Origin of the sequence: Hyphomonas sp. UBA3195, assembly GCF_002366485.1 — a bacterium.
Taxonomy (GTDB): Bacteria; Pseudomonadota; Alphaproteobacteria; order Caulobacterales; family Hyphomonadaceae; genus Hyphomonas.
Genome location: NZ_DEXB01000005.1, coordinates 1 through 52,420 on the forward strand (window position 1 = coordinate 1; position 52,420 = coordinate 52,420).

Annotated in this window: 62 protein-coding genes; 26 read left to right on the forward strand and 36 right to left on the reverse strand. The window is 58.6% G+C overall.

The features are described 5' to 3' along the window. On the reverse strand, positions 1 to 638 hold a 638-nt coding region (locus B2344_RS02050), incomplete at its 3' end, for a branched-chain amino acid aminotransferase (RefSeq protein WP_290484573.1). Between the two features lie 55 nt (positions 639 to 693). Between B2344_RS02050 and B2344_RS02055 the strand changes: the two genes are divergently transcribed. The 4 genes from B2344_RS02055 to B2344_RS02070 are packed head-to-tail and all read left to right on the forward strand — an operon-like array spanning position 694 to position 4,719. After that, positions 694 to 1,161 carry a MarR family winged helix-turn-helix transcriptional regulator gene (locus tag B2344_RS02055; RefSeq protein ID WP_034817115.1) on the forward strand — a complete coding sequence of 156 codons (468 nt, stop codon included), beginning with the start codon at positions 694 to 696 and terminating at the stop codon, positions 1,159 to 1,161. Next, the gene (locus B2344_RS02060) at positions 1,158 to 1,841 is read left to right on the forward strand and encodes a response regulator (protein WP_206992129.1); all 684 of its coding nucleotides are present in this window, start codon (positions 1,158 to 1,160) and stop codon (positions 1,839 to 1,841) included. Before B2344_RS02055 ends, B2344_RS02060 begins: the two co-directional genes overlap by 4 nt. 4 nt (positions 1,842 to 1,845) lie before the next feature. Next, entirely contained in the window at positions 1,846 to 3,141 is a 1,296-nt protein-coding gene (locus B2344_RS02065; RefSeq protein WP_206992128.1) for an ATP-binding protein, read from the forward strand. 30 nt (positions 3,142 to 3,171) lie between these two features. Then, entirely contained in the window at positions 3,172 to 4,719 is a 1,548-nt protein-coding gene (locus tag B2344_RS02070) for a bifunctional GNAT family N-acetyltransferase/carbon-nitrogen hydrolase family protein (protein ID WP_034817111.1), read from the forward strand. Here B2344_RS02070 and B2344_RS02075 read toward each other — a convergent pair. Continuing rightward, positions 4,716 to 5,405 carry an SOS response-associated peptidase gene (locus B2344_RS02075; RefSeq protein WP_206992127.1) on the reverse strand — a complete coding sequence of 230 codons (690 nt, stop codon included), beginning with the start codon at positions 5,403 to 5,405 and terminating at the stop codon, positions 4,716 to 4,718. The two genes, B2344_RS02070 and B2344_RS02075, sit on opposite strands and share 4 nt — an antisense overlap. Positions 5,406 to 5,408: 3 nt before the next feature. Continuing rightward, a complete protein-coding gene (locus tag B2344_RS02080; RefSeq protein ID WP_290484574.1) occupies positions 5,409 to 6,311 on the reverse strand; it encodes a GNAT family N-acetyltransferase in 903 nt (300 codons plus the stop codon). 241 nt (positions 6,312 to 6,552) lie between these two features. Between B2344_RS02080 and B2344_RS02085 the strand changes: the two genes are divergently transcribed. The 3 genes from B2344_RS02085 to zapE all read left to right on the forward strand — a co-directional run bounded on the left by B2344_RS02085 (position 6,553) and on the right by zapE (position 8,829). Next, positions 6,553 to 6,987, forward strand: coding sequence for a response regulator transcription factor (locus tag B2344_RS02085; RefSeq protein ID WP_034817104.1), 435 nt, complete (start codon positions 6,553 to 6,555; stop codon positions 6,985 to 6,987). Positions 6,988 to 7,090: 103 nt separating this feature from the next. Then, entirely contained in the window at positions 7,091 to 7,696 is a 606-nt protein-coding gene (locus B2344_RS02090; protein WP_290482541.1) for a rhomboid family intramembrane serine protease, read from the forward strand. 5 nt (positions 7,697 to 7,701) lie between these two features. Then, positions 7,702 to 8,829, forward strand: coding sequence for a cell division protein ZapE (zapE, locus tag B2344_RS02095; protein ID WP_290484575.1), 1,128 nt, complete (start codon positions 7,702 to 7,704; stop codon positions 8,827 to 8,829). Here the strand turns inward: zapE and B2344_RS02100 are convergent. The 6 genes from B2344_RS02100 to gntA all read right to left on the reverse strand — a co-directional run bounded on the left by B2344_RS02100 (position 8,783) and on the right by gntA (position 14,262). After that, positions 8,783 to 9,925 (reverse strand): acyltransferase family protein, encoded by a 1,143-nt coding sequence (locus B2344_RS02100; protein ID WP_290482544.1) that lies wholly within the window; start codon positions 9,923 to 9,925, stop codon positions 8,783 to 8,785. The genes zapE and B2344_RS02100 overlap by 47 nt on opposite strands. Positions 9,926 to 10,110: 185 nt before the next feature. Continuing rightward, complete coding sequence (locus B2344_RS02105) at positions 10,111 to 10,530, reverse strand: hypothetical protein (protein ID WP_290484576.1); 420 nt, start codon at positions 10,528 to 10,530, stop codon at positions 10,111 to 10,113. A 70-nt stretch (positions 10,531 to 10,600) separates the two neighbouring features. Further along, entirely contained in the window at positions 10,601 to 12,322 is a 1,722-nt protein-coding gene (locus B2344_RS02110; RefSeq protein WP_206992120.1) for an EAL domain-containing protein, read from the reverse strand. Between the two features lie 133 nt (positions 12,323 to 12,455). After that, positions 12,456 to 12,998 (reverse strand): DUF421 domain-containing protein, encoded by a 543-nt coding sequence (locus B2344_RS02115; RefSeq protein WP_206992119.1) that lies wholly within the window; start codon positions 12,996 to 12,998, stop codon positions 12,456 to 12,458. Next, the gene (locus B2344_RS02120; RefSeq protein ID WP_290484577.1) at positions 12,998 to 13,591 is read right to left on the reverse strand and encodes an urea carboxylase-associated family protein; all 594 of its coding nucleotides are present in this window, start codon (positions 13,589 to 13,591) and stop codon (positions 12,998 to 13,000) included. Before B2344_RS02120 ends, B2344_RS02115 begins: the two co-directional genes overlap by 1 nt. Then, complete coding sequence (gene gntA, locus B2344_RS02125; protein WP_034817095.1) at positions 13,588 to 14,262, reverse strand: guanitoxin biosynthesis heme-dependent pre-guanitoxin N-hydroxylase GntA; 675 nt, start codon at positions 14,260 to 14,262, stop codon at positions 13,588 to 13,590. Before gntA ends, B2344_RS02120 begins: the two co-directional genes overlap by 4 nt. Positions 14,263 to 14,580: 318 nt before the next feature. Here gntA and rpoH point away from each other — a divergent pair, with 318 nt between their 5' ends. Further along, the gene (gene rpoH, locus B2344_RS02130; protein ID WP_206992117.1) at positions 14,581 to 15,489 is read left to right on the forward strand and encodes an RNA polymerase sigma factor RpoH; all 909 of its coding nucleotides are present in this window, start codon (positions 14,581 to 14,583) and stop codon (positions 15,487 to 15,489) included. On the opposite strand, the gene B2344_RS02135 is transcribed toward rpoH, so the two are convergent. Continuing rightward, on the reverse strand, positions 15,486 to 16,079 hold the full coding sequence (locus B2344_RS02135; protein WP_290482546.1) for a hypothetical protein: 594 nt from the start codon (positions 16,077 to 16,079) through the stop codon (positions 15,486 to 15,488). The genes rpoH and B2344_RS02135 overlap by 4 nt on opposite strands. 286 nt (positions 16,080 to 16,365) lie before the next feature. Between B2344_RS02135 and B2344_RS02140 the strand changes: the two genes are divergently transcribed. Then, positions 16,366 to 17,181, forward strand: a complete 816-nt coding sequence (locus B2344_RS02140) for a TrmH family RNA methyltransferase (RefSeq protein ID WP_290482547.1) — start codon at positions 16,366 to 16,368, stop codon at positions 17,179 to 17,181. On the opposite strand, the gene B2344_RS02145 is transcribed toward B2344_RS02140, so the two are convergent. From B2344_RS02145 to cysG, 6 genes are read right to left on the reverse strand one after another with little or no spacing between them, the layout of a single operon-like run. Beyond that, on the reverse strand, positions 17,178 to 17,921 hold the full coding sequence (locus B2344_RS02145) for a phosphoadenylyl-sulfate reductase (RefSeq protein ID WP_290480517.1): 744 nt from the start codon (positions 17,919 to 17,921) through the stop codon (positions 17,178 to 17,180). The genes B2344_RS02140 and B2344_RS02145 overlap by 4 nt on opposite strands. A gap of 5 nt (positions 17,922 to 17,926) precedes the next feature. Further along, positions 17,927 to 18,415 carry a DUF934 domain-containing protein gene (locus B2344_RS02150; protein ID WP_290482548.1) on the reverse strand — a complete coding sequence of 163 codons (489 nt, stop codon included), beginning with the start codon at positions 18,413 to 18,415 and terminating at the stop codon, positions 17,927 to 17,929. Further along, a complete protein-coding gene (locus tag B2344_RS02155) occupies positions 18,402 to 20,060 on the reverse strand; it encodes a nitrite/sulfite reductase (RefSeq protein WP_290484578.1) in 1,659 nt (552 codons plus the stop codon). Before B2344_RS02155 ends, B2344_RS02150 begins: the two co-directional genes overlap by 14 nt. Continuing rightward, entirely contained in the window at positions 20,060 to 20,689 is a 630-nt protein-coding gene (locus B2344_RS02160; protein ID WP_290482556.1) for a glutathione S-transferase family protein, read from the reverse strand. Before B2344_RS02160 ends, B2344_RS02155 begins: the two co-directional genes overlap by 1 nt. Then, entirely contained in the window at positions 20,689 to 20,994 is a 306-nt protein-coding gene (locus B2344_RS02165; RefSeq protein WP_290484579.1) for a DUF2849 domain-containing protein, read from the reverse strand. Before B2344_RS02165 ends, B2344_RS02160 begins: the two co-directional genes overlap by 1 nt. After that, positions 20,991 to 22,397: a siroheme synthase CysG gene (gene cysG, locus B2344_RS02170; protein ID WP_206992109.1), complete on the reverse strand. Its 1,407-nt coding sequence runs from the start codon at positions 22,395 to 22,397 to the stop codon at positions 20,991 to 20,993. Before cysG ends, B2344_RS02165 begins: the two co-directional genes overlap by 4 nt. A 108-nt stretch (positions 22,398 to 22,505) precedes the next feature. On the opposite strand from cysG, the gene gcvA reads away from it, so the two are divergent. Beyond that, on the forward strand, positions 22,506 to 23,438 hold the full coding sequence (gene gcvA / locus B2344_RS02175) for a transcriptional regulator GcvA (RefSeq protein ID WP_290482551.1): 933 nt from the start codon (positions 22,506 to 22,508) through the stop codon (positions 23,436 to 23,438). Here the strand turns inward: gcvA and B2344_RS02180 are convergent. The 4 genes from B2344_RS02180 to B2344_RS02195 form a co-directional block, all read right to left on the reverse strand. Next, positions 23,435 to 23,884 carry a YcgN family cysteine cluster protein gene (locus B2344_RS02180; RefSeq protein ID WP_290484580.1) on the reverse strand — a complete coding sequence of 150 codons (450 nt, stop codon included), beginning with the start codon at positions 23,882 to 23,884 and terminating at the stop codon, positions 23,435 to 23,437. The two genes, gcvA and B2344_RS02180, sit on opposite strands and share 4 nt — an antisense overlap. Next, positions 23,881 to 24,162 (reverse strand): GNAT family N-acetyltransferase, encoded by a 282-nt coding sequence (locus B2344_RS02185; RefSeq protein WP_034817077.1) that lies wholly within the window; start codon positions 24,160 to 24,162, stop codon positions 23,881 to 23,883. Before B2344_RS02185 ends, B2344_RS02180 begins: the two co-directional genes overlap by 4 nt. Next, positions 24,159 to 24,446: a GNAT family N-acetyltransferase gene (locus tag B2344_RS02190; RefSeq protein ID WP_290482553.1), complete on the reverse strand. Its 288-nt coding sequence runs from the start codon at positions 24,444 to 24,446 to the stop codon at positions 24,159 to 24,161. The genes B2344_RS02185 and B2344_RS02190 overlap by 4 nt, the downstream gene beginning before the upstream one ends. A 106-nt stretch (positions 24,447 to 24,552) precedes the next feature. Beyond that, a complete protein-coding gene (locus B2344_RS02195; protein WP_084333513.1) occupies positions 24,553 to 24,723 on the reverse strand; it encodes a CsbD family protein in 171 nt (56 codons plus the stop codon). A gap of 153 nt (positions 24,724 to 24,876) precedes the next feature. On the opposite strand from B2344_RS02195, the gene mnmC reads away from it, so the two are divergent. Further along, on the forward strand, positions 24,877 to 26,727 hold the full coding sequence (gene mnmC, locus B2344_RS02200; RefSeq protein WP_290484581.1) for an FAD-dependent 5-carboxymethylaminomethyl-2-thiouridine(34) oxidoreductase MnmC: 1,851 nt from the start codon (positions 24,877 to 24,879) through the stop codon (positions 26,725 to 26,727). On the opposite strand, the gene B2344_RS02205 is transcribed toward mnmC, so the two are convergent. The 5 genes from B2344_RS02205 to B2344_RS02225 all read right to left on the reverse strand — a co-directional run bounded on the left by B2344_RS02205 (position 26,707) and on the right by B2344_RS02225 (position 28,643). Continuing rightward, entirely contained in the window at positions 26,707 to 26,916 is a 210-nt protein-coding gene (locus B2344_RS02205) for a hypothetical protein (RefSeq protein WP_206992105.1), read from the reverse strand. The genes mnmC and B2344_RS02205 overlap by 21 nt on opposite strands. A 45-nt stretch (positions 26,917 to 26,961) precedes the next feature. Next, the gene (pspC, locus tag B2344_RS02210) at positions 26,962 to 27,408 is read right to left on the reverse strand and encodes an envelope stress response membrane protein PspC (RefSeq protein WP_034817059.1); all 447 of its coding nucleotides are present in this window, start codon (positions 27,406 to 27,408) and stop codon (positions 26,962 to 26,964) included. Positions 27,409 to 27,420: 12 nt separating this feature from the next. After that, complete coding sequence (gene pspB, locus B2344_RS02215) at positions 27,421 to 27,675, reverse strand: envelope stress response membrane protein PspB (RefSeq protein ID WP_034817057.1); 255 nt, start codon at positions 27,673 to 27,675, stop codon at positions 27,421 to 27,423. A gap of 113 nt (positions 27,676 to 27,788) precedes the next feature. Continuing rightward, positions 27,789 to 28,481 carry a phage shock protein PspA gene (pspA, locus tag B2344_RS02220; RefSeq protein ID WP_290484582.1) on the reverse strand — a complete coding sequence of 231 codons (693 nt, stop codon included), beginning with the start codon at positions 28,479 to 28,481 and terminating at the stop codon, positions 27,789 to 27,791. Positions 28,482 to 28,511: 30 nt separating this feature from the next. Beyond that, positions 28,512 to 28,643: a hypothetical protein gene (locus B2344_RS02225; protein WP_255342029.1), complete on the reverse strand. Its 132-nt coding sequence runs from the start codon at positions 28,641 to 28,643 to the stop codon at positions 28,512 to 28,514. Between the two features lie 211 nt (positions 28,644 to 28,854). Here B2344_RS02225 and pspF point away from each other — a divergent pair, with 211 nt between their 5' ends. Continuing rightward, positions 28,855 to 29,943, forward strand: coding sequence for a phage shock protein operon transcriptional activator (gene pspF, locus B2344_RS02230; RefSeq protein WP_290484583.1), 1,089 nt, complete (start codon positions 28,855 to 28,857; stop codon positions 29,941 to 29,943). An 8-nt stretch (positions 29,944 to 29,951) separates the two neighbouring features. Here pspF and B2344_RS02235 read toward each other — a convergent pair whose 3' ends face one another. Together B2344_RS02235 and B2344_RS02240 are read right to left on the reverse strand one after the other, a co-directional pair. Then, the gene (locus tag B2344_RS02235) at positions 29,952 to 30,302 is read right to left on the reverse strand and encodes a response regulator (protein WP_290480601.1); all 351 of its coding nucleotides are present in this window, start codon (positions 30,300 to 30,302) and stop codon (positions 29,952 to 29,954) included. Between the two features lie 7 nt (positions 30,303 to 30,309). Further along, a complete protein-coding gene (locus B2344_RS02240; protein ID WP_290484584.1) occupies positions 30,310 to 32,094 on the reverse strand; it encodes a PAS domain-containing sensor histidine kinase in 1,785 nt (594 codons plus the stop codon). A gap of 308 nt (positions 32,095 to 32,402) precedes the next feature. On the opposite strand from B2344_RS02240, the gene hpf reads away from it, so the two are divergent. Together hpf and B2344_RS02250 are read left to right on the forward strand one after the other, a co-directional pair. After that, on the forward strand, positions 32,403 to 32,996 hold the full coding sequence (gene hpf, locus B2344_RS02245; RefSeq protein ID WP_034817049.1) for a ribosome hibernation-promoting factor, HPF/YfiA family: 594 nt from the start codon (positions 32,403 to 32,405) through the stop codon (positions 32,994 to 32,996). A gap of 23 nt (positions 32,997 to 33,019) precedes the next feature. Next, positions 33,020 to 33,490, forward strand: a complete 471-nt coding sequence (locus B2344_RS02250; RefSeq protein ID WP_206992101.1) for a PTS sugar transporter subunit IIA — start codon at positions 33,020 to 33,022, stop codon at positions 33,488 to 33,490. A gap of 82 nt (positions 33,491 to 33,572) precedes the next feature. Here the strand turns inward: B2344_RS02250 and B2344_RS02255 are convergent, their stop codons facing one another. Both B2344_RS02255 and B2344_RS02260 read right to left on the reverse strand, forming a co-directional pair. Further along, positions 33,573 to 35,771, reverse strand: a complete 2,199-nt coding sequence (locus B2344_RS02255) for a M3 family metallopeptidase (RefSeq protein WP_206992100.1) — start codon at positions 35,769 to 35,771, stop codon at positions 33,573 to 33,575. A gap of 67 nt (positions 35,772 to 35,838) precedes the next feature. After that, positions 35,839 to 36,777 (reverse strand): NAD(P)H-dependent flavin oxidoreductase, encoded by a 939-nt coding sequence (locus B2344_RS02260; protein WP_290484585.1) that lies wholly within the window; start codon positions 36,775 to 36,777, stop codon positions 35,839 to 35,841. A gap of 95 nt (positions 36,778 to 36,872) precedes the next feature. On the opposite strand from B2344_RS02260, the gene B2344_RS02265 reads away from it, so the two are divergent. The 7 genes from B2344_RS02265 to rpoN all read left to right on the forward strand — a co-directional run bounded on the left by B2344_RS02265 (position 36,873) and on the right by rpoN (position 42,116). Next, positions 36,873 to 37,325: a GNAT family N-acetyltransferase gene (locus B2344_RS02265; protein ID WP_290481135.1), complete on the forward strand. Its 453-nt coding sequence runs from the start codon at positions 36,873 to 36,875 to the stop codon at positions 37,323 to 37,325. Between the two features lie 6 nt (positions 37,326 to 37,331). After that, positions 37,332 to 37,814 (forward strand): YaiI/YqxD family protein, encoded by a 483-nt coding sequence (locus B2344_RS02270; RefSeq protein ID WP_206992097.1) that lies wholly within the window; start codon positions 37,332 to 37,334, stop codon positions 37,812 to 37,814. A 68-nt stretch (positions 37,815 to 37,882) separates the two neighbouring features. Next, a complete protein-coding gene (locus B2344_RS02275) occupies positions 37,883 to 38,497 on the forward strand; it encodes a ribonuclease D (protein ID WP_206992096.1) in 615 nt (204 codons plus the stop codon). An 88-nt stretch (positions 38,498 to 38,585) separates the two neighbouring features. Further along, on the forward strand, positions 38,586 to 39,260 hold the full coding sequence (gene lptC, locus B2344_RS02280; protein WP_051608018.1) for an LPS export ABC transporter periplasmic protein LptC: 675 nt from the start codon (positions 38,586 to 38,588) through the stop codon (positions 39,258 to 39,260). Continuing rightward, complete coding sequence (locus tag B2344_RS02285) at positions 39,247 to 39,768, forward strand: LptA/OstA family protein (protein WP_290484586.1); 522 nt, start codon at positions 39,247 to 39,249, stop codon at positions 39,766 to 39,768. The genes lptC and B2344_RS02285 overlap by 14 nt, the downstream gene beginning before the upstream one ends. 98 nt (positions 39,769 to 39,866) lie before the next feature. Then, positions 39,867 to 40,601, forward strand: coding sequence for an LPS export ABC transporter ATP-binding protein (gene lptB, locus B2344_RS02290; protein WP_034817035.1), 735 nt, complete (start codon positions 39,867 to 39,869; stop codon positions 40,599 to 40,601). A gap of 21 nt (positions 40,602 to 40,622) precedes the next feature. Next, positions 40,623 to 42,116, forward strand: coding sequence for an RNA polymerase factor sigma-54 (rpoN, locus tag B2344_RS02295; RefSeq protein ID WP_290484587.1), 1,494 nt, complete (start codon positions 40,623 to 40,625; stop codon positions 42,114 to 42,116). Between the two features lie 3 nt (positions 42,117 to 42,119). Here rpoN and B2344_RS02300 read toward each other — a convergent pair whose 3' ends face one another. The 3 genes from B2344_RS02300 to B2344_RS02310 all read right to left on the reverse strand — a co-directional run bounded on the left by B2344_RS02300 (position 42,120) and on the right by B2344_RS02310 (position 44,755). After that, positions 42,120 to 42,911, reverse strand: coding sequence for a S1/P1 nuclease (locus B2344_RS02300; RefSeq protein WP_290482467.1), 792 nt, complete (start codon positions 42,909 to 42,911; stop codon positions 42,120 to 42,122). Between the two features lie 87 nt (positions 42,912 to 42,998). Continuing rightward, positions 42,999 to 43,835, reverse strand: coding sequence for a ribokinase (locus B2344_RS02305; protein WP_290484588.1), 837 nt, complete (start codon positions 43,833 to 43,835; stop codon positions 42,999 to 43,001). Next, positions 43,832 to 44,755 (reverse strand): nucleoside hydrolase, encoded by a 924-nt coding sequence (locus tag B2344_RS02310; RefSeq protein ID WP_034817030.1) that lies wholly within the window; start codon positions 44,753 to 44,755, stop codon positions 43,832 to 43,834. The genes B2344_RS02305 and B2344_RS02310 overlap by 4 nt, the downstream gene beginning before the upstream one ends. Positions 44,756 to 44,841: 86 nt before the next feature. Between B2344_RS02310 and cdd the strand changes: the two genes are divergently transcribed. After that, the gene (gene cdd / locus B2344_RS02315) at positions 44,842 to 45,249 is read left to right on the forward strand and encodes a cytidine deaminase (RefSeq protein WP_290484589.1); all 408 of its coding nucleotides are present in this window, start codon (positions 44,842 to 44,844) and stop codon (positions 45,247 to 45,249) included. Here cdd and B2344_RS02320 read toward each other — a convergent pair. Next, positions 45,246 to 45,794 carry a thioesterase family protein gene (locus B2344_RS02320; protein ID WP_051608016.1) on the reverse strand — a complete coding sequence of 183 codons (549 nt, stop codon included), beginning with the start codon at positions 45,792 to 45,794 and terminating at the stop codon, positions 45,246 to 45,248. The two genes, cdd and B2344_RS02320, sit on opposite strands and share 4 nt — an antisense overlap. A 281-nt stretch (positions 45,795 to 46,075) precedes the next feature. Next, complete coding sequence (locus tag B2344_RS02325; RefSeq protein WP_290484590.1) at positions 46,076 to 47,257, reverse strand: hypothetical protein; 1,182 nt, start codon at positions 47,255 to 47,257, stop codon at positions 46,076 to 46,078. Positions 47,258 to 47,481: 224 nt separating this feature from the next. On the opposite strand from B2344_RS02325, the gene B2344_RS02330 reads away from it, so the two are divergent. Both B2344_RS02330 and B2344_RS02335 read left to right on the forward strand, forming a co-directional pair. Continuing rightward, positions 47,482 to 48,375, forward strand: a complete 894-nt coding sequence (locus B2344_RS02330) for an acyl-CoA desaturase (protein ID WP_290480535.1) — start codon at positions 47,482 to 47,484, stop codon at positions 48,373 to 48,375. Positions 48,376 to 48,571: 196 nt separating this feature from the next. Next, positions 48,572 to 49,333 carry a vWA domain-containing protein gene (locus tag B2344_RS02335; protein ID WP_206992089.1) on the forward strand — a complete coding sequence of 254 codons (762 nt, stop codon included), beginning with the start codon at positions 48,572 to 48,574 and terminating at the stop codon, positions 49,331 to 49,333. Between the two features lie 118 nt (positions 49,334 to 49,451). On the opposite strand, the gene B2344_RS02340 is transcribed toward B2344_RS02335, so the two are convergent. Further along, positions 49,452 to 50,231 (reverse strand): SDR family NAD(P)-dependent oxidoreductase, encoded by a 780-nt coding sequence (locus tag B2344_RS02340; protein WP_034817023.1) that lies wholly within the window; start codon positions 50,229 to 50,231, stop codon positions 49,452 to 49,454. 65 nt (positions 50,232 to 50,296) lie between these two features. Between B2344_RS02340 and B2344_RS02345 the strand changes: the two genes are divergently transcribed. Next, positions 50,297 to 50,698 carry a YkvA family protein gene (locus B2344_RS02345; protein ID WP_206992088.1) on the forward strand — a complete coding sequence of 134 codons (402 nt, stop codon included), beginning with the start codon at positions 50,297 to 50,299 and terminating at the stop codon, positions 50,696 to 50,698. Between the two features lie 4 nt (positions 50,699 to 50,702). Then, complete coding sequence (locus B2344_RS02350) at positions 50,703 to 51,356, forward strand: lysoplasmalogenase (protein ID WP_290484591.1); 654 nt, start codon at positions 50,703 to 50,705, stop codon at positions 51,354 to 51,356. Here the strand turns inward: B2344_RS02350 and B2344_RS02355 are convergent. After that, complete coding sequence (locus B2344_RS02355; RefSeq protein WP_290482784.1) at positions 51,353 to 52,189, reverse strand: TauD/TfdA dioxygenase family protein; 837 nt, start codon at positions 52,187 to 52,189, stop codon at positions 51,353 to 51,355. The genes B2344_RS02350 and B2344_RS02355 overlap by 4 nt on opposite strands. Positions 52,190 to 52,420 lie beyond the last annotated feature (231 nt).

Sequence of the window (52,420 nt, forward strand, 5' to 3'; positions counted from 1 at the left end):
TTGAGGAAGCAATCCGGGGTCGGCGTATGTAGGGCACCATCGCGCACGAAGAAGATGTTGGCTCCGGTCGCCTCAGCCACCTGACCGCGATAATCGAGCATCAGGGCGTCGGCATAGCCATCGCGCTCTGCGGCATGCTTGGACAGGGTGCAGATCATGTAGAGGCCAGCGGCCTTGGCATGGCAGGGCGCGGTGTCCGGGGCTGGACGGCGCCACTTGGCATGTGTCAGGCGGATGCCCTTCATCTTGTCGGCGAAATAGTCGCCCCAATGCCAGACCGCGACCGCGAGATGGATCGTGTTGTTCTGGGCGGAGACGCCCATCATCTCAGACCCGCGCCAGGCCAGTGCGCGCACATAGGCGCTCTCGAGACCCGATTTCGCCAGCGCCTCGGTCTTGGCCTGTTCGACCTGATCAACAGAAAATGGGATTTTGAACCCCATGATCTCCGCTGAATTGTGCAGGCGCTTGGAATGGTCCAGCGAACGGAAGATCTTGCCGCTATATGCCCGCTCACCTTCAAAGACGGAGGACGCATAGTGAAGCGCATGCGTCAGGACGTGGACTTTGCTGTCCCGCCACGGCACGATTTCCCCATCCATCCAGATATAACCGTCACGGTCGTCATAAGCAGACATAATAGTTCAGCGCTCCTCGCTTGCACTTATAGCATTTTCGCGTTCATTTCAGAACATGGCCCCTGACGTCAACCTGAATAGACCTTTCGATCCGCGCCTTTTCCTTATGGATCAGGAGCTTGATAGAGGTGTCGGACTCCTGCTGGCAGGAAGCGCCGAACTGATGAGAGCCGCAGAAGAGGCGCGGCACAAGGCAGGGCTGAGCAAGCCAGAACTGCAAATACTCATGGCTGTCCGCTACTCACCCGGCCAAACAGTGGGCGAGCTGCGCGATGCGTTGAGCATGACAGTACCAACTTTCGCTCGCATCATCGGCGAACTGGACAAGCGCGGCCTGATCGAGCGCGAGCGTGAACAGGCAAGTGACAAGCGTCGGCGCACGCTGAACCTGTCGGATGCGGGCACCACGCTGACCACCCAGATCACGATCGTATTGCGCGAGCGGCTGCGCCTGGCCTATCGCGCCGCTGGCCCGGATGCGGTTGAAGGGGCGCGCAAAGTGATGGATGCGCTCGTCAAATGAACCAGGACACCGCTCATATTCTCGTCGTCGATGACGATGACCGCATTCGCGACCTGCTGAAGCGATATCTCACCCGTGAAGGATATCGCGTGACCTCGGCGTCCGGAGCGGACGGGGCGCGCAAGATGATGTCATCAATGGAGTTTGATCTCGCCATTCTGGACATAATGATGCCGGGCGAAGATGGCCTGTCCCTGCTGAAATCCATGCGGGAGGGGCGCAATCGGGAAACGCCCGTCATGCTGCTGACCGCCAAAGGTGAAGCGTCCAACCGGATTGAAGGGCTGAAGCATGGCGCAGATGACTATCTCGCCAAGCCTTTCGAGCCAGAGGAGCTGTCCTTGCGCTGCGCCGCCATCCTGCGCCGGTCGCACAAGGCCGAGCCGCCCGAAGAAGTCGAAATGTCCGGTTTGGTGTTCAATGCAGAACGCGGGGAGCTGAAGGAGGGCGACACGCGCATCCGTCTGACCGAAGCCGAATTGCAATTGCTGACGGTATTGGCCTCAAATCCGGGCGAACCGGTGAGCCGTGAGGAGCTGGCCTCCCTGACTTCAGCCGGGATGGAGCGCTCTGTCGATGTGCAGGTGACGCGCCTGCGCCGCAAGATCGAGCCCAATCCGAAAGAGCCGATCCATATCCAGACCGTGCGAGGCGTCGGATATCGCCTCATGCCGGACTGAGCCGATGCTGCGCCTGAGAGATATCACACCGCGCGGGCTGTATGCCCGCAGCATGTTGATGGTAATCGCGCCGGTCGTTCTGATCCTGTCGCTCATGTCGTGGTATTATTACGACAGCCATATTGCGGAGGTGAACCGCAAGCTCGCCCAATCCATCGCGCGCGATGCGAGCCTCGTCCAGGCATATTGCGACCGCCGCGAGGAGTCCGTGCTGGACCGCAAGACCATAGATGAGCGCCTGGACCTGACCTTCACTTGCGACAGCGATTCCGCCAGCCTCGATCGCCGAAGCTATGCTGAAGTCTTCTCCTATAGCGGCACGCTGGACAAGGAGTTGGAGACCCGGCTTGGCGTACCGGTGGAGACGGCGTTGAACCCCCAGGACTCAATGCTGCATCTCCGCTTCGCGTCGGGGCCCCGCACAGTTGAAATCATTGTCGAGCGCAAACGTGTGCTCGCCGCCAATACCCACATCTTTATTGTCTGGGTGATCCTGTTCTCCCTGTTCATGGTTGCGCTGGCGATCGGCTTCCTGAACCAGCAGGTGCGCTCGATCCTGAGCTTATCAAAGGCCGCGCGAGCGTTCGGCCGTGGCCGGGATGTGCCGGACTTCCGCCCGTCTGGCGCCAACGAAGTGCGCGAGGCGGCCCGGGCGGTAATCGACATGAAGAACCGGCTGACCGCCTTTGCGGAACAGCGCACCGCCATGCTAGCCGGGGTCAGCCATGATCTGCGCACGCCCCTCACCCGACTGAAGCTGGCGCTGGCCATGATGGACGAGACCGATGACATCAAAGCCGCGCGGGCCGATCTTGATGACATGTCCATGATGCTGGACGAATATCTCACCTTTGCGCGCGGCGAAGAAGGCGATGAGCCGAGCGATTTTGACCTTGCCGAACTCTTGCGCGACGCCGCCGCGGGCTTTGGCCCGCACATTACCGTAACCGGACCCGATCATGTTCAGGTCAATGGCCGTCGCCTGGCACTCAAGCGCGCTGTGACAAATTTGATCTCCAATGCGACAAAATTCGCGACCGACACACAAATCACTCTTGTGAACGGTCCGCATGCGGCCGATATACACGTCGATGACAATGGACCGGGCATTATCCCGGAGCTGCGCGAGGATGCTTTCCGCCCTTTCATGCGGCTGGATGAGGCCCGCACCCAGAATACACCGGGCACAGGGCTCGGATTGACCCTCGCCCGAGATACGGCGCGCGCGCATGGCGGAGATCTTCGCCTCAGCGACAGCCCTCTCGGTGGCCTGCGGGCCAGCCTGCGCCTGCCCCATTGAACCTTATCCCTCCAGAGACATTCCTTCGCCATGAGCAATAGCAAAGCAAAACTGATCATCCGCAATGCAACGCCGGATGATATCCCCGGCCTTCAGGGCCTCTCGGCGCGCGTTTATGGCGAGGGCGAAGAGTATTCCCGCGACCACCTCATGGCGCAGATCAACCGGTTTCCGGATGGGCAGTTCATCGCTGAATATGAAGGCCAGATTGTTGGCCATTGCGCCACCTTCATGATCGCGTCCGAACATGCCTTTGGTCCGCACACATGGATGCAGATTACCGGCGGCGGATATGCCGCCCGTCACGACCCCGAAGGGGACGTGCTCTACGGCATGGATGTCGCGGTCGACCCGGCGTTCCGTCGCTTGCGCATTGGCCAGCGTTTCTACAAGGCACGGCGCGAACTATGCCAGTGGCTGGAGCTGAAAGGTATCGTATTTGCCGGTCGGATGCCCGGCTATGCTCGCCGCGCCAAACAATATCCCAACCCGGAAGACTATGTGAAGGCGGTCCGCGAATCCAAGCTCCGCGATCCGGTTATCACGTTCCAACTGAATCAGGGGTATGAGCCGCTCGGCGTACTGCGCCATTACCTGCCGGAAGATATCGACTCCATGGGACATGCCACGCACATGTTCTGGGAGAACCCACTGGCGCAGGAGAAGATCCAGACCAATACGAGCTTTGGCGACACGTCCCTGCCCGAGCGCGTGCGGATCGCCACGGTCCAGTTCCAGATGCGCCGGATCACTTCCATCGACGAGTTTGAAGGACAGGTCGAATACTGGGTCGATATCGCGTCAGACTACCAGTCAGACTTCGTGGTCTTCCCGGAAATGCTGACACTGCAATTGCTGTCGCTGTCTGAACGCCCGCTCGGCCCTGTCGATGCGATCTCTCAGATATCTGACTATACGCCGCGTTTTGTGGAGTTCATGGAGAAGCTGGCAGTTTCCTACAACATCAACATCATTGGCGGAACGCATCCGAGCCAGATGGCGAATGGCGAAATTCTCAATGTCTGCCACGTCTTCCTGCGCGACGGCTCGGTCCATACCCAGCAGAAGCTGCATCCGACCCCGTCCGAGCGCCATTGGTGGAACATTCAGGGCGGTCGTGGAAACTCCGTGATCCAGACCGACTGTGGCCCGATAGGCGTGATGATCTGTTATGACAGTGAGTTCCCCGAAATTGCGCGCCACCTTGTCGACCAGGGCGCGCTGATGCTGTTCGTGCCCTTCTGTACCGACGAGCGGCGTGGCTATTTGCGGGTGCGGTATTGCTGTCAGGCCCGTGCGGTCGAGAACCAGTGTTATGTCACCATGTCCGGGGTTGTGGGCAACCTCCCGAATGTAGAGAACATGGACATTCACTATGCGGAGAGCTGTATCTTGACGCCGTCCGATTTCCCCTTCTCACGCGATGGCGTAGCAGCCGATACAGCCCCGAACACGGAAACGATTGCGCTGGCTGACCTGTCCATTTCAGACCTGCTCACAGCTCGTCAATCCGGCGCGGTACAGAACCTCAAGGATCGTCGACTGGACCTCTATCAGGTGGCCTGGAAGAAGAACTAGGTTTCCTCTATCAACTGGACGCCCTGATTACGGACATTTCCCACGGCAGGATTTACAGGCCATGCGTGCATGTCCTCGGTTGGGAATGGTTCGTAGAGGTGTTCCACCTTGCGATTGTCAGCATCCAGCCATGTCCGATAGTCCGACGGATGAAGGATGACCGGCATGCGTGTGTGCAGCCCCGCCATCAGGTCGTTGGGCTTGGTGGTCAGGATGGTGAATGTGTCGATCTCGGACCCGTCGATCATGGCGCGGTCCCATAACCCTGCAAAGCAAAACCATCGCCGGTTTCGCAGGCCGATAGCAAAGGGTTGCTTCTTGCCCTTCGGGCCTGTCCATTCATAGAAGCCGCTGGCCGGAACCAGACAGCGATGATGCCGGAAAGGCCCGCGAAACGTGTTGGACGCTTCAAGACCTTCGCTGCGCGCATTGAACGTCGAGAATTTCTTCTCGCTCAACGGCTTTTTCCACCAGCTGGGAACCAGTCCCCACATGGCCGGAGCCATCTGGATGGCGTGACGCGGCACATCCTCGCCTTCCGGCGCCATGCGGATGATGGGCACATACTGGGTGGGCGCAATATTGTACGCAGGCTCTGGCGGCTGGATGCCGTTCGGGTGAATCAGATTCAGCGCATTGTGGTATTCCTCCCACGTTACGCCATGCCGGAAGAATCGTCCGCACATAAGCTAAGGCTCGAAGACTGCGAAACGGTCACGGCCCAGATCATAAGCGACGTGGTGCTTCAGTTTTTCTGTGAGCTCGATGGCGTCGCCTGCCAGTTGGTCTGGATGAATCATCTGGCCGAACGTCATACGCACTTGCGCGCCGCGCTTGTTCAGCAGCTCGTGAAACAGGGTGATGTCACGCAATTCCGGGTTCAGCTCGCTGAGAAAGTAAAAGAGCCTCGAATTCCACGCATCGAGATTGAGCGGCAGGACGGGTGTCTTCTGTTTCCGCGCGAGGCCGACCACGGTAGAGAACCAGTCCTTCTCGACCAGCCGCCCGTCTTCCTTCTTTGCAAGCCGCCCCGAGGGGAAGATGACAACGCATTTTTCCTCGGCAAAGGCCTGCCCTGCCCGCTTCAGGGTTTCGCGCGTCTTGGCCGGGGTGCGCTTCTCGGCCACCCATTCGACCGGGATGATGACATCCTGAAAGTTCGGATTGACGCGAATGGCATCGGCATTGGCAAAGAATACGATATCCTGCCGAACCTGCTTGAGCAGATCCCAGACCGCCACACCATCTGCCAAACCGGTTGGATGGTTGGCCGCAATGATCACCCGGCCAGCACTTGGAAGTCTCTCGAGACCGTCGACCTCAAGAGAGAAGTTCAATTGGCGTGAAAGATGATCGAACGAGTCCCGCCCATTCAGCTGCATGATGGTGTCGGCCATTTCCCGCGCGCGGCGATAGCCGAGCGTCTTGTAGAGAACCGGACGGACAAGCGGCCACGACCAGCTGCCGCGCAGTTTCGGGCAGCGTTCCTCAATCAGCATATCGACGATATGCTGGTCATTATTTTTTTCTGCATCAAGAAATGCCGATCCTCTCAAAGTAGAGGATTTTGCGATCAGGCTCTCGTCGCTCATGGTGCGTGGGCCACTCCGTTCTCCCTTTATATACATAGGGGTTGGGGCGAATCCCTCAAAGCGGGAACTACAGGGGAATGGCCGTTCGCGCAGGCCACCGGAACGCTGCATTGTGTTGAAATATAAACACTTCGGAAAGTTTCGCTTTACCAAGACGTAAGAGCCACGTGCCATTGTGAACGCCACAGGGGGGTTGGCTTAAGGCTTTCCTTCGCGGGCAAATAAATCGGGAATAGTGTAGATGAAAGTTCTTTGGGTTGAAGATCACGAGCCAGTCAGAGACATGCTGGCGATTGCCGCGGACAAGGCTGCGCGCTCCCGCGTGCAGGTTGACCTGGTCATGGCGCCGACCCTGATGATGGCGGAAGCCCGGTTGCGCCTCGAAAGATTTGATCTCGTCGTGCTCGACCTCGGCCTGCCAGACTCCTTTGACCCGGACATGACCATCGCGCGGGTTGCCAATATGGGCAAATACCGGATTGCGGTCGTCTCTTCCATGGATGTGCGCGACCAGGCTGTTGAGTCTGCCCTGCGCTGTGGCGCGAACATTCATCCGCAAGCTATTTTCAAGGCCACTCTGCCATTCAATCGCTTCATCCAGCGCCCCGATGCGTTTGAAGACTTCCTGATGGACCTGATGCCAGCCGCTGAAACCACGGCCGTCCGCGCGGCCTAATCCATGCGGGTGCTTGCGAAGCGCCCCTTCCCCTTGCTAAGCCGCCTAGGATACGTCCGGGCGGCTTTTTGCTGGGCGACACAGGAAAAAGGCGGCACCCCCGATGATGGAATATCCCGTGACGATCAGCCTGATCGCGGCCAATGTCCTCGTCAGTCTGATTGGCCTGTCAAACCGCGCTTTCTTCGAGGACAACAATTTCTGGATCGCGCCGATCCGGGAGGGCCGCCAATGGTGGCGCTTCGTGACTTCAGCCTTCCTGCATGTGAACAGCACACATTTGCTCATCAACATGTTCGTCCTGTGGCAGTTTGGCGGAGTGCTGGAACGCGAACTTGGCGCAACAACATTCCTGATCATCTATTTCGGATCGTTGTTTGCCGGAAACGCATGGGAATACGTCGACAAACGCGACCAGCCCGACTACCGCGCCGTCGGCGCGTCGGGCGCGACGTCCGGTATCGTGCTCGCGTTCAGTGTGCTGGCGCCGTTTGCGGTATTGTACCTGCTTTTCATCTTGCCGATGTGGGCGATTGTTGCGGCAGTTCTGTTTATCTCGGTCAGCTTCTTCCTGTCGCAACGCCCTAATACGATGATCGCACATGGCGCGCATTTGGGCGGCGCCTTGGCCGGTGCGGCGTTGACCTTCCTGCTGGTGCCCGGAGCCTGGAGCGCACTGCTGGCCCAGATCGCCGAGCGGCTGGGTTGACCCGAATGACCACCGTCCTTGAGAAATACGAAGCCCGCATCGAGAGCGGCCAGCTGACGCCGGACCCGGTTCAGGCAACCGCCGCTGCGGCGCTGAACGATCTGGAACACAGACTGGCCAACCGCAAGACTGGCGGCTGGTTCTCGAAAGCCGAGACCGTCACGGGTCTCTATATGTGGGGCGGCGTTGGTCGGGGCAAATCCATGCTGATGGATCTGTTCTTCGAGAGTGCACCGGTTGAAGCCCGCCGGCGGGTCCATTTCCATGAATTCATGGCCGAAGTGCATGACCGGCTGGATGCCTGGCGCAAGCTTTCGCAAGACGACCGCAAGCGGTCCGAATGGCGCGTAAAGGGAGCGGGCGATGATCCAATCGCGCCAGTGGCGAAACAGATCGCCTCCGAGGCGAGCCTGCTCTGCTTCGATGAGTTCCAGGTCACCCAGATTGCTGATGCCATGGTTCTGGCCCGCCTGTTCGAGGCACTGTTCGACATGGCAGTCACGGTGGTGGCGACCTCGAACCGCCACCCCAATGATCTCTACAAGGATGGGATCAATCGCCCCCTCTTCCTACCCTTCATCGAGCATCTGAAGGCGCATTGCGAAATTCTGGAACTCGCCTCGGAGCGGGATTACCGCCTTGACCGCCTGATCGAAGCGCCGGTCTGGTATTCGCCATTGGGCCCCGAATCCGAGGCCGCGCTGGACCGGGCCTGGGACCGGCTGACCCTTGGGGCAGAACCACAGCATTGCGTGCTGACGGTGAAAGGCCGCAAACTGGAAGTCCAACGCGAAGCGGCGGGTGTGGCGCGCTTCACCTTCGAGGAATTGTGCGCCCGGCCGCTCGGGTCGCGGGACTATCTGGCCATCGCCGCAAATTTCAACACGGTGATCCTGTCAGGCATTCCGACGCTGGGACCAGAAAACCGCAACGAGGCGGCGCGCTTCGTGGCACTGATCGACGCGCTCTATGAAGCGAAGATCAAATTGGTAGCCAGCGCAGCCGCCGAGCCGGAAAGCCTTTATCCCGAAGGCGATGGCAGTTTCGAGTTCGAACGCACGGCCAGCCGCCTGCATGAAATGCGGTCTACGGATTATTTGTCCGAGGCCCGTGTTGAACTGGAAGCCGACTAGACGCCGCCTGACGCAAAGCGTCTGCAAGGCTGAGTTGGCCAGACAGGTTTTTCGGCGCGCCGAACTTACGCGAGATGTAGCGAACCAGAGGGCGTTCCAGGTATAGGTGCGCGACAACGGACGCGATTGTGCACCCGATCACGAACAGCAGCGCCATGATCCAAGGCGGCAGGAATTCCGGTAGGTGCAGGAATTTCGCAACCGGCACACCGGCCGTCATCATTGGCATGTGCACAAGATAGAGCATGTAGGACGCGTCGCCGACCAAACGAAGGCTGCGCGGAATGCTCAGGCGGCCAGCGGTTTCCATTGCGGCGAGCGCGGCAATGATCGCGCTGGCAGAGGCACCGAACAGGACCGTGCGCACACCAAACCCGATCTCGACGGGGCGATAGATATCGTTGAGCCCCGTCATCAGGAAGACCAGCAAACCGCCGACCAACAGGCCGCGCGCTGCATTCCGTCCCAGATGCTGGAAGGACACCGCCGCCAGACCGCCGAACAGGAAGATCAGATTGTAGGGCGAGAACAGGAAGTCCGCCGGGAACAGTACGTCCTGGCCAAATACGGTGAGCGCGCAGGCGGTAAACCACATGCTGAGGATGCCGAGACCGACCCAGCGATGCAGGATAGCGAGGCCGAATATGGCGTAAAACAACATTTCATGTTGCAGGGTCCATGAAACCTGAAGAATCGGAGTGTCTTCCATTGGCACAAGGAAGAGGTTCGGCAGCAATTGCCCAAGACCCGGCATATAGCCAAGTCCGACGGCCGGGATCAGGGCACCGGCCAGGACCATCGGGATGAGAACCAGCCAATAGGCCGGATAGATGCGCGAGACCCGTTTGATCGCGTAGCTATAGGCCTTTTGAGGGGCACCAAAATCCCGACGATGGATGTAGAGCATCAGGAATCCAGACAGGGCGAAGAAGAATTCAACACCCGAATAGCCCATATTCGCTACAGGATGCAGCGCTTCGCCCGTTTCCGCATAAAGCCGCTTTGGCAAGATGAAGATATTAAGGTGATAGAAGACGACCATGAGCGCAGCGATGGCGCGCCCGCCCTGGAGTGATGTCAGATGAGGAAGACGCATGCGCGTGTCCTTTTCGGTATGGCACCCGGGATTTCGGAGCCGCCAGACCAGATTCAGGACCAGCAGCAACAATGCCGTTCGTCCTGTGACAGGCAAATCGTGTACCAGCCCGCCGGAGCGACCTGCGCCTGCAACGCCCGTGAAGGCGCTCGGTGGACAAGATCAGGAATTTGCAAGCGCCCGGGTCAGGTATCGGGGGGAGGCAGGCGCAACTCGGCATCATGCGGGCGAATCATCGGAAATAGCGTTGTTCCGACGCGATGGTCGCCCGCATCATGCGCAGGCGCGTGTTCGGATGCGCTGCCCATCGCGACCTGACAGGCCTTTGGGAGGGTGAACGCCAAAGGGTCAGGCCGCGCGACTGTTGGCATATCCCCGATTGCCGCGATCCAGACATTCCCTCGCGCATCGCACATGGTGAGGAACGGCGTGCCGCGACCTCTCGTTCGGCGCACATACAGGCGCAGAAGGATGAGCTGCAGCCATATCCAGAAACGGAATGGCTGAAGATGCGGCTTCAATACCGGTGGGGGCGCAAACAGGCTGTCCATCCGCGCAAGTATATGTCCGGCGCGTAGAGGCGGCGGATACGTTCTCGCGGGCACCCCTACTGGCAACAGGCGCAACGGATTCCTTGCGGGACAAGGACGCGATTATGCCCTGAAGAAGGCTGCTTCAGCCCGCCCGCACATTGATATCGGGCGCGGTCATCTCCTGGCAAAGCACGGCCCGACCAATGAGGTAGCCCTGTATGAGATCACAATTGCGCGCGGCGAGCTGTTCGAGTTGCCAGCTGGTTTCCACGCCTTCGGCGCAGCTGATCAGATTCATCTCGCGGCACATCTTCAGACTGCCAGTCAGCACTTTGGGCAGGACACCGGAATCGCTCTTCTTGCCGAGCAGGCTCTTGTCGAGCTTGACCTTCTTGAAGGGCAATTCCTCCAACAGGGAGAGCGAGGAATAGCCGGTGCCAAAGTCATCCAGAGCCAGAGAGACCCCTGCCCCGACAATCTTGCCAAGCACGTGTTTGCTCGTATCGATGTTCCTGAAAAGGACGTTTTCTGTGATTTCGAGTTCGATCCGTTCAGGCGCTATGCCATGGCGACGGAGCGCGTTCAGGAAATGGTCAGCAAATTCCAGAGACGTCAATTGAGAGGGAGAGACGTTGAATGACAGGAAGCTGGTACCCCCGGGCAACCAGCGCAAAGCCTGGTTCAGCATGGACCAGAAGAAACTGTCGATCAGGCCAAGGCGCTCCACTGCCGGCATGAATTGCTTGGGCGAGGGCTGCCGGCTGAGGCCGCTATGCGGCCAGCGCGCAAGCACTTCATAACCGGCAATTGAGTGACTGCGCAAATCCAGAATCGGCTGAACTGCGGGCTGGAAGCAATTGTCCTTGACCGCCCCGATAATGGTCTTGTCGAACTCTTCGGCGTCCATGTCCGCCATGTCTTCACGGCGATCGAATACCGCAATCCCTCCGCCCTCCGACTTTATCCGGATCATGGCCTTGTCGGCTGCGTACATCAGATTGGCCTTGTCAGCCGCGTCATCCGGAAACGCAGCGACCCCGATGGAGGCGCCGACCGTGACGAGCCCGAGATCGGTTTCTATCGGAGAAACCAGAGCACTTTGGACAAGCGCAGCCAATGCCAGTGCGTTATCGCCAACTGATGGAATGATAAACGCAAACTCATCTCCGCCAAGGCGACAAGCATGCTGACAGCCCTCCATCTCCGACAGGCGCGTGGCGAGAACCTTCAGGACATGGTCCCCTATCGCATGCCCATAGCGATCATTCAGGGGCTTGAACCTGTCCAGGTCGATCAAGGCGCACATGAAGGGCTGGCCCTGTGCCACCAGAGCCTCCATTTCCCGCACAAAGGCGCGGCGATTCAGGATTCGGGTCAATGGGTCTGTGTCGGCAAGTTGGCGGATCTTGCGCTCGGCGCGCTCACGCTCCTCGATCTCGGCCTTGAGTTCAGTCAGCATACTGGCATGAATTTCGGTAAGGGCATGAAACACACCAAGCGCGTTGAGACATCCGGCATAGATGCCGTCTTCATGCGCAAGGATCAGACCGTTGGTGAGCAGGTCTGATTTGTCCCGGATACTGCCGAATACGGTCGCGGCATCCTCCGATAGCTCCATCACCAGCACGTTTCGATCCATTATGCCGGACACACCCTTTTTCTGATTCAGGGCATAGCCGAAAGGATTTGAGATCAGGCGCTGGAAAGCCTGAAGGGACACAAACCCTGTCGGCTTGCCGTTAAAATCGACAACCGGGCACAGTGTCGCTTCAGGGTTCTTGACGAAAAACGCGGATACCGCATCAAAGCTGTCTCCGAGAGAGAGCGGCTCAAAATGCATCCATGACGTGGAGCGAAATCTCATAATAAACCCATCTGCCCCACCCAAAAGGCCTTATGGGTTCTCGCTATCATCACAGTCTGAAAACTTTGTAACCAGTAATAGCCACAACAGCGTACAAGACTTTGACTTTCATGAATTTATTGTGACGCACACTTCAGGAGTGGCCTGGAACTCCGACGACAGATTGGGCAAGATGTTCGGGCGATACATCCGCATTCTTGCGCGCGACCACGCTGAATGACGCATCCGTTTCGAGCACGACCAACTCAGCTTCGGCAACGCGTGTCAGGCCATTTTCCCGCAACGCGGCGAGCACTTCGGACTTGGTCAGACGCTCATCGCGAATATTCTGCATAAGGTACTGACCCCGATATACCAGAAGTCGTGGACTGGATTTCACAAGCCATTCCACAGAGTCGCTGCGCGCCAGAACGAATGTCAGCCCCCATTGAATAAACAGGAGGACTGCAATGGCGAACAAGGCTTCGACGGCCGTGACGGAATTCGAGGTGATACCCGCTCCAGCGATTGAGCCCAGCGCCACGGTCACCACCCAGTCAAAATTGTTCATCTGAGACGTAGACCGCTTTCCAGCGAGCCGGATGAAAGCGATGATGGTGAAATATATGACTGGGGCGGCAAGCGCGATACGGACAAGATCTTTCCATCCGTCGTAATAGATTGCTGAAATATCCATCAGTCGACTGCCTGCACGATCTCATAATCTATCGGCTTGTAGCGAAAATTATTGGACTCTCCTGCGGAGCAGCTGGTCATGCCGATCAGAAGGTCCATGCAGGCTTCGAACGTAATCGACTGCCCCGCTTTGCTCAGAGGTGGCAAAACCTTGATCTCGCCCGTCTGAGGATCTGTCGCGACATGCATGAAGATGTTGAACGCGATCGGAATATCATCGGGGCCTATGCCGTATTCGGCCAGGGCTGCTTCGAGGTTTTCCTGACAACCACCTTGGGGATCAGCTTCATTGTACAGCTTGCGGAACGTATCCTTCGAGCAGGGCGTCAGCGTGAAATCATGACGGCCGACCTCATCCTCGACAATTTTCAACATGTCACGGCTGCGATTGGAGTAGAGCATGTCTCCCGTGGTCAGGAACATGCGCCCGGCATAATCGAGGGAACGCCCGGATGAAATCACTTCCTTCCGGTCGTCCAGATTGTAGGCGACCATGTCGCTGACTTGTTCGCCTTCGGGATCTGTCACAGTCAGGCGTTCGCCCTTGCGCAGGATGAAGGCCGTGCCGGATTTCGGGGGGATACGGTGACTCATTTCGCAGGCTCCTGCGGGGTGAACGGACATTTCCACTCAGGACCGACTTCGCGGCCTGAATATTGCGCGGCTTCAGACCCCCGGCCGAAATCTGCCAGCATCGGATTAACCGAACCGGCAAGCGCCTTGTCGCGCTCTCGAATGATCTGCTTCATTTTCTCGAACCGGCCATCCTGGCGCAGGCGTTCGAATTGCTCATGCGAATTGAAGACGAGCGCAGGAAACTCGAAACGACGGGCTGGTCGGGATGCGTTCGGGTGCAGGCCGATGACGAAGAAGGCCTCGCCCAGCAAGCCCATCGAGAAATGTGCCGATTCCGGATCACGCTCCGCGCTCTCGGCCCACCCCCTGCCCTCGACCACATCGAGATTGTGCAAGGATTGAAGCCGATTCCAGAGCGCACGCTCGAATTCAGTCTCTGACAGCTCGGTCGGCCCCGTGAAGATGGCGACGAAGGACTGAACCACAGGGGAGCTGAAATCGAGCTCCTCGATAAACTCTTCCAGTGCGCGCCTGAGATTGATGTCACCTGCAGCGGAATCTATGTCGCCGAATTCCGCAATGACCAGCTGATCGCGAACCATTGCCGATTTTGCCCCAATACAGGGAAAGGAATCTGATTGCACGAATTGCCGGAAGGCGTCCGTGCGGGTGAGAGTGGTGCTGCCCATTTGGTTGTGTCCTGTCATATCTGGGCAATCAACCCCGCAACCTTCAAACCGGTTCCGCAACTTCTGACAGCAAGGTGTGGCGGCCTTCTGGATCACTTTGCCGCCACAAGATATACTTTCTCGTGAGCGTGAAATCAGACGCTTGAACCCCCTTCAAAAGCAGGGGCCGAATGCTTATTTATGTTAAACCGCGATGACATTCATGCGGTTTATACGGGGCGACGCCGCCGCCATGCGGGGCTAAACGTCAGGAAGAAGATCTGATTGCCGGAACGATCGCCGCAATGCGGGGTTGGTCTGCAAAGGAGGAGATTAGATATGGCGAACAAAACCGCCAGTGCGAGTGTGGCACTCAGCCCGGAGCAGGGCCTGAGCCGTTATCTCACCGAAATTCGTAAGTTCCCCATGCTCGAGAAGAATGAGGAATTCATGCTCGCGCGGAAATGGCGCGAACAGGAAGATACCCAGTCTGCCGAGAAGATGGTGACATCCCACCTGCGTCTCGTTGCGAAGATCGCAATGGGCTATCGTGGCTATGGCCTGCCGATGGCCGAAGTGATCTCCGAGGGCAATGTCGGTCTTATGCAGGCCGTGAAGAAATTCGACCCGGACAAGGGTTTCCGGCTGGCAACCTATGCCATGTGGTGGATTCGTGCCGCCATTCAGGAATACATCCTGCGCAGCTGGAGCCTCGTGAAACTCGGCACCACGGCCGCGCAGAAGAAGCTGTTCTTCAACCTTCGCCGCCTGAAAGGCGAAATGAAGGCTCTGGACGAAGGTGACCTTCGTCCTGAACAGGCCCAGTTGATCGCCGAAAAGCTGAATGTGACAGAAGCTGAAGTGTATTCGATGAACGGGCGTATGTCCGGCTCGGATGCTTCGCTGAACGTGCCAATGGGCACCGATGGCGACATGGAGTGGCAGGACTGGCTGGCCGACGATGATCAAGGCCAGGCCGAAGAGTTTGCTGACAAGCAGGAATTCAATGCGCGGATGGAATTGCTGACCGCTGCCATGGAAGACCTGAACGAGCGCGAACGCCACATCCTGACCGAGCGCCGCCTGTCGGAAGAGCCGAAAACACTGGAAGAACTGTCCGAGGTTTACAGTGTTTCGCGTGAGCGTATTCGCCAGATCGAAGTGCGCGCGTTCGAAAAGCTCCAGAAAGCCATGAAGCGTATGGCCAAGGATCAGGGCCTGCCGAACATGGCCCCCAACCCGGCTTAGTGACCGGTCAGGTTCGAATACGCATCTTCATCCAGCTCAGACGGCCCGCTTAACAGTGGGCCGTTTTTCATTGGACCCACCGCGGCAGAATTCAGCGACCATTCTCCCTGTTCTCTTGACCAAAGTGTCATCAGACATGCCGAATAGGCTCCGCGGATGAACCTGCCCGCAGCCACATAGGGATGCGAACCGATTTCAGACTCGCAAATTATGTCTGACGGCTTTCTTGGAGGAATCTGGACTTCACAGATCAAGGGATCAGGCTGAGGGCCAACAATTGATCTGGCTGGAGCGCGGCGACACTCGGGAAACCCCACATGTATCAGCTCGTGCGATTCCCGCAGTCTATGGACAAGTCCTATATCATCTTCGCTCAGCGAGCTGAGGAGAATTGGTGGTGCCTCTGCCCCGCTATAGCGGGTCATTTCCAAATTTAACTGAAACTGTTTGTCCGTAACGTGTTCCAACATCGCCTTGCGGTGCATGCGGTTTCCTGCAGAGATCGCGACCACGCAAAACGCGACCAGCAACAATACAAGGATGAGCCTATGGTGCCAAAGCACCACAATGGTTTTCATCATGATATTCATGCGTCCCCCCGGCCCGCCTGCAAATCCTTCGCAATCTCCCTCTATCTATTTATGATTGCGATAACAATACCAAACAGTAGAATTTTTCTCCTATTGGGAGAATTATTTGAACTGAAGTGCGGAGGGATCCCCTGCAGGAGAATGTTCGGCCTGGATCGTCTGTGCCGGACGTCGATTTGTCCGTATGGGTGAAGTATGCTCGTAGTCGGCCGAGCCGGATTCGTTCCACGTCATGGACGCCCCGCCAGTTGGACGACGTCTTGCGCCTCAGCATAGAGAAATTGAGATGGGTTTTGCGATAGAAGTTGATAGCGCGACAGATGCGAGGCTGGAGGCTTACACATCCATTCGCGAGAAGGACCTGACTTCAGGTCATGGCGCGCGCTTCATCGTCGAGGGCAAAGTAGCGCTGGAGACAGCGCTGCGTCGGGGACGTTTTGCGCTGGAAAGTGTGTTCCTTGCAGAGAACCGGGCCGCACCGCTGGCCGAATTGATGGCCCTCGTGCCGGAGAACGTGCCGGTCTATGTCGCGCCCCAGTCGGTGATGGATGCGGTCGCAGGGTTTCCGATGCATCGCGGCGTGCTTGCCTGTGGGCTGAAAGGCGACATCGCCGAACCGGCCGCGTTTCTCGCCGCCATAGAGGCCGGTCCCTCTACCCTGCTCCTGATGTCAGACCTGTCCAATCACGACAATGTCGGCGCGTGCTTTCGCAATGCCGCTGCCTTTGGCGCAGATGCGGTGCTGATGGATGGTCAATGCTGTGACCCGCTCTATCGCAAGGCCATCCGCGTCTCCTCCGGCAGCAGCCTATGGCTGCCCTATGCCCATGGCGGGACGGGCCTGGACATGGTGAACGCGGCCAAGGCGGCGGACTATGAGGTCTGGGCGATGACGCCGCGTGCAGAAGCCCCGCCGATCACCGAAATGGTTGTGCCGGACCGACTCGCCATCCTGCTCGGTGCCGAAGGACCGGGGCTGCCGGACGAGTTGATCGCGGCTTGTACGCCCGTGCGCATCCCAATGTCGGAAGGCTTTGACAGTGTGAACGTGGCGACCGCCGGAGCGATCGCCATGGCTCACATATTCGGGGCGAAGGCCTAGAAGACGCGCGGGCGTTCCGTCTTGTCGATGTGGAGGCCGCATTCGGACTTCTCCTGTCCGGCCCAGCGACCCGCGCGGGGATCGTCCGGATTGTCGGACGGCTTCGTGCACGGCCAGCAGCCGATGGACGGATAGCCCTGAGCAACCAGCGGATGGCGCGGCAGATTGCGCTGCTTGATCAACAGTTCCACATCGTCCGGAGTCCAGTTGGCCAGCGGGTTCACCTTGTAGCGTCCGTTCGCAAACTCGAAGACCGGCAGGCTCATCCGGGCCCCACCATGAAAGCGTTTGCGACCGGTGATCCAGGCATCAAAGCCCTCCAGAGCCGGCTCCAGCGGGCGCACCTTGCGCAGTGCGCAACAGGCGTCCGGATCGGTTTTCCAGAGATTGTTCTTCGGATCGAGCACCTTGCGCTCGGTCTCACTCGGCGGAATTTCGCGCACACCGGTCAGGCCGAGCTTTTCGATCAGCTCGTCCTTGTAGTCCAGCGTCTGCGGGAAATGCATACCGGTTTCGAGAAACACGATGGGCAGGTCAGGCTTCACGTCCGCGATCAGGGCCAGCATAGCGACACTCTCGGCGCCGAAACTGGATACGTAGGTCAGGCTGTTGGCCCATTCGCGAACCATGGCGACGCGCAGCACCGTCTGAGCGGAGGCGTCGCGCAACTCACCATTCAGGCGAGCGAGGCGGACATCCGCAGCTTCGGACTTGCGGGCAAGACTGTCGCCATAAGGCATAAGGATCAGCTTTCGTGTCTCTTGCGGTACACCGGCGTCCGATCACCCGCTGCGGGCTGGTAGACGTCGGAATACTCTTCCAGTGCGTTCACCACTTCATGTAGGTCAGCACGGGCGGTCTCGTAAGCGTCAAAGCCTGAACGGTTCATATAGAATATCTGATCCCGCAGGACGTGACCCACAGCGCGAAGCTCTCCGGTATAGCCGAAGCGACGGCGCAAAAGCTGGGCCTGGGAGTATCCACGACCGTCAGTATATTTAGGGAAACTGATCTCGATCAGTTGCAACCGGTCGAGATATTCCTCCAGTTCGTGCGGGTCGTCGCCCGGTTCCAGCCGCACACCAATATCGGTGTTGCGGGCCAGAAGAATGTCTCGCTCGCTGCGAAATCGTCCGAGCGAAACTGTAATACATCCACCAGGAGACAGCTCACCTTCATCCGGGACATAGGCCCAGATATTGTCGATCTCTGTGCCGTTCTTAACCAGCGGCATAAAGCGCCTCCTTGAAGGGGTCATGGCCGAGGCGGGCCAGCGTCTCGATGAACAACTCGCCCTTGTCGGCGCGCAGCTCGCGATAGGTGTCGACGACGCGTTTGAGGGCGCCGGGCACGTCATCAGCCTTCAGGCCGGGGCCGGCAATATCACCGATCGCGGCCTTCTCATCTGCGCGGCCACCGAAGGTGATCTGATAGAATTCCTCACCCTTCTTGTCGACGCCGAGAATACCGATATGGCCGACATGGTGGTGGCCACAGGCATTGATACAGCCGGAAATATTGATGTGCAGGCGGCCGATATCTTCCTGATAGTCTGGATCGGCGAACACTTCCTGAACCGCCTGCCCGACTGGAATGGAACGGGCATTGGCAAGGTTGCAGTAATCGAGACCTGGGCACACGATCATGTCGGTGATCAGGCTTTCGTTTGCGGTATGCAGCCCGGCAGCCTTCAACTCGCGATACACATCCGGCAGGTCATCCAGCGCAACATGTGGCAGGACGAGATTCTGGGCGTGGCTGACGCGGATATCGTCATAAGCATACGTCTCGGCCAGATGCGCTACGGTCATCATCTGAGCGTCGGTGGCGTCTCCGGCGAGACCGCCAATCGGCTTCAGGCTGACCGTGACCGACGTGTAGCCAGGGGTCTTGTGCGGATGGAGGTTGATCCGCGCCCAGCGCGCAAACTCTGCATCATCGGCCTTCAGGGCCTCGAATGCCGAAGACGTGTCTGGCTTCGCGGCCAGTTCCGGCGGCGCAAAATAGGCATGGATACGGTCGATCTCGGCCTGTGGCAGGTCGATTTTCTCATTGTCGCGCTGGGCGGCATATTCCTCTTCCACGAGGCGGCGGAACTCGGCTTCGCCCAGTTCGCTGACAAGGATCTTGATGCGGGCCTTGTATTTGTTGTCCCGGCGGCCGAAGCGGTTGTAGACGCGCATGATGGCTTCGAGATAGTCGAGCAATTCGGCTTCCGGCACGAACTCGTTGACCAGGGTCGCGAGGTGCGGCGTGCGCCCCTGCCCGCCGCCGACATGGACTTCAAACCCGACCACGTCGCCGCGCTTGCGGATATGCAGGCCGATATCGTGCACGCGGATTGCAGCGCGATCATGCTCGGCCGCCGTGACGGCAATCTTGAACTTGCGCGGCAGGAAGGCGAACTCCGGATGGAACGTGCTCCACTGGCGGATGATCTCGCACCAGGGGCGCGGATCCATCAATTCGTCTTTCGTCGCACCGGCATAATGATCGGATGTCACGTTGCGGATACAGTTACCGGAGGTCTGGATGGCATGCATCTCGACCTCGGCCAGCTTGGCCAGCACGTCCGGGATGTCTTTTAACGCGACCCAGTTGAACTGTATGTTCTGGCGCGTGGTGAAATGGCCGTAATTCCGGTCATAGTCGCGCGCGACGATGGCCAGTTGGCGCAGCTGACGGCCATTCAGCTGGCCATAGGGAATGGCCACGCGCAGCATGTAGGCGTGTAGCTGGAGGTAGACTCCATTCTGCAGGCGAAGCGGCTTGAACTCGTCTTCCAGCAATTCGCCCGATAGGCGGCGGTCCACCTGTCCACGGAATTGCGCGACCCGCTCGGAGACGATCCGGGCGTCAAACTCATCATATCTGTACATTACGCAGCCTCTTTTGCGTGCGGTATATTGAGGGCCACTTCGGTGCGGCTGACCCATCTTTCCACGGAAGGAAAATCAGACAGGTCAAAGCCACCCTCATGGGCGACCCGTGTGTAGGCGACCAACGCAATATCGGCGAGCGTCATCGCATCGCCAACCAGCCAGTCGGTATAGGTCAATTGCAGCTCCATCACACCGAGCGCGCGGCGCCCCTTGGCCATCAGCTGCGGATCGATCTGGTCATCCGGCGTATTGAGATAATGTTTCTGGAAGCGCCTCACAGCAATGGCGGTCTCGTGAGAGTATTGTTCCCAGAACAGCCAGCTCATCATCTGGGCCCGGCGGAACGTGTCAGAAGGGACCAGGTCACTGCCTGCCTCTTCGGCGAGATACAACATGATGGCGTTGGACTGTGGCAACGCACGGCCATCCGGCCAGCGCGCCAGCGGCACCTGACCCGCCGGGTTCAGCGACAGGAAGTCTTCGGTCTGGGTGCCGCCCTGAAGGATATCGACCTCTACCCAATCATATGGGATGCCAAGCAGGTCAGCGGTCCATTTCGGTTTCATGCAATTGCCGGAAATGGAATCGCCGTAAAGTGTGAGTCGCTGAATCTCGCGATGGGGCATTATGCGCCCTCTCCATAGGAAACGGTCGGTCCCTTGGCGCGGATCGTCTCGCGCAGGGTCTCACGGCCCGTGATCTCTCCCGTCTCAGTGACTTCCATGAAGTAGGGATCGGTAACGATCCCCTCCTGCGTCTGAGCATCTGCAAGGCGCGCTTCGGCCTCATCGCCTGTAAAGGCGGCAACTTTTGAAACGTCCTGGGTCCAGCTGCCGTCGGCGGCCATCCAGACATTCTGGCCGGTCGCGGTCTCCCATGCGGTGACGGCCTTTGGCGTATCCGCCTTAAGTTTCGGGCGAACGGATGTCATACGAAAGTCTCCTGGCTGACGCAGCCTGAAAGGCCGATTGCGCCACTCGCGAAAGGCAGGCCCGCCACTTTGCCGATGATGAGCAATGCTGGACCCTCGATACCATTGTCTGTGATCAGGTCAGGCAGTTCAGCAAGAATACCGAAAACCTGAATTTCGTTCGGCCGCGTGCCGTTCTCGATCACTGCGACCGGCGTGTCTGGCGCGCGCCCGGCTTCGATCAACTTGTCAGTAATGGCGGCCGCTGTGCCGACGCCCATGAAGACGGTGACGGTCTGGTTCGGCTTGGCCAGCGAGTCCCAATCGAGATCGGGCACGCCGCCCGCCTTGGCATGGCCGGTGACGAAGGTCAGGCTCTGGGCATGATCGCGATGGGTCAGCGGTACACCTGCCTGCGCCGCGCATCCCAGCGCCGACGTAATACCCGGCACCACGAAGGCTTCGACGCCTGCGGCCAGCACCGCTTCCATCTCTTCACCGCCACGCCCGAAGATAAACGGGTCGCCGCCCTTCAGGCGTACAACGCGCTTGCCATCGCGGGCCGAGCGGATCAGCATTTCGTGAATTTCATCCTGCGGGACGGAGTGGTCGCCCTTGCTCTTGCCGACAGACACGCGGTCGGCATCCCGGCGAATGAGCGTCAGGATATCGTCGCTGACCAGACGGTCATAATAGACAATGTCGGCTTCCTGCAGCAGGCGCAGCGCCTTCAGGGTCAGCAGCTCCGGATCACCCGGACCCGCGCCAACCAGATGGACCACGCCTTGCGTCCGGCCGCCGGACAGTGCGTCGCGCATCGCCTGTTCAGCAGCTTCCAACTCGCCCGCATAGGCAAGTTCGGCAGCCTTGCCATTGAGCACGCTCTCCCAGAACTTCCGACGCGCGCCAGCATCCGGCAATTTGGACTTTACCTCTTCTCGCATGCGTCCGGCCAGTTCCGCCAGATCGCCGATGCGTGCGGGTGTAAGCGCTTCAAGTTTGGCTCGCACCGATTTGGCAAGTACAGGCGCAGAGCCGCCCGAGGCCACGGCAGCAACAATCTCGCCGCGGTCCATGATGGATGGAACCGTAAAATCGCAGAGATCTGGCCGATCGACGACATTCAAAGGCACGCCATATTGGCGCGCCCAAGTGATCGCGCGATCTGTGTTTTCATCAATTCGGCAGGCCACAATTGCAAAACGGGCAACATCGAGCGCGGCGCCAGCTTGGTCCTGCGGCGCAATCGTTATGCGCCCGGCAAACTCCTGAGCGAAGCCGGAATCGATGTCTTTTCCAATAATCACAGTGATATGCGCCGGTGTTTTGGCGAGCAGGCGCACCTTGCGGCGCGCTTCCTCACCACCGCCGAACACGACGACGCGCGCGTCATCCATGTTGAAGAAAGCCGGAAATTGGCGCATGCGGGCGGACCTCTTTTTAGGCAAGCTGATCAGTCAGGTGTCAAAATGGCTCTTGACGCGGCGGACGCAAGCATGAACCCCTACAGCGATCCTTTAGAGAAACTATCCATGTCAGACCCATCCGACCGACTTCCCCCATTGAACGCGCTGAGAGCCTTTGAGGCCGCCGCGCGGCGCCTGTCTTTTACACAGGCTGCCGAAGAGCTGAATGTCACGCCCGGCGCGATTTCACAACAGATAAGGCAGCTGGAAGAATATGCCGGCACGCCCCTGTTCAAGCGAACGGGCCGTTCAGTTTTGCTGACAGATGCCGCCCAGGCCAGCCTGCCGCTGGTGCGCGATGCATTCGAGAGAATTTCTGAAGCCGGGCGGATCATGCAGGCTCCAGCGCGCAAAGGCCGGGTCATGGTGTCATCTGCGCCGTCCTTCGCCGCGAAATGGCTGGCGCCCCGCCTTGATGGCTTCCACCGGGAACATGAGGAGACCGAGGCCTGGATCTCGGCCGATATGGGCCTGACCGATTTCACCACGGCCGATGCCGATTTCGCAATCCGCTATGGCCGGGGCAATTATGACGGCCTGAAATCTGAAAAGCTGATGGACGAGACTGTCTTGCCGGTCTGTTCCCCTGCCCTGCTGGAAGGATCCGACGCGATCCGCAAGCCCTCGGATTTGCGGCATCACACACTGATCCATGATGAGAGCAACGAGAATGACCCGTCCTGCCCCGACTGGGCCAGCTGGCTGCGTGCACGGAATGTGAAAGATGTTGATGGCTCACGCGGCCCACGTTTCAACCAGGCGATCCTCGTGATCGAGGCGGCTGCCGCCGGACGCGGCGTGGCGCTTGCCAAACGCGCGATTGCAGCAGCGGATCTCGCCTCTGGTCGGCTGGTCGCACCCTTCGCGGATGGCTCCCACCTGATCGATTTCGGGTACTGGATCGTCTATCCGAAAGGCCGTCACCTGACGCCAGATGTACGCAACTTCATCAAATGGCTGAAGACCGAGGCGACCAATAGTGAAGTGGTCGGCGTCTAGGGCTCATTGCCTTCCCAGTCGACAATCCAGTCTTCTGTGTCCTCATCGAAGACCGTGTCCTCGGATACGGTGCGCCCCCGGATCGAATGCCCCTCTTCGTGGATGCGGTTGCGGTCACCACACACGAGATAGTGCCAGTCCGGCAGCTCCTTGCCCTCATGGATCAGGCGATAGGTGCAGGTCTTTGGCATCCAGCGGATTTCCTCGACCTTCTTCGGAGTAAGAATCACGCAGTCTTCGACGATCTTCTTGCGATTTTTGTAGTCGGCACACTGACAGTTATCCCCGTCAAACAGGCGGCAATGGAGTCGCGTGTAAGCGATCTCACCGGTATCTTCATCTTCCAGTTTGAGCAGGCAGCATTTGCCACAGCCGTCGCAGAGGGATTCCCATTCCTGCGATGACATCTGAGCCAGTGGCGTGGTTTTCCAGAAAGGCTTGGTCATCCCCTCAGGGCAGCCCATTCCGGCGTCTTTTCGATAAGTGCCGTTGCAAACCAGCAAGACGAAGAAACCGTCTCACCCGCAGCAATGATGTCATTCATCACACGCGTCACCAGATTTTTGCCAAGGCCGCGTCCACCCAGTTCTCCCGGCACGATCGTGTGCGTGATATGGCGCAGCCCGGTCCGCGGACGCTCATAGGTGAGATATGCTTCCAGCCCGTTCTCGAAATAGCTGTAGCGCATATGATTTTCATCATGGGTGATGGGTATCGTGGTCATGCCAGTACATCCTGCCATTCTGCATGTTTTTGAACTTGCGCCTTCGCGAAAGGGCACAGCGGAATGATCTTGATTCCGTCCCGGCGCGCATCCTCGACTGCGCGTTTGACCAGGGCTACGCCGACACCCATGCCGCCGAGCGCTTTCGGAACGCCGGTATGGTCGATGATGATCCGCTCCGTACCCGCCTTCGAATAGGTCATCTCGGCCTCGTGGCCGTTGACCAGGGTGACATAGCGCCCGCCGGTCTCTCCGTCTTCGCGCTTGATCTCAAACTCGCTCATGAGTGTATGCCTTCTGCTGAGAGCCCCTATGTGGCGCGCCATCCGGCAGCACGCAAGGAAAAGCCGCCCCCGGAGGAGCGGCTTTCACAGTGGTTCAGGGGGTCGCCTATTTGTTGACGGCGTCCTTTACGTCACCCGCTGTCTTGCGAGCTTCGCCTTCGGCCTTGTCCATTTTGCCTTCGGCTTGCATCTTCTTGTTGTCTGTCATTTCACCGACAGTTTCCTTGACTTCGCCTTCAGCTTCCTTGGCACCGCCCTTGAGATGTTCCTTGTCCATTTGGGTCTCCTTCAGTTTGTTTGTGTCGGCCGCATGATCGCGGTCACTCATTCAACGCGCGACGGACAAGAGCGATCCGATTAATTCGGTGTCAGAAAGCATGCAGCCGCGGAGGACTGTTCAAAACGATATGGCCCGGCTAACCCGTCTCGCATGGCCCGCTTGCTCACGCATCCCATGATTGACTGGAAGGACGACGGCACGCCCGTCGCCCGCGAGGCGGGGGACGTGTACTTCACGGCGGGGGATGGACTGGCTGAAACCCGCGCGGTTTTCCTGCAGGGCTGCGGTCTTCCGGAAGCTTGGGCAGGCAAGACCGAATTTACGGTAGCCGAAACCGGATTTGGCACAGGATTGAACTTCCTCGCCTTGTGCGAACTGTGGCAAGCGCACCGACCAACCCCGGATGCATGGCTCCACTTTGTCAGCTTCGAAGGCTTTCCCCTGACTGAGGACGATGCGGCGCGCGCGTTGGGCGCGTGGCCCGAACTGGCATGCTTGGCAGCGCGACTGCTCGCCGATTGGCCAGGGCCTGTGCGCTGTGTACACCACCTCGTCTGGCCTGATATCGGCGTCACTCTCACGCTTCATCTCGGCGATATTCACGACACGCTGCCCCAGAGCCAGTTCATGGCCGATGCCTGGTTTCTCGACGGATTCAGCCCGGCAAAGAATGAAGCCATGTGGTCAGCTAATCTTTACGGACTGATTGCAGAGCGCTCCAAGCCCGGCGCGAGCATCGGCACGTTCACCGTGGCAGGCACAGTTCGGCGCGGACTGACAGAGGTCGGCTTCGATGTCGTCAAAGCACCGGGACACGGCCGCAAGCGGCAGCGACTGGAAGCAAGGTTGGCACTTGCCTCTCCCGCCAAGCCGGACATTTACGGCCTGCGCGCGCATAGTGGCCCTCGCCAAAAGATCGCCATTCTGGGCGCAGGAATTGCCGGGGCGAGCGCGGCTTACGCCCTGACAGAGCGCGGCGCAGATGTGACTGTGTATGATCCAGTTGGCCCCGCAAGCGGCGCAAGTGGCAATCCGCTGGCCCTTATGATGCCTCGGCTCGATGCGGGCGACACGGCGCAAGCCCGCTTGCTGATCGACGCTTATCTTGCCGCCCGCCGCGCCTATTCAGGCATGGAAGGCGCACACGAAACCACCGTACGCCAAATGCCAAAGGACAAGGCCGAGCAGACCCGGTTCGCGAAATTGCTTGCGGACCCGCCTCTGCCTTTGGAAGACCTTGAAGCCATTTCGGGCGGCGGCCTGCTCCACAAGCGCGCACTGGTCCTTGAGCCTGCGCGGATCATTTCCGGATTGCTCGACAATGTTCGGGTCCGGACCGGGACGGTCGAGATTTCGCTACAGGATCGCTTGGTGAATGCCGAGGTGTTCGACATCATTGTCCTCGCCACCGCCATGGAGACGAACCGGCAACTTGGCTGGGTCGGGCTGGAAGGCCGATTGGGTCAGGTCGAGAGCGTCGCGGACGCCACACCCGTTCAAGCAGAGGCAATGGCGAGCGGGCACTACGCACTGGCATTGGAAGATCAGAGGCTCTGGGGCGCTACCTTTGAAAAAATCGAAGATGGTGTACCGGCTGCAACGTCCGCCGCTGCCCGCGCCACCAATGCCGACGCATTGCGACAATTGTCTCCATGGTGGCAACGAAGCGCAACGTCGCTGCCCGTTCAGTCTCGTGCTGCCATTCGTGCGACCACCGCTGATCGATTACCCCTGGTCGGTGCCGTGCCCGATTACTCTGCAGCGCTGGAGACATTTTCCGGCATGCGAAAAGGGCGCCCTGTCGATGCGGACGCCCCCGTGTTGCCGGGCATATTCATGGTGAACGGTTTTGGCGCGCGCGGCTTTACCTGGGGCCCCTGGGCCGGCCGGGTGCTGGCGGCCATGTGCCTTGGCGGGCCCTCCCCCGCCGAAGTGGCGGCGCTCGAGGCGGTCAGCCCCGTGCGCCTGATTGTTCGCGCTTTAAAGCGCGGTGAAGTCTGACTCACCAAAAGAGCGGGCGATGCTGAGGCGAACGCCCCCCTCTTCATGCGGCGCAAACGTCATCTGAAGCCCGCCGAACTCCAGTGCTGTCTGTCCCTGGAGGCTGGAGAGAAAGAGTACCATCATCAGGATGAGGATGGAGATCCCTCCGAGCAGCCAGTTATTCGTCAGTAGCGTCCCCTTACGCATTTTTCCGGTCCTTCTTGTCGGATGGTTAGGGTGAATGGGCGCGGTCTAGTTGCCACGCTCCAGGTCGCGGAATTCCTTGCGCAGTCGCCACTCGTCAGATGTGACCTTGCGTTCGATATCCCTGAGGCGTTCATCGAGATCCATGAAAGTGTATTTCAGGTTCCCGAAAGTGGCTCTGGGGCGGTCGTTCACGTTGCGCCAGAAAACATCTTCTTCCGGTGATATGGTACGACCGCCCAAAGGTGTCCGCGGCGTGATCATCCAGACGACGATATAGGCAATCAGGGCGATCGGTCCGGCGACAAAGAAAAAGGCGAGCACGGCCAGCAGGCGCACCAGGATGGGTTCCCAACCAAAGCGTTCGGCAAGGCCGCCACAGACGCCGGCAATGACCTTGTCATGACGCGAGCGGTAATAGCGCTTCGGATTCGGGGAGCCGTACTGGTCGCCTTCTGGGGCTGTATCACGGTAGGCACGGGATTGGCGGGACATATGTCTGGGTCCTTAGTCGTCAAAAGTGGGGCGGGAAGAACGAGGCGGCCTGCGGGGGCTGTCCGCTTCGCTCTGCTCAAGGAGAGATTCGAGCGTCTCGATCCGGCGTTCCATCGCCTTGGCCGAGCGCCAGAGATCCTCCATCATGCGCTCATCGTCGGGCATCAGGGTTTTCTGCTTCCGCCACAGGGTAATGTAGTGGAAGATCATGCCCGGGAGGACGATGAACAGCGAGACGATCGCTATGATTGGAATAAACTCATCCATCAGGCGGCCTCGTCAGCAGATGGCTGCCGGTTGGCGCGCGCCTGGGCGATGAGGCCCGGAGCGCAGACCAACGTCATGAAGCCGGTGAGGCAAGCGAGTGAAAACAACATCGATTAGTCCTCCGATTTCTTGCTGGAAGACTTCGCCGATGACTTGGCGCGCTTCGCTTTCAGGGCTTCGAGTTCCTTCTCGACGCTCTCGTCACGCTCCAGCGCGGCGAATTCGGCTTCGAGGGTCGGTTCACGGCCCTTGATCGTGTCAGCATAGGCTTCCATTTCGTCGACCTTGCGCTCGATATTGCTGTAGCGCGCCAGCGCATCATCCACTTTGCCGTCATAGACCTGGCTGCGAATGCGAATGCGCTGCTCGGCCGCTTCGCGGCGCATCATCAGTGCCCGATGCTTTGCCTTCGCTTCGTCAAGTTTGGCTTGAAGCTTGGCCAGATCGTCCTGGCGCTTCTCGAAGGCTTCTTCTGCCGCGTCCATTGCCAGCTTGCGGCGTTCGATTTCGCCATCAGCTTTCTGCTTGGCGGTCAGAGCGCCACGGGCCAGGTCTTCACGACCCTTGTCGATGGCCAGTTCAGCCTTTGCAGCCCATTCGTCGCGGGTCTGCGTGAAATGGACGATTTCGCGTTCCATTTCCTTTTTGTCTGCCATGGCGCGGGCCGCGGCGGTGCGAACCTCAACCAGCGTATCTTCCATTTCCTGGATGATGAGCCGGGCAATCTTTTCAGGATTTTCGGCGCTGTCGAGCATCGCGTTGATGTTGGAATTGATGATGTCACCGAGTCGGGAGAACAAGCCCATTTTGGTGTCCTTTCGTGAGTGGGGGGAGGATTAGAAGAACAAACCGCCGAAGAAGATGCCGACGACGAAGAACATCCAGCTTTCCGCCGGGCGCGTCGCGAGCCACCGACCGAAACGGCCAGCATCCGAGCGGGCTTCCGAAGTGTTGTAGCGATCTTCCATTTTCAGTTTGTCCTTCTTGTGTTTGTGAGCAACGCCCTGTCGCTCCGAGCCCTTCTGTCACTTCAAGGACCGTGCCAGTTCAAAATTAATTTTATAGATCTTTGTTTTATTTGGCATTTTTAGGTATTTCGGACTATTTGATTTTTATAATTTGGTGTATTTAGCCAATTTTTTTATATATTTTGCCTCTAATTTTTGCTATTTTGACTAAATGGTTGATCAAAATACGCAATTATTGGGGCAGGCGCCCGCCTGGCTGAGCGCGCAGGAGCATGTTTCCCGTGTCGCCCCGCTGGATCGCTCCATTCTTGTCATCGGGGAGCGAGGCACAGGCAAAGAGCTGATCGGCGAACGCCTTCATTTCCTGTCGAAGCGCTGGGATGGTCCATTCGTAAAAGTCAATTGCGCCGCACTGTCGGAGACCCTGCTGGATTCTGAACTGTTCGGGCATGAGCGCGGGGCCTTTACCGGCGCGACCGAAATGCGGCGAGGCCGGTTTGAACTGGCCGATGGCGGTACGATCTTCCTCGACGAAATAGCCACCGCCAGCGCGCAGGTTCAGGAAAAATTGCTGCGTGTTGTCGAGTATGGCGAATTCCAGCGGGTGGGCGGTTCAAAAGTACTCTCAACGGATGTTCGCATAGTGGCCGCCACAAACGCCGACCTGCCGGGCATGGTGGAGGCAGGCGAATTCCGCGCCGATCTTCTGGACCGACTTGCTTTTGACGTCATTACCCTGCCGCCGCTGAGGGCCCGGCCCGGTGATGCCAGCCTGCTGGCCGACCATTTCGCTCGGCGTATGGCAATTGAAATGGCGCAGGATTTCCCCGGTTTTGCCCCCTCGACCATTGCCGCTATCGAAGCTCATGACTGGCCCGGCAATGTACGTGAACTGCGCAATTTCGCGCAAAGGCTCGCACATCGCGCCATGCTGATGGCACCGGACGAACCGGTCTTGTTCGATCCGGCCGTACTCGACCCATTCGATTCTCCCTGGCGCCCGACTGGCTCCGGCAAGACAGGTCACTCCGAGACGCTTCAGGCCGACCCGGTACGCATTCGCGACAATCCAGAGATCGCCGCGGATTTCAGCGCGCAGGTCGCCGCTTTCGAGATGCAGTTGATTGACGAAGCCCTCAGCCTGTCACAAGGCCATCAGGGCCGCGCCGCAGATTTGCTGGGACTCTCCTATCATCAATTCCGGGGTCTTCTGAAAAAGCATGACTATGGGCGCAATGCCGGTAAGCCGGCCGATCCTGAGGCTGGCACCCCCATCAAAGGACCTGTGAGGGCCATGTAGGCCTCGCTTCAGTCTAAACTTGCGAAACCCTTCAACTGTTCGATCAGCCGCGGGTAATGCACAGGCTTTGTATGGATCGGACTGTCGGCAAGCCCGTCCTGCAAGTCGGCTTCGTTATTGCCGGTGACAAACACGAACGGAATTCCGAATTCCTTCAGGCGATGCGCCGTAGGAAACGAGGCAACCCCTCCGAGATCCATATCGAGCACAGCCGCATGGATTGACCCCGGCTCGATGAGCGCTTTGGCGTCCTCATTGCTCGCAACAGGCCCCACCACTTCCATGCCTGCATCTTCCAGTTGCGTCTTCATATCAAATGCGATCAGGAAGTCGTCTTCCAACAGTAATATCTTCGGCATAGTCCCCCTACCTTCTAGCTGGAAAGCGAAATTGAGCTTTTAATCCTTTCGGGTCAAAGGTTAAGTTCGATTTCCCGCCAAGAGCGTGTGACAGACTCTGTTCGATAAGCACACTGCCAAAGCCTTTTCGGCTGGGAGGCACCACCGGCGGACCGTCTGTTTCGACCCAGTCGATGATCACGTCAGGGTCATCCTCCGTCTCTTCTATGAACCAGCTGATGCTGAGCCGTCCGCTATCGTTCGAAAACGCACCATACTTGGACGCGTTCGTGGCCAGTTCGTGCAGGATCAATCCGAAAGCGTGTGACCCTTGCGGCCCCAGCACAAGCGGCGGCCCCGTCATTTCCAGCCGCGTGCCATCAGCGGGCGCATAGCCAAGAACCTGATCCCGGATGAGACGAGAAATATCCGATGAGTCCTGCGTCGTGGATACAAGCAGGTCATGGCTGGCCGCGATGGCGCGCAGGCGCCCGGTGAATGATTGGCGAAAGCCTTCAAAGTCTGTCGCCTCCCGCAGCGTGTGGGCGGCGATGGCCTGAATGGTCGCCAGCGAATTCTTGACCCGGTGATTCAGTTCACTGAGCAACATTTCGCGATGTGCTTCGGCCCGCTTGCGTTCCGAGATATCCACTGCGGACATGACAATGTCTGTCACCTGGCCGGATTCGTCGAAAATGGGCGCCAATTGCACGTCCACCGGTATCAGCAAGCCTCGAGAATCCCGGATTTCAGCATCGAACCGCATACGTCGTCCCGCTTCTGCCTTGGCAAAGGCCGAGATCAGGCGATCCTGCATCGCGCGCGTGTGAGACCATGCCGGATGCTGCCAGATAGGCTTCCCGACAAGGTCCTGGCTCGCCGCCCCGGTTAGTCGAAGGGAGGCTTCGTTGATTTCCAGCAGGATTCCACTGGGTGTGGTAAGCCCGATCATCGAAACAATGCCATCGAGAATGGTGCGCTGGCGTTGCTGGCTTGCATGCAACTGGAGTTCGGCCTGCTTGCGCGCGGTGACATCCTGAAATGACACAGCGAAGCCGTCCCCGACCCGAGCGACCGTGAAGCGGAACCAGCGCGGAACGCCATTGTCTGGATAGTAGAGCTCTCGCCGCCAAGGCGTTCCGGTCTCTACCGTGTTGCAAAAGACGTTGAACAGACCTCTTCCAAAGGCCTCGGGCATGACTTTCGATAGCCGCTTGCCGATCAGGACATTCGCCGAGCGCGCCGTCAGCTGTTCTGCTGCGGGATTGACGAACTCCCAGACGAAATCCTCGATCTCACCGGAAACAGCGCGCTGACTTCGCAGGATCATGAATCCGTCCGGGTTGGTCTCCTGCACGATGCGGAACCGGGTTTCGCTGTCTGTTAGTGCCCGGCTGATGCGCTTCTTTTCTGTTATGTCCTGAAGGATCGAAATGAAATAGGCGACCGTGCCATCCGGATTGCGAATGCAACTGACCGAAAGCAGGACCCAGACAATCCGGCCGGACTTGTGGTAATAACGTTTTTCGATCCGATAGGTCTCGCGCCTGCCCTCAAGCACCTCGTTGAGGAGCCCGACATCCAGATTCAGATCATCCGGGTGAGTGATGTCCTGAAACGTGATCTTGAGCAATTCGTCGCGCGGATAGCCCACAATTTCGGAGACGCGCCGATTGACGTTCAGCCATTGTCCCTGAGGGCCCACATGCGCGATCCCCACGCTGGCATGCTCGAACGTGGCCCGGAACATGGCATCACTTTCAACCAGCATGACTGCCGGTTTATTCGGTTCCTCGGGCTCACCGGTCGACATGCCTTGAGTTCATCCTTGATGGAGAGATATTAATTCAGGTAACTACGCGAAGATGTAAATCAGGTTACCCTGACTGTACTCCTCATAGGTCATTGTAACCATGTAATTTTTGACGCCAGACTGCACGCAGGGCGTTGCAGGCGCATCCTAGTGTGGCGACGCCAGAATACATATTTCACACGCAATGTATCGCTCGGCTCTTGAGGCCGGTTCTTCCCCTTCCCAAGTCAGGAAAATGAGGAATTCGATTCGCCTCATCGGCAATTCTGCGCCATACTTGAATCCTGAAAAAACAAAGGAGACCGCCCGTGCAGATACAGATTACTGGCAAGCATATGGATCTCGGAGAGGCTCTGCGGAGCCGCATCGAAGACGGACTGGAGGCGGCAGTCAGTAAGTATTTCAACCGAACCGGCGACGCCCGCGTTTTCGTGTCCCAACAGGGCCCCTTCGTCGAAGTTGACTGCAACGTGCACCTGCCCTCTGGCATTATCCTCCAATCGACCGGCAAGGCGGAAGACCCTTATGCTGCACTGGAAAACAGCCTCGACAAGATGGAAAAGCGGGTGCGTCGCTACAAGCGCCGACTGAAGGACCATCATGCCGGTACATCGGCTCCAATGCCGAACGAACTGGCTCCGGAAGCCGTGTTCCAGGTGAATGGTCACGATGCCGCCGAGGAAGAGCATTATGAAGAGCCGGATGACACACCGCTGACTGTCGCAGAAACATCGCACTCAATTCGGACAATGAGTGTCTCAGAAGCTGTTATGCAGCTCGAACTGCAGGAAGTGCCAGCCCTAATGTTCAGAAATGCTGGCCATGACGGGCTTAATATGGTCTACCGCCGACCAGACGGTCATATTGGATGGGTGGATCCAGCGAACGTCCCGAGGAACTAGTCCGGAACACGGAAAGTAACTTCATGGCGACTGATTTGACATCCCTGCTCACGGGCGGGGTAATCATACCATCTTTGGAAGCGAAAAGCCGCAAACAGGCAATTCACGCGCTCGCAGAGGCTCTTGCCGAAGCGACAGGCATTGGCCTGCGTGAGATTGAGGATGCCGTAATGGAGCGCGAACGCCTCGGATCGACCGGTGTCGGCGAAGGCGTTGCCATCCCGCACGCCCGTCTTGAGGGCGTCGACGCACCTGTCGGCGGCTATCTGAGACTGGTCCACGGCGTCGATTTCGAAGCGATTGATGATCGCCCTTGCGACCTGATTTTCATGCTGCTGGCTCCGAAATCTTCGGGCGCTGACCATTTGCGGGCCTTGGCCCAGGTAAGCCGCACATTCCGCCAGAGCGCCGTACGTGACGCCTTGCGCGAAGCGAATACGGAAGAAGAAGTCAAAGCGATTGTCTGCCGCGAAGCTGTCGAACAATCTGCCTGAGACACGCCTGACTTCACTGACATGAAAAAGCCCGCCGAATATTTCCGGCGGGCTTTTTGTTTGGATTTCGACCGAGCGCCGATCAGCCTTCGCTTGGCTGCTGCTCAGAGAAACCGCGCAGCTTCAACAGCGGTTCAATGGTTGGGTCGGAGCCACGGAAATTCCGGTACAGCTCATCTGCTTCGCGCAGACCGCCAGATTCATAGACCCATTTCTTCAGCCGCGCCGACAGTTCGGGATCATAGATGTCGCCCGTATCGCGGAACGCGGTGAAGCCATCGGCATCCAGAATCTCGGACCAGAGATAGGCGTAATAGCCTGCCGAATACCCACCCGCGAAGATGTGGCTGAAATACTGGCTGCGATAGCGCGGTTCGATCTCCGGGATCAGGCCGTATTCCTCCAGCACTTGTTGCTCAAATGCCCGGGCATCGGTGATTTCGGCGGCTTCCTCCGAAGTCAGCATGTGCCAACGCAAGTCCAGCAGCGACGCAGCGATGAACTCAGTCGTCTTGAACCCCTGATTGAAGGTCGCAGCAGCGTTCATCTTGTCGATCAGTTCGAGCGGAATTGGCTCGCCGGTTTCGTAGTGATTTGCATAGGTTGAAAGCACTTCGGGGGCGCCAGCCCAATGCTCGAGGATCTGGGCGGGGAATTCAGTATAGTCACGAGGACCATCAACACCGGAGAATGTGGAATAACGGATCTGCGTCAGCAAGCCATGCAGACCGTGGCCGAATTCGTGGAACAGCGTCTCAACTTCGTCAAACCGCATGAGGGTCGGCTCGCCCTCGGCCGGAGTGATCAGATTGAGATTGTTGGTGATGATCGGGCGAATATTGTTGCCATTGACGTTGGACGTGTCGCGGAACGAGCTCATCCACGCTCCACCACGCTTGGAATCGCGGGCATACATATCGACCATGAACAGGCCGAGATGGTCACCGGTTTCCGCATCCTTGACGTCATACGCGGTCACAACCGGATTCCAGCCGTCAACCTCGACCGGCTCGATCGTGATACCGAGCAGTTTGGAGGCAACATCGAACGCCCCGTCCCGCACAGCACCAAGTTCGAAATATGGTTTCAACGCATTGTCATCGAAGGCGTAGAGATCCTGGCGGACCTTTTCGGAATAGTGCCACCAATCATGTCCGGCAATCTGGAATTCGTCGCCTACCATGTCTTGCATGGCCGCGCGTTCTTCCTTGGCACGCTCGAGGCCCGGTTCCCAGACGCGGAGCAGGAACTCCTCTGCGCCTTGCGGCGTCTTGGCCATGCGCGTTTCCAACTGGTAGTGTGCGTGGGACTTGTATCCCATCAATTCGGCACGCTTGGCACGCAGCTGGGCAATCTTGATCGCGAGCGGGCCATTATCGAACTCGCCCTCGGACGCACGCAGGCGATAGCCATCGAACATCTTCGCGCGCAGATCGCGGTTCTCGCTCTGCGTCATGAAGGTTTCGTAGACAGAGCGATCAACGGTCAAGACCCACTTGTCTTCGCCGTCGACTTTCAAGGCGCTTTTGAAATCGTCTGAAAGGCCGACAAGCTCTGCCTCGTCAGTGACCTCGATCTTGAAAGCCTTGGTCGACAGGAGCAAATTGCGACCGAACTTGGTGGTCAGGCCCGACAATTCCTCATTGATCGCGGCGACCTCGGTTTTGACTTCCGGGGAAAGGTCCGCGCCATTGCGGACGAATTCGCGATGGACAAGTTCCAGCAGCCGCGCATCCTGCTCGTCCAGCCCCAGCCGATCACGCTGGCTGTAGACGGTCTTAACGCGCTCGAAGAGATCCTGATTGAAATTGATCGCGTTCATCTCGCGAGTCAGCATGGGCCAGATTTCAGCCTCCAGCTCGCTCAGCGTGTCATTGGTATCTGTATTTGTGATGTTGCCGAAAACATTCAAAACCTTGTTCAGCGACCCACCGGCGACGTCAATCGCGACGATTGTGTTCTCGAATGTCGGCGCGTCCGGATTGTCGACGATGGCATCAATGTCCGCACGCAACTCCAGAATCGCCTTCTTCGTCGCCGGCATGTAATGCCCATCATCGATTTCGGCGAAGGGTGGGACGCCATAGTCGGCCGTCCACTCCTGACGGAATGGATTGCCTGCGAGTTCCTCATCACTGACGACAATCTCCGGCAGCCCGGTCTCGCTGGCGGTCGCCTCGGTTGCAGCGGGCGTTTCCGGGGTTTCCGCTTTCTCGCCACAGGCGGACACGGCAAGGGCGAGCGCAGCAACGCTGCCCGCGAGCAATGATTTTCTGGTCATGGGATCCTCTCAGGTCAGTTAATGCCGTTTAGCGATAAATCACGGCAAAAACCAGACCCGTCGCGGCCTATTTCGGCAGGCGGGCTACGACTTCATGATACTCGGCCAGGGTTTCTTCGAGGATTTGAGCGACGGGCTTGACCGCGTGAATCCGCCCTGCGACCTGCCCCGTAAGGGCAATGCCAGCTTCGAGGTCTCCGTCGAAATAGACTTTCTGCGTCCCGGCAAATTCTCCAAAAATATTCTCGACGCCCTCCTTCAGGATGCGCTCTGTACGCTCCGTACTCAAGGCGCGCAGTGCCGGCCCCGGACCTGATCGGTTCAGGAACACGGTGTCGGTCGCATCCGCAGCAAAGATCGCGTCCTTCCAGTTCTGGTGCACCGGGCTCTCTTCCGAGGACAGGATACGCGTACCCATCAGAACACCTTCCGCGCCAAGCGCAAAGGCAGCGGCCATGCTGCGCCCGTCGGTTATGCCCCCTGCTGCAACCACGGGAACATTCACATGTTCGCAAACCAGCGGGATGAGAACCATCGATGCAACATCTTTCGGGTTCTTGAAGCCGCCCCCTTCCCCGCCTTCGACAATCAGCCCATCCACGCCAGCTTCAATCGCCCTTAGCGCGCCCTGAAGCGATGGGACGACATGGAACACGGTGAGGCCTGCCTCCTTCAGCATCGACGTATACTTCATCGGATCGCCCGCAGATGTTGTGACGAACTTGATGCCCTGATCGATGATGAAGTCGACAATGTTCGGGTCACGCACGAAGGCCTGGGCAACATTCACACCGAACGGTTTGTCCGTCAGGTCGTGCATCTTGAGGATTTCCTCGCGGATCACATCCAACTCGCCAGAAGACGTCTCGATGATGCCCATGCCACCAGCATTCGAGAAGGCCGAGGAGAGTGGCGCGCGAGCGATCCAGCCCATCGCCGCCTGAATGACGGGCTTCTCGATTCCCAGCATTTCGGTGATGCGGGTTTGGACGGGTGCTGTTGCCATGTGACTTCCTCCATTTTGCCGATAAAAGAAGGGGGAATGGCGAGGCCTGCAAGCCCTTGCCTTGCGTCAGTGCCTGCGGGCGGGAAGACTTGCCAATGATCTTGAGACCGCCACGCCTGGATGAATTGCCATACTTGTCGGACCTGTGCCTGCGATCAAAGGCGGTGTGGGACTATGACGAAGCCATGCTGGACGCATTCAAAGACGAACTCACGCTGACCGAGGACGACCTGGAATCGGACGTCATCATTGTGGCGGAGGATTTGCGCGGTGTGGCAGGGGTAGCTCAACTATCTTTTGATGAAACCGGATCGAGCTATCTGGACAAACTGTTTGTCGAGCCGGTCCGGCTCGGCGAAGGCACCGGAAAGATGCTGTATGTCTGGGCGTGCCGGTATGCACAGGGCTCCGGAGCAAAGGAGATGGTCATCGAGGCCGATCCGGATGCGGCGCCCTTCTATGTCCATATGGGAGCAGAGCCGGCCGGAGAAGCCGAGTCTGGCTCTATTCCAGGACGTTTGCTGCCCCGACTGGTGCACAAGCTGTAGTCTCGCATGTCTGACACCCAGCCGCCCCCGCCACAAATTCTCGTCGATGCAGATGCGTGTCCCGTCAAGGACGAGATATACAAGGTTGCACTACGCCATGACACGCCTGTGGTGATCGTTGCCAATTCCTATATCCGCATTCCCGAGCACAGATTGGTCAGCCGCAAAATCGTGTCAGATGGCTTCGATGCGGCCGATGACTGGATTGCGGAAGCTTCCACACCAGAGTCAGTCGTCATCACAGCGGACATCCTGCTGGCCGACCGCGCCCTGAAGGCGGGCGCAGCCGTCATTTCCCCGAATGGAAAGCCCTTCACGGATGCCTCAATTGGCAATGCCGTGGCCGTGCGCGCAATTCATTCCGATCTTCGTGCAGGCCTCGGCGACGGCATCGCCCGCGGACCAGCCCCCTTCTCCAAGTCGGATAGGTCGCGCTTTCTCTCAGCTCTGGACGCAGCCCTCGTCGCGCTGAAGAAAACCCGCAGCTAAGTGTGAGCCGATTGTTACCGGAGCGCGGAGATACTTGCCCTTAACGCCTGAAGTGCTAGAGCCTCGGCATGAACGGCATTACTCTTCACAAGGGCGACCTGCCCGCTGGTATCGACTTTGGCCCTGTTGTGGCGGTGGATACCGAGGCAATGGGCCTGAACCTGTTGCGCGACAATCTCACGCTCGTCCAACTTTCGTCCGGGGATGGCACGGCCCACCTGGTACAGCTGGACCGGGACTATAACTGCCCGAACCTCAAAAAAGTCCTGACCGACCCGAAAGTGCTCAAACTGTTCCATTTCGCGCGGTTTGACGTATCGATGATGAAACGCTGGATGGGCATCGATTGCGCGCCGATCTGGTGCACCAAGATCGCCTCGAAGCTGGCGCGTACCTATACGGATCGCCATGGCCTGAAGGACGTCGCACGCGAAATCGCAGGCGCTGACATGTCCAAGGCCCAGCAAAGCTCAGACTGGGGCTCAGCCGAACTGACCGACGCGCAACTCCAGTATGCCGCCTCTGACGTGCTTTACCTGCACAAGATCAAGGACGGGCTGGAAGCCATGCTGAAGCGCGAAGGCCGGCTGGAACTGGCCGAGGCCTGTTTTGCATTCCTGCCAATTCGCGCGACGCTCGACTTGTCCGGCTGGGCAGAAACCGACATTTTTGCGCATAGCTGACATAGTCGTCATGCCTTCGCCGCTTTTGTTTCGGAGCATGGGCCGCTAAACGATTACTGTAGTTAAGAAAACAGGCAACCGCGTATCCATGGACGCCGTCAAGCATCACGATCCGGCATCATTATGGGCTCCGCGGCGCCAATTGACGCTGGACCAGGCCCGCAAGCGGTCTCAAGGCGTGCGCCTGTTACGCCTCGCCTTTTCGGCTTGCGCGGCCATCTCGATTGGCTTGTTTCTTGGATATATTGTGCGCAGCGCTATCGCGAAGGATGCGACACCTGTCCAGGTGGCGCAGGGTGAAACCGTCACCATGCTCAATCCGCGTTTTTCAGGTCGGGATTCGGTCGGGCAGAGCTTCAACATCACGGCAGATGCGGCGCGACGGCGCCAAACCACCGGTACACTGGTCGATCTCGTCAATCCTGTTCTGTTGGACCAGACTGGAAGCGAAATCCGCGCACCATCGGGGATGTATGACCGTGATGCCGGAATTCTGGAACTGTATGAGGATGTCCGCATCGCGGATGCCAATGGATTCACCTTCATGACATCTGGCGCGCGCGTGTTCGTCGATGAGGGGCGCGTCGAAGGTCTTTCGCCATTGCAAGGCAGAGGGCCTCTTGGCGATATCAGCTGTGACTCGTATGAAGTTCTGGAAGATGGCAACCGCGTCATCTGCAAAGGCAATGTCAAAACGGTGCTCTACCCTGCCCCGGAAGACACAAATGAAACGATTGAAGGTGAGACAGATGGCTCTCAATAGAATTCTTGTTTCGCTGACCGCTCTGGCAGCCTTCGCAATGCCGGCCGCCGCGCAGATCTCTTCTGAAGGCGGCCCGATCTACATCAATTCGGAACGTACCGAGAGTCTGGAGCGCGAGCGCAAGGTGCTGCTGATCGGCAATGTCGATATCCAGCAGGGCGATGCCCGCTTGCGCGCGGATACGGTGACCATGATCTTTGCGGAAAAGTCGGCTGGCACGACGCAATCCACCAGCGTCGGCGGCGGTTTCGGCCAGGTCAAGACAATGATCGCCGAGGGCAATGTCTTCTACATCACAGCAGATATGAAGGCCAAGGGCGATCGCGGCGTATATGATGCGGCCAGCGATATCATTACCATGACCGGGAATGTGGCCCTGTTGCGCGAGCGCGACGTGGCCGAAGGCGCCGTATTACGGGTCGAGATCGGCAATCGCCGGACAACGCTGGACGGAGGTGACGGACGCACCCGAATGGTGATTGATCCGGACAATCAGTCAGGAAACTGAAAAAATTTTGGCGCGCACGTGAAGCCGATCTTAAGTATGTAAGGTTAAGCCTGTTTCCGGGTGGCAATATCCCAGTAGATTGAGGGAATTCAGAAAAGATGACGGATTCGGCCGAAGGCCTTGTCGTAAACAGCATTGCCAAGTCTTTTGGCAAGCGACAGGTCGTGCGGGATGTGTCTCTGAGCCTTCAACGTGGGGAAATTGTCGGCCTGCTTGGACCCAATGGGGCCGGCAAGACGACCTGCTTTTACATGATCATGGGCCTGATCGGCGCGGATTCCGGATCGATTTCCATCGATGGCGAAGACGTGACCCGTTTACCCATGTACCAGCGCGCGCGCCTTGGCGTGGGCTATCTTCCACAGGAAGCCTCGATCTTTCGGGGCATGACGGTGGAAGAAAATGTGATGGCCGTCGCGGAACTGGTCGAAAAAGACCGGGCAAAGCGTATGGCACAGGTCGATAGCCTGCTCAGCGAATTGCATGTGGAACATCTTCGTGGCCAGGCAGCCACGTCGCTATCCGGGGGCGAACGCCGCCGGGTGGAAATTGCCCGTGCGCTCGCATCGCGTCCAAGCTTCATGCTACTGGATGAACCGTTCACCGGTATCGACCCGCTCGCCATTTCCGACATTTCCGATCTTGTCCGCTATCTCAAGCAGCGCGGCCTGGGTGTTCTGATCACGGACCACCAAGTGCGCGAAACCTTGCAGATCGTCGACAAGGCCTATGTAATGTATGAAGGTGAAGTCCTGTTTGATGGGACGCCGCAAGACGTGCTCACCAACGAGGATGTACGCAGGGTCTATCTGGGTGAGCAGTTCGCCGCTTAGGAAAAAGGCGCGGGCTTGGGAATGAAACAGTCACTCGACATGCGCCAGGGTCAATCCCTGGTAATGACGCCACAGCTTCAGCAGGCGATCAAGCTGTTGCAACTGTCAAACCACGAACTGTCGGAATTCGTCGAAGCGGAGATTGAACGCAATCCCCTGCTCAACAAGGCCGAAGAAGAGGGTGCCGCGGAAAGCGACGCCCCGAGAACGGAAAATCGCGAACAACTTTCGCTGGATGACACATCTGGCCTCGGCGCGGCCCGCGAGCAACTCGATGCACCGGGTGAAGACGTCTATGAACCGGGCACAGGTTCAGATGCGGCGATGCCAGCCGGAAATTCCGGACCATCGGCAACGACGGACTGGTCCACCGCCAGCAGCGGCGGCGGATCCGGGGAGGACTTCGATTATACCGCAAATATAAGCTCCGAAATATCCCTTCACGAACATTTGCACACGCAGCTGAACCTGGCTGGCCTTTCAGCGGCCGATCGACTGATCGCGGCCCGCCTGATCGACGAAACCGACGATACGGGATATCTGCGCGCCGATCTGGAGGAAGTCGCCACGGCGCTCGGCGCTGACATCGCGAATGTCGAGGCCGTATTGGGTGTATGCCAGGGCTTTGATCCGACGGGCGTCATGGCGCGCTCGATACCGGAATGCCTGGGCCTGCAACTGAAGGAGCGGGGTCGATATGATCCGGCCATGGAAGCCATGGTCAAGAATCTCCAACTCGTTGCCAAGCATGACCTGAAAGGCCTTGCGGATATCTGCGGTGTCGACAAGGAAGATCTGCTCGACATGATGACGGAGCTGCGCCAGCTGTCACCGAAGCCGGGTTCCAGCTTTGCCGGCGATGCATCGGTCGCGGTGACACCAGACGTTTATGTGCGCGAAATGCCCAACGGCATGTTTGCCGTTGAGCTGAATTCGGAAAACCTTCCGCGTGTCCTGATGGACAAGGCCTATTATGCCGAAGTGACGGCCTTGCCGATGCGCGACAAGGAAAAGGAATTCATCTCCGAATGCGCCGCATCGGCCACATGGCTGATCAAGTCGCTAGACCAGCGCGCCCGCACCATCCTGAAAGTCGCCAGTGAAATCGTCCGCCAGCAGGACGCGTTCTTCGCGCATGGCGTCGCACATTTGCGACCGTTGAATCTGAAGCAGGTCGCAGACGCGATCGAGATGCATGAATCCACGGTCAGTCGCGTGACGACGAACAAGTACATGTCGACCCCACGCGGCCTGTTTGAACTGAAATACTTCTTCTCCGCCTCAATCCCTGCAACAGGTGGCGGCGAAGCACATTCAGCCGAGGCAGTCCGCCATCGGATCAAGAATCTCATTGAGAACGAGAAGCCTGATGATGTGCTGTCGGACGACCAGATCGTCGAAATTCTGACAGGCTATGGCGTGGATATCGCCCGCCGCACCGTCGCGAAGTATCGCGAAAGCCTCAACATCCCGTCCAGTGTCCAGCGCCGCCGCATCAATCGCGCGAGCGCCTGACCCCTATTCGGTCTCCGGGACCGGCTCGAACATCGCGTTCAGATAGGCCGCAAGGCGCACACCGCCCTTGCTCATCTGCTGGTTCAGGATTGGCCGCGCCATATAGGCGTAGTCGTAGGACAGGATTTCCGATTCCGGATAGATCGTGTCGCGAATGGCGGCGCTCTCATCGGCCCATTGTCCGGGCGTGGCCGCGCCCCACTCGCCCAGGTCAGCCGGCGTGATTTTCTGAACCAGCCAATTGGCCCATTCGGTGTAGGAGAGCTCTTCATACTGAATGAGCTTCTCGTCCCAGACCTCGTGCAAATTCGACATTTCCTCGAAGAAGACGACATCGACCCAGTTCCCGCCCCGGTCGGTCCCGTTGCCGGCATGGAGCGGCTGCTGGAGGTCCCCGACAAGGTGCACAATGAACCGAAGCGCCAGTTGGCGCTCCTCAAGAGACGCGGCAGGATCGAGCACGGTGGCCCGAAAACTTGCAAGCGCCGTGATGGCGTCTCCGTTCGCGGGCGGTGTCACATCCGCATAGGTCTGCCCTTCAGGGATCGTGACATAATGCCAGGGATTGGCTTCCGAGCGCCAGAAGGAGTCTGGATTGGAACGCATATAGTCTGGCCAGTCGGATGCTTCGGCAAGACCTTCGGGTCCGAGAATGTCTTCGATAGCTGTTGCAGCGGGTTCGCTAAGATAGGTCGTCGCGACCTCCCCCACGATGCGGTGGCCGGTCTTGCCCCAGGCTGAGGCCGGAAGGGCGAGCGCCGTCACCGCGAGCGCGCTGGCAATCAATCGAAACATGGGGAAACCTCCAACCATCAAAACCTAATTCCAGAAAGCCCTAGCGCGGCCATGCGTCAATTGCATGAAGACGCCTGCGCCCGCCAATCAGAGATATGGATCGAGATCGACACGCTTCGGCAAACTCGGCTGCGCGCCGGGCTTCGTACACGCAACAGCGCCCGCAGCCACCGCGAACTCCAGCGCCTTCTGAGGAGACTGGCCCTCGATCAGGGCCACGGTCAGCGCCGCGGTGAACGTGTCCCCGGCTCCGACCGTGTCGACCACGTTCACTTTCGGGGGTAACGCCTGAGCGATCTGCTTGCCATCTTTCCAGAGCGTTGCCCCGTCACCGCCAAGCGAGATCGCAACATACGCATCCAACTGGTGTAACGCCCCGCCATAAAAGGCCGCTTCGGTCTCGTTCACGCTGATCAGGTCCGCTTCAGCTAGCAATGCGTCGGGCACGACCATGGCCGGAGCAAGGTTCAAGCTTACGAATCCGGTGGCCTTGCGCGCTGCTGCAAGCAACGTCTCTGCGCTGACTTCCAGAACCCCCATCATGTGTTCAATCTCGACGAATTCGACATCAGCAGGGCGCAACACGGCATTCGCGCCGGGGCAGACCACTATCTGGTTCTCGCCATCGGCAGACACCGCGATCAGCGCGACGCCCGTTGTTTCCCCATTCACGTGTTGGACTCCAGACAGGTCCACGCTGCCGGCCTGCAACAGCTTCAATGCTTCCTCTGCCATATCGTCCGCGCCGACAGCCCCCACCAGACGGACATCCGCGCCCAGACGGCGCGCCGCCAAAGCCTGGTTCGCGCCTTTGCCGCCGGGATGGCGGGCAAGCGTGGCACCCGTCACCGTTTCCCCCGGCTGAGGCAAACTCGCACCCGTCGCGACGATATCGAGATTGATAGATCCAACAATCGTGATCATGATGTCTCCAGCAAATCCTTCACCAACAAAAAGAAGCCCGCGGCATCCGCCTTGGTGATCCAGGTATGGCGACCCGTTTCCAGTTTGGACGGCCGGGTCTGTCCGAAACGCGCGCCCGATTCTGTTTCAACCGTCACGTCAGCCCTTCGGCCCTCGAACAGGTGCGGTGCAAGCAGGAATGCGATTGTGGAGGGATCATGCATCGGCGTGCGCTTGCCCTTCCATTTCTGTTCCAGGGCATTCGCCGCTTCCAGCAGCTGCACCATGATGCGCGGCCGGTCGCCCTCCAGTGTGCGGAAGGGAGCCAGATGGGAGTCGAGCGCCCGGACCTGATGCGTCACATCCAGAGAGAGTATTGTGGCTGACGTCTCGCTCCCCAGAACAACAGCCGCCGCATGGGGGTCTGCAAAGACATTGAACTCGGCAAAGGGCGTGATATTGCCGCCCTCGCTGTCAGCGCCGCCCATAAGGACCAGTTGGTCAATACTCTCCGCAATATCCGGCGCCATGATCAGCGCTGTCGCGAGATTGGTCATCGGCCCTGTCATCACGATCGACAGGCCCTTCGGCCCGGCGGCGCGAAGCATGTCGATCAGCGCGTTGACGGCATGCGCTTCGGCCAGCGGCGTTTCCGGCGCAAACGGTTCAAGCCCGGCAATCCCGCTTTCACCATGGAAATCCTCCGCAGTGACCGGCGTGCGCACCATCGGACGCGGGCACCCGGCATATACGGGGACCTCCCTGCGGTCCATCAAGTCGCACATCATGCGCGCATTCCGGCTGGTCAGATGAAGCGGCACGTTGCCGGCAACGGTCGTGATGGCACGTATGTCCAGATCTGAACTGGCCAGCGCCATCATTAACATGACGGCGTCATCCACACCGGGATCACAATCAATTATCAGGGGAATACGGGACATGGCGCTTCGCAGGATTCGGCAATCAAGTGACAAGACAGGCGACAATGCCTAAGCAGGAAGCCCGCACTTGGCCAGAGGATACCTGCGTGACCGACCCGTCCCCTTCCCTGATTGACCGACTTCAAGCTGCCGCGAGCGCCGCGCGTGAACAGGCCCACGCTCCCTATTCCAAATTCAAGGTTGGCGCCGCCGTCTTGGATGAACAGGGCAGGATTTTCGCGGGCTGCAATGTCGAGAATGCGGCCTATCCATTAGGAACGTGCGCTGAAGCGGTCGCCCTGGGTGCCATGGTGGTTTCGGGCGGAAAGACTTGCTCGCACGTGCTGGTAATAGGCGGGGACGGAGACCTTTCGCCATGCGGTGGCTGCCGCCAGCGTATTGCCGAATTGTGTGATCCGGACTGCATCGTCTACGCGGTAGCAGCGGACGGGACCGCCCTGAAAGAGTGGAAGATGGCAGATCTGCTCCCGAACGCCTTTTCGTTTGATCGTTAGGTGCTTCTTTCCGCGTTCCGCGCAGCGTCTTTCGCCTGCAAGTCTGCGATCGCGTCAAGATAGCGCTGGCTCAGCTGCGGGCTTTCGAGGTTGAGCCCCATCGCTTCGAGCGCCATTTGCGTGTCCACCTTTTTCCGACCTCGCCCCACCAGCCGCGCCACCATGCGGCTCTCCGCAATCAGCTTGCCCTTGCTGTGAAACTGATGACGGAAACAAATATAGCAGTCAGCCCACCCAACCAGTTGCGTCGTCAGTTCGAATTTCTGAGGGAATTTCATCATCCGATAGAAGGTGATGGACTCGTGCTGGATGATCGGACTCCAGCCGCGCTTGCGATACGTCATCAGCGCACCGGTACGGCCCATATAGTTCATCGTGCCGAGATCGGTGAACGAGGAATAGCGCGAATTGGTCATGTGACCCAACGGGTCCTGGTCGCCTATCCAGACGGAGGAGCGGACTGTGTGAACATCCATCAGTCCGGTCCGCTTTTTCGTGAAGAAAGCCGGAAGGAAAATACGAAGAAACCTGAAGAACAGATTCATGGACTTACTCTAACCCGTGGACGCGTATCATGGTAAACAGAGATTTCGCTCTCAAGCACCAGATCACGCTGCGTAACAACTGCACCTTTGCTCTGAACGTCATGCAATAGAATGAAGAGCGCCGGTACGACCAGCTTTCGCAAGTCGCAGGCCAGAAACGTAGTAAATGCTCCGCAAGACAGAAAAAAACCGGCACATTCTGTGCCGGTTTAGTTCAGATGGAGAAGCACCATGTCGTTGCTTCAATAGTTCTATGCGTGACACGCAGAAGAGTTCATTTTTCAGGAAATGTCTTGGTTAACGCTTTCAGGTTCGGCGTTTACTTGCGACCTGCCATACAGGATCAGAAGCGCGACCAGACCAATCGACGTGCCCTGACTGGAAAAAAGTTCAAGCATGAGCGCGAAAAACCAGCCGGGAATCGATGTACGGGTCTGCGCTTCAACGAGAATGTCTCCCGAGCCCGTGCCCAGGAGTTCCGCATTTGCGGTCTCAATTCGCGCCAGCAGGTCGTCACGGCGGCGCGCCAGTCCGAGTTCATTCTGTGCGTCTCGGTAGGGCTTCTGGTGCGTTCGTTCGACCCGCTCGACCTCTTCTATATAGGCCTCCAATCCATCGACTGATCGGGTTTCTGGAGGGATGCCTTCCAACTGGCGCCGCCAGTCAGCGATCTGTGTGGCGAGCACGTCCCGGTTTGAACCAGCCCGGACAAGCTCTGCCTCGGCGGCCTGATTGTTGGCGGCGATGTACATTTGCGTGCCGACGATAGAAGTGCCCCCTCCAGCAAGGGCGAACAGCAAGGCACGAACCCCCTCTTTCATTCGGTGGTTGGCCGAATGCCAATAGAAGAAAGTGAAGCCACCGAATGAAATGATCGCCGCGATCACGCCGGTCCATCCCCAGACGCCCGACTGAAGCGGGTCGGCCACGGATTTGGAAAAGGCTTGATAGTTTGCAAAACCGGAGAGGCCCGCTGCCGCGAGGCCTGCCCCGAGGAAGACGAGGGCCAGCAATGTGATGATGATCTTCTCGCCTGTGTGACGACCCTGACGCGCCGCCTTGCGGGCTTGTTTGCGCTCCAGTCGTATTTCGGCGTCGGACCGGACCCGCTGCCCCTCCCCCAATTGCATCACTCTCGGCTCGGCGCGAACGACCGCGTGGGTTGCCCGGATCGGCGCTTCTGAGAATTCAGCATCCATGATGGCGGGCGCCCGGGCTTCCTGGGCCAGCTCGCCGCTTTCAAGCGCGCGAACAAGCTCCCGGAAAGAGCCCGATTGACCACAATTGGCGCAATGGAACTTTTCGGTCAGCTGGTTCAGCGTCAGACTATTATCGCCGGCCTCGATACAGTCCGGGGTCAGGGGGCATGTACTTTTGAGTTCAGCTTCATCCTGACTGGAATCCAGATCCAGTCCCAGGTCCCGAAGGCGTTGCAGATCAAATTGGCGACGATCGTCTGCCATGCAGCGCCTCCCATACCAGTCCGGCACATGTTCCTGACGTGTTCTAGCGGGTTAGGAGCCAGTTCGTCACCCCTGCACCGCACGTTTCGGTCACAAGCCCGTCAACAATGCGGTTCCATCTTTACGACAACAGCTTTGAGGCCTTAAGTCTGTATTAATTCAGTCCGCTGGACACTCAGGAAAATCAAGGCCCACAGGATGTGAGGCTCTCAGGAGGACACTCAATGACGCTGCCGCGTTCGCTCGCCATTCCCAAGACGTGGAAGAATTTCAATTATGCGAGCTTCTTTTCAGCCTTCGGCTATCCGGCACTCGGCCTGGCGCTGTTCATCACCATGATCGTGCTTGGCGTTGCCCTGAGCCAATTGACCTTCCATTGGTGGTACGTTCCGCTAGCCATCGCCGTGATCGGCGCATCGATCTTCGTTTGTAATGCCGGCATCGGGCCGCTTCACCGCATCCTTCAGCATCGCGCAGGCGAACTGGCAATGCCCGGCCAGATCGTGACCATGATCAATCTCGTGATTGCCATGCAGGGCAATGTGAAGGACTGGGTGAACTATCACTCCCAGCACCATCGCTTTTCAGACAAGCCGGGCGATCCGCACAATCCGTTCGAGTCCAAGCGCTGGGCCTGGGTCGGCTGGATCCTTTGGCGTGATCACCGCGACACTCAGCGCCCTCTGGCAATGTGGTTGAAGAACCAGCCAGCTGTAGTGTGGATGGACCGTTTCTATAATGAGATCAGCCTCGTCGTTCATCTCGTGATCCCGGCCGCGATCTATCTGATCGTCTGGGCCGCTGGTGGCTCATTGCTGCTAACTGCGCTGATCCATGCGTCGGTTGTGATTGGCCGCGCCATTCAGTTCCATGCCACGGTTTATGGCATCAACGTGCTGGGCCATCTGAAAACCCCAATCTGGGCTGACCATATGATGGCGCTGTTGACAGGCGGCGAAGCCTTCCATGACCATCACCATGATGAACCAATCAGCGCGCTGCACCGTCCGCGTCGCGGCGTCTGGAACCGGATTGTCGACTATAATGGCACGATCCTTCTGGTCATGGAAAAGATCGGGTGGGTGCGGAATCTGAAAATCGCGCCCCAGTTCGCCTAAACTTCCAGCTCGGAAATCCTACGCCTATAGCAGCCAATATGAACAGCTGCTCATATTCACCGGGTGCGGACAGTCGTTCGCACCCGATTTCCTTTCTAACAACGCGTTAATGCCACATGTGTGCCCGATTTCGCCCGGAGATTAACATGCATCAGGCCGGGTGGCCCGATGTAGATTTCTGGACAGGGACGCACGCATGAAAAAGCTCATCACAACACTCGCCGCCGGCGCAGCCGCCATCGCCCTGATGGGGCCAGCCTCCGCCAAGATACCCGCACCGGAGCCGGACGATGATCCGGGGGCGGTGCATTCCTATATCCTGCTCGACCGAACAGGCTCAATGAGCAGCATCTGGGATGAAGCCCTCACATCCGTGAATGCGTATGCTGCGAGCGTTGGCGAGGCCGATGAAGGGGAAATCGAAGGTAGCGACATCAAAACCGATGTGACGCTGGCCATCTTCGATTTTCAGGAGAGCATGCAGTTTGATGTCTTGCGCGAGAAAGTTGGCGCCGAAGACTGGACGGATGTTACCAATGAGGAAGCCAATCCGCGGGGGATGACGCCCCTGTTCGACGCAATTGGCCGGATGGTATCGCTGGCCGAGGCTGACGACCCGGAAAAGGCTGTGATCGTGATCATGACGGACGGCCTGGAGAACTCATCTCGTGAGCTTACCCGCGATGGTGCCAAAGCTGCGCTCGACAGGGCCGAGGCAAAAGGCTGGGAAGTTGTCTTCCTCGGCGCAGAATTTGCCCGCTTTGACGATGCCGAAGCCGTCGGTGTTTCCGCCTCGAAAACGATGGCGGTGGGCCAGGGCTCAATGCGAGACTCCATGTCGGCGCTGGCCAAGAAATCCCGCGCCTATGGCAAGGGCGAGGAAGCAGAAATCATCTTCAATGACGAAGATCGCGCAATTGCTGACGAGGAAGGCGTTAAACAACGCAAGGGACAGTAAAGGGGACGACCGGGAGCCGGGCTCCCTTTCCGTCCTCGTAGCCCGCTTCCATTAAAGAGGCCCGCCCCCGAGAACCGGGAGCGGGCCTTTGAAGCGTTACTGAGACGGCGTGAGCCGATCAGCGCGGAGCCATGCGAATGGCACCGTCGAGGCGAACGTCTTCGCCATTGAAGTAGCCATTGCTGAGCATCTCACATGCGAGTGACGCATATTCGTCCGGGTTACCGAGACGAGCAGGGTTTGGCACCGAAGCGGCAAGCGCCTGTTTCACATTGTCAGGTGCGCCCTGCATCAACGGGGTGTTGAAGATACCCGGCAGGATCGTGTTGACGCGGATCAGTTCGCGAGCAAGGTCGCGCGCGATTGGCAGGGTCATGCCGACAACACCGCCCTTGGAGGCGGAGTAGGATGCCTGGCCCATCTGGCCGTCTTCAGCAGCAACAGACGCCGTGTTCACAATTGCGCCGCGCTCACCGTCGATCGGATCCAGCGTCATCATGCCAGCCGCAGACTTCGCGATGCAGCGGAAGGTGCCGACAAGGTTGATCTGGATAATCATGTTGAACTTGTCGAGCGGGAAATGGGTGATCTCACCTGTTTCCCGATTACGGCTGGCCGTCTTGATGGCATTGCCCGTACCGGCGCAATTGACGAGGATGCGTTCCTGGCCAATGGCAGCGCGGGATTTTGCAAAGCCAGCGTCCACAGATTCTTCGTCAGTCACGTTCACCTTGCAGAAAACGCCGCCGAGTTCCTTGGCGAGAGCTTCACCCTTCTCCTCATTGAGATCAAAAAGGGCGACTTTGACGCCCTGCGATGCCAGCTTACGGGCGGTTGCAGCACCAAGGCCAGACGCGCCACCTGTAATAACGGCAGAGATATTCGAGTTCAGTTCCATGGGCTGCTGCCCTCCCTTGTTTTTGTTGATACACTGTTGGTCTATAGTGCTGACAGGAGTTCGCAATGTCTGACGCAGCGGAAATTATCAACATGGTCAAGGACGCCGAGGGACGGTTCACACCGCAATCGGTCGAGCGCCTTGAACGCAATACGAGAGGGCTCGTGCCCAAGCTGCTGCGCGTTGCCGGAAAGATACCGTTCGCGGATGACCTTGCGGCAGCTTATTTCGCCGCGCGCGATCCTGACACGCCACTCAAGGCAAAAGGCGTTCTGTTTGCCGCCGGCGCCTATTTCGTAATGCCAATTGACTTGCTGCCGGATTTCCTGGCCGGGCTCGGTTTTACAGATGACGCAACCGTGCTGGCCACGGCACTAGGTATTGTCGGCATGCATGTGAAAGACGTGCATCGCGGAATGGCACGACGCCTGCTCCGCCTGCCGGAACCAGTCAAGCGCGCAGACTGATCCGGTGACACTTCCAACTGGCGTCCTGCTCACATCGATGGTCCTCGGCGTCCTGTACGGCACGGCCTTCTGCTGGCGACCGCACAGCCTGCTCAAGCTGATCGTGAAAACCGGCTCCACCGCCCTGCTGGCGCTGTGGGCATATTTGCTGGGAGGCCCAGTCCTGCTGGTGGCCGGGCTGGCCCTCAGTTCTCTTGGTGATTTCTTCCTTGAGGCCGACGAAAATGACAAATTCCTTCTGCCTGGCATGGGCGCGTTCTTTGCCGCGCATGTCGCCTATATCGCCCTGTTCTGGGCGCTGCCCCAGGCCGACCGGACCCTGTTGATCCTCGCAGCACAGATTGGCTTGATCGCCTGCGGGGTCGTTTTCATTCGCTGGCTGGCGCCGTGGGTCACAAAGGGCATGCGTCTGCCGGTGATCGGATATGGCGGCATCATCCTGATGATGGGCGCTGCCACCCTGAGGCTCGAGCCCGCTTATCTTCTTGTCCTGCTGGGCGCGCTCATGTTCATCGCGTCAGATGTGATCCTGTCGTTTCAATTATTTGTCAGGCCAGCGGACGCGCCGAAACCCGCCCTGCCCTCTATCGCGCTCTGGTTTCTCTATTATGGCGGTCAGGCCCTGATCGCCTGGGGCGTGCTCAGCAACCTCGCCTAGCGCGGCTTGTCACCATTGATCGTCGCCCGGCGCATGTGGCGGCGATGGCCGTGATAATCATTCAGCGCATAATGCCAGACACAGCGATTGTCCCACATGGTGACGTCGCCCTCCTGCCAGCGCACGCGGCACGTATTGCGCTCTTCCCGTGACAGGTCGAACAGATAGTTGAGCAGCGGCCGGCTTTCCTTCCGGCTCCAGCCCGCAAAGCGCAGCGTGAAAGCGGGGTTGATGAACAGGCCCTTGCGGCCCGTCTCGGGATGCGTGCGGATGACGGCGTGTTCGTATTCCGGCGCATCGGGCGCGGCTTTGGCGTCCATCGACTGGCGCACGGCAGCGGAATAGCCATCCGCGCCGTATTCCTTGCTGGCCGTATGGATGGCGGTCATGCCTTGCAGCGTGGCCTTCAGCCCATCGGACAGCCGATCATAGGCGGCCTGCTGGTCTGCGAATAATGTGTCCCCACCATAGGGCGGCACGTCGATGGCGTGCAGGACCGAGCCGAGTGCTGGCTCCTCAAGGAAGCTCATGTCGGAATGCCAGCCGCCACCGAAATTGGTTTTCTCGTCCGGCTCCTTGATGATCTCCATCAGTTCCGGATGGTCATCCATGCCCTTCACGTAAGGGTGAATGTTCAGCGTGCCGAAGCGGCGGGCAAAATCCTTCTGCTGGTCTGGCGACAGGCCATGCTGGCCGCGCAGAACAATCACCTTGTGATCCAGGAAAGCCTGATGGATCTCATCGAAATCGGCATTGGACAGCCCAGCGAGCAGGTTTGCTCCATGGATTTCGGCACCCAGAGTGCCCGACAGGCGGTGAATGGTGAGGGTCATGAGCCGAAGTGAAGCACCCCGCTACACCAGACGCAATAATGTCATTTGCGCGTCCCATAGAAATGTGAGACAGACGCGGCGGGCCAGGCGCCCCCAACGGTGCCCAGCCTATCTGTGAGGATAGGAGTAAAAACAGATGACGAATGTCGCCAAACCCGGCGTGCTGCCAGCATGCCCGCACTTTTCTTCCGGCCCGACTGCAAAGCGTCCCGGATTTTCCCTCGAAAAACT

Coding starts and splice junctions, on each gene's coding strand:
- B2344_RS02055 (WP_034817115.1), top strand. CDS start 694: ATGGCCCCTGACGTCAACCTGAATAGACCTTTCGATCCGCGCCTTTTC.
- B2344_RS02060 (WP_206992129.1), top strand. CDS start 1,158: ATGAACCAGGACACCGCTCATATTCTCGTCGTCGATGACGATGACCGC.
- B2344_RS02065 (WP_206992128.1), top strand. CDS start 1,846: ATGCTGCGCCTGAGAGATATCACACCGCGCGGGCTGTATGCCCGCAGC.
- B2344_RS02070 (WP_034817111.1), top strand. CDS start 3,172: ATGAGCAATAGCAAAGCAAAACTGATCATCCGCAATGCAACGCCGGAT.
- B2344_RS02075 (WP_206992127.1), bottom strand. CDS start 5,405: ATGTGCGGACGATTCTTCCGGCATGGCGTAACGTGGGAGGAATACCAC.
- B2344_RS02080 (WP_290484574.1), bottom strand. CDS start 6,311: ATGAGCGACGAGAGCCTGATCGCAAAATCCTCTACTTTGAGAGGATCG.
- B2344_RS02085 (WP_034817104.1), top strand. CDS start 6,553: ATGAAAGTTCTTTGGGTTGAAGATCACGAGCCAGTCAGAGACATGCTG.
- B2344_RS02090 (WP_290482541.1), top strand. CDS start 7,091: ATGATGGAATATCCCGTGACGATCAGCCTGATCGCGGCCAATGTCCTC.
- zapE (WP_290484575.1), top strand. CDS start 7,702: ATGACCACCGTCCTTGAGAAATACGAAGCCCGCATCGAGAGCGGCCAG.
- B2344_RS02100 (WP_290482544.1), bottom strand. CDS start 9,925: ATGCGTCTTCCTCATCTGACATCACTCCAGGGCGGGCGCGCCATCGCT.
- B2344_RS02110 (WP_206992120.1), bottom strand. CDS start 12,322: ATGAGATTTCGCTCCACGTCATGGATGCATTTTGAGCCGCTCTCTCTC.
- B2344_RS02115 (WP_206992119.1), bottom strand. CDS start 12,998: ATGGATATTTCAGCAATCTATTACGACGGATGGAAAGATCTTGTCCGT.
- B2344_RS02120 (WP_290484577.1), bottom strand. CDS start 13,591: ATGAGTCACCGTATCCCCCCGAAATCCGGCACGGCCTTCATCCTGCGC.
- gntA (WP_034817095.1), bottom strand. CDS start 14,262: ATGGGCAGCACCACTCTCACCCGCACGGACGCCTTCCGGCAATTCGTG.
- rpoH (WP_206992117.1), top strand. CDS start 14,581: ATGGCGAACAAAACCGCCAGTGCGAGTGTGGCACTCAGCCCGGAGCAG.
- B2344_RS02135 (WP_290482546.1), bottom strand. CDS start 16,079: ATGAATATCATGATGAAAACCATTGTGGTGCTTTGGCACCATAGGCTC.
- B2344_RS02140 (WP_290482547.1), top strand. CDS start 16,366: ATGGGTTTTGCGATAGAAGTTGATAGCGCGACAGATGCGAGGCTGGAG.
- B2344_RS02145 (WP_290480517.1), bottom strand. CDS start 17,921: ATGCCTTATGGCGACAGTCTTGCCCGCAAGTCCGAAGCTGCGGATGTC.
- B2344_RS02150 (WP_290482548.1), bottom strand. CDS start 18,415: ATGCCGCTGGTTAAGAACGGCACAGAGATCGACAATATCTGGGCCTAT.
- B2344_RS02155 (WP_290484578.1), bottom strand. CDS start 20,060: ATGTACAGATATGATGAGTTTGACGCCCGGATCGTCTCCGAGCGGGTC.
- B2344_RS02160 (WP_290482556.1), bottom strand. CDS start 20,689: ATGCCCCATCGCGAGATTCAGCGACTCACACTTTACGGCGATTCCATT.
- B2344_RS02165 (WP_290484579.1), bottom strand. CDS start 20,994: ATGACATCCGTTCGCCCGAAACTTAAGGCGGATACGCCAAAGGCCGTC.
- cysG (WP_206992109.1), bottom strand. CDS start 22,397: ATGCGCCAATTTCCGGCTTTCTTCAACATGGATGACGCGCGCGTCGTC.
- gcvA (WP_290482551.1), top strand. CDS start 22,506: ATGTCAGACCCATCCGACCGACTTCCCCCATTGAACGCGCTGAGAGCC.
- B2344_RS02180 (WP_290484580.1), bottom strand. CDS start 23,884: ATGACCAAGCCTTTCTGGAAAACCACGCCACTGGCTCAGATGTCATCG.
- B2344_RS02185 (WP_034817077.1), bottom strand. CDS start 24,162: ATGACCACGATACCCATCACCCATGATGAAAATCATATGCGCTACAGC.
- B2344_RS02190 (WP_290482553.1), bottom strand. CDS start 24,446: ATGAGCGAGTTTGAGATCAAGCGCGAAGACGGAGAGACCGGCGGGCGC.
- B2344_RS02195 (WP_084333513.1), bottom strand. CDS start 24,723: ATGGACAAGGAACATCTCAAGGGCGGTGCCAAGGAAGCTGAAGGCGAA.
- mnmC (WP_290484581.1), top strand. CDS start 24,877: ATGGCCCGCTTGCTCACGCATCCCATGATTGACTGGAAGGACGACGGC.
- B2344_RS02205 (WP_206992105.1), bottom strand. CDS start 26,916: ATGCGTAAGGGGACGCTACTGACGAATAACTGGCTGCTCGGAGGGATC.
- pspC (WP_034817059.1), bottom strand. CDS start 27,408: ATGTCCCGCCAATCCCGTGCCTACCGTGATACAGCCCCAGAAGGCGAC.
- pspB (WP_034817057.1), bottom strand. CDS start 27,675: ATGGATGAGTTTATTCCAATCATAGCGATCGTCTCGCTGTTCATCGTC.
- pspA (WP_290484582.1), bottom strand. CDS start 28,481: ATGGGCTTGTTCTCCCGACTCGGTGACATCATCAATTCCAACATCAAC.
- B2344_RS02225 (WP_255342029.1), bottom strand. CDS start 28,643: ATGGAAGATCGCTACAACACTTCGGAAGCCCGCTCGGATGCTGGCCGT.
- pspF (WP_290484583.1), top strand. CDS start 28,855: ATGGTTGATCAAAATACGCAATTATTGGGGCAGGCGCCCGCCTGGCTG.
- B2344_RS02235 (WP_290480601.1), bottom strand. CDS start 30,302: ATGCCGAAGATATTACTGTTGGAAGACGACTTCCTGATCGCATTTGAT.
- B2344_RS02240 (WP_290484584.1), bottom strand. CDS start 32,094: ATGTCGACCGGTGAGCCCGAGGAACCGAATAAACCGGCAGTCATGCTG.
- B2344_RS02250 (WP_206992101.1), top strand. CDS start 33,020: ATGGCGACTGATTTGACATCCCTGCTCACGGGCGGGGTAATCATACCA.
- B2344_RS02255 (WP_206992100.1), bottom strand. CDS start 35,771: ATGACCAGAAAATCATTGCTCGCGGGCAGCGTTGCTGCGCTCGCCCTT.
- B2344_RS02260 (WP_290484585.1), bottom strand. CDS start 36,777: ATGGCAACAGCACCCGTCCAAACCCGCATCACCGAAATGCTGGGAATC.
- B2344_RS02265 (WP_290481135.1), top strand. CDS start 36,873: ATGATCTTGAGACCGCCACGCCTGGATGAATTGCCATACTTGTCGGAC.
- B2344_RS02270 (WP_206992097.1), top strand. CDS start 37,332: ATGTCTGACACCCAGCCGCCCCCGCCACAAATTCTCGTCGATGCAGAT.
- B2344_RS02275 (WP_206992096.1), top strand. CDS start 37,883: ATGAACGGCATTACTCTTCACAAGGGCGACCTGCCCGCTGGTATCGAC.
- lptC (WP_051608018.1), top strand. CDS start 38,586: ATGGACGCCGTCAAGCATCACGATCCGGCATCATTATGGGCTCCGCGG.
- B2344_RS02285 (WP_290484586.1), top strand. CDS start 39,247: ATGGCTCTCAATAGAATTCTTGTTTCGCTGACCGCTCTGGCAGCCTTC.
- lptB (WP_034817035.1), top strand. CDS start 39,867: ATGACGGATTCGGCCGAAGGCCTTGTCGTAAACAGCATTGCCAAGTCT.
- rpoN (WP_290484587.1), top strand. CDS start 40,623: ATGAAACAGTCACTCGACATGCGCCAGGGTCAATCCCTGGTAATGACG.
- B2344_RS02300 (WP_290482467.1), bottom strand. CDS start 42,911: ATGTTTCGATTGATTGCCAGCGCGCTCGCGGTGACGGCGCTCGCCCTT.
- B2344_RS02305 (WP_290484588.1), bottom strand. CDS start 43,835: ATGATCACGATTGTTGGATCTATCAATCTCGATATCGTCGCGACGGGT.
- B2344_RS02310 (WP_034817030.1), bottom strand. CDS start 44,755: ATGTCCCGTATTCCCCTGATAATTGATTGTGATCCCGGTGTGGATGAC.
- B2344_RS02320 (WP_051608016.1), bottom strand. CDS start 45,794: ATGAATCTGTTCTTCAGGTTTCTTCGTATTTTCCTTCCGGCTTTCTTC.
- B2344_RS02325 (WP_290484590.1), bottom strand. CDS start 47,257: ATGGCAGACGATCGTCGCCAATTTGATCTGCAACGCCTTCGGGACCTG.
- B2344_RS02330 (WP_290480535.1), top strand. CDS start 47,482: ATGACGCTGCCGCGTTCGCTCGCCATTCCCAAGACGTGGAAGAATTTC.
- B2344_RS02335 (WP_206992089.1), top strand. CDS start 48,572: ATGAAAAAGCTCATCACAACACTCGCCGCCGGCGCAGCCGCCATCGCC.
- B2344_RS02340 (WP_034817023.1), bottom strand. CDS start 50,231: ATGGAACTGAACTCGAATATCTCTGCCGTTATTACAGGTGGCGCGTCT.
- B2344_RS02345 (WP_206992088.1), top strand. CDS start 50,297: ATGTCTGACGCAGCGGAAATTATCAACATGGTCAAGGACGCCGAGGGA.
- B2344_RS02355 (WP_290482784.1), bottom strand. CDS start 52,189: ATGACCCTCACCATTCACCGCCTGTCGGGCACTCTGGGTGCCGAAATC.